Below are 57,504 nucleotides of genomic sequence, written 5' to 3'. Positions count from 1 at the left end.
GCGGCGGAGCCACGGGCGGATTCGGTCCTTGCGGGGACGGTCGCACGACGGGGCCGGCGCTGTCATGACGCTGCTGTACCGGTGCAGGCTGCGAGGTCGGCGCAGGCTGCGGTGTCGGTGCAGTGTGCGGTGCCCGTGAAGTCGGCGAAACCACAGGTCCCGACAGCGGAGGCCCGAGCCTCGGGCGCCGAGGGGGCGCGGGGGCCGCCGGTCCGGCCGCCGGGCCGGGAGCGCTCGCCTCACGTCGCTGTACGGGGAATGAGGTGGTGTGAGCCGGAGGGGTCCGGTCCGCAGGGGGCGTTGCCTTGGGCTCGCCCGTCGGACCCGACCGCCGGGGGCCCGGCGGCTCGATCCGCGCCGAGCCGCCGCGGGGGCCGTCCTGATCCCCCTCCGAGCGCTGGACGCGAACAGCGGCCGCCGGGGTCACGGAGGGAGGCGGGAGAGGAGGAAGAGGAGAGCTGGGGGAGGGCGCCGGTGAGGAGTTGGCGGACGACGAGGACGCGGGCTCCGACACCCGGACAGGCGTCGGAGCAGACGTGGGTGCGGAGGTGGGCGCGGACGTCCGTGCGGCTGCCCCGGCAGCTGCCGGGGCAGCCGTCGTCCTGCTCGGCGCCGTCGCCACCACTGCCACCGCGGGTAGCGCCCTGCGTTGCCCCGCGCTCGGGGCGGAAGCCCGGGTCAGCGCCGTGGGCGCGGGCCGCGGCCGGGGCCGTGCGGGGGCGCCCCGCGGACCCAGGGCGCGCTGGACCGAGGGACTCTGCGCGCGGGCCGGACCGCGCGCATCGCCGTCCCCTCCGTCACGGTGCTCGACGACAGCGGCCGGCGGAGAGAGCCAGGTCTCGCCGGGGCTGCCCGGCCCGGACCCCCCGGCGAACGACAGCGTGTCCTTGATGAGACCGGTCGGGGCACCGTCCAGGACGGCGTGCGAGAGCGTCCCGGAGAAGGAGGGGTTCTGCCAGGTGCTCAGGGAGCCGGCGAAATCCGCGGACGCGACCGTCTGCCGCGACGGCTCCAGCATCGCGCGCTGGATCGGTGGCAGGCCGGCCCAGCCACGTCCCCGTCCGGAACTACCGGAACCACCGGTTTCCCCGGCGCCGGTGCTCGCAGCGGCACCGTCGCCGGCGGACACCTCGTGGACGGGGCTCGGCACGGTACCGCCCCCGCCCCGCTCCCGGCCCTTGACCCGGTCGAATATGCCCATCACCGCTCCGTTGCAGCACGCGTCACCAACGTGGCGATCTGCTCGGCATATCGCCGCCGCTCACGGTGTTCGAGGTCCAGGATGTCGTCCAAGTTCCAGTGGAAGTGGTAAGCGATGTACGCGATCTCCTCATGGATCCGGTCGGTCGCGTACGTCACGATTCCCCCAGGCGGCTCCCGCCGAGCTCGACCTCGAACGGCTGCTCGCAGTGCGGGCAGGAGACGCCGGCCCTGGTGTGGCCCTCGGCGTTGACCTGCCGGTAGAAGTCCTGCAGAAAGGCGAGGTCGGAGGCGAACATGTTCTCCACCACACCGTCGTGCATGTGTGCCACGGTGCCCAACTGGGTGATGACCCGGCCGAGCAGTACCACCGAGAGATACGCGGGGTTCTCCTGCACCCGCATGTCCCGCAGCGGGATCAGCTCGTCCCGGGCGGTCGCCAGTCGCATCACGCCCTCGCGATGCACGGTTCCCATGTCGTCCACGTACCCGCGGGGCAACTCGAACGCGAACTCGGTTCGCAACTGCTGCCGTGCGGGCGGTGCTTCCGCCGGTGCGACGGCCGGGGCCGCCACGTCCGCGTAAGCGGAGGTGGCGGCAGCGGCGTCGATGGCGGGCCTGGCAGGTCCGCGGCGCATTACTCAGTGACCAGCTCTTCGTAGACGATCGTGACGGTCTCGGTCATCACGGAGGCTTCGCCCGCCGTCGCCGCCGCGCCCATCACCTTGGTGCACCAGGCGTTGCGCAGGTGCTGACGGCGGACCGGGTTGTACTGGTAGTCCATGTAGATGATGCTCGCGTTCTTGCGGGCCGAGCCCATGTCGCCGCGCAGTGAAGCGTTGATCCACTCGGTGAAGGCGGTGGACTGCTCCATACCGCGCGTGACCGTGGTCTCCCCGGCCTTCTTCACGCCGGGCATCTTCCTGGTGATCGGCTGGCCGTTCGCCGAGACCTGCTGGTACTCGATGACGTCCTGTTCCATCCCCACCTCGCCCACGGCGTGGAGGTACTCGACCATGACTCCGTCGATCTGGAGGCCGAAGTTGTGGGTTGTGAGGGCGTCACCCTGAGAGAGACTCATGAAAGCCGTTCCTTCTACTGGTGCTGGGGCCTGTGGCTGAACGAGCTGAACGAGCTGAACGAGCTGTCAAGGGAAGCTCGCGGGTGTGGGACGTTCTACTCCTCCAACTCGCCGCTGCCGCCGGAGAACTGGGCCAGCCGGAAGATCACGAACTCCGCCGGCTTGACCGGTGAGACACCGATCTGGCAGATGACCCGTCCCAGATCCACCGATTCCACCGGGTTGGTCTCGGCGTCGCACTTCACGTAGTAGGCGTCCTCCGGCGTGGCGCCGAACAGGGCCCCGCTGCGCCACTCCGTCACCAGGAACGCGGAGATGTTCCGCCTGATCCGGGCCCACAACGCCTGGTCGTTGGGCTCGAACACGACCCACTGCGTGCCGTTGAGGATCGACTCCTCCAGGTAGTTGAAGTACCTGCGGACGTTGAGGTAGCGCCAGGCCGGGTCGGAGGAGAGGGTGCGCGCACCCCAGACGCGGATGCCGCGGCCGGGGAAGGTACGGATGCAGTTGACGCCGATCGGGTTGAGCAGGTCCTGCTCGCCCCGGGTGATCTGCATCTCCAGGTCGACAGCGCCGCGGATGACCTCGTTGGCGGGGGCCTTGTGCACGCCGCGCTCGAAGTCGTTGCGGGCCCAGATACCGGCGATGTGACCGCTCGGCGGGATCAGCCGGGACTGGCCGCTGGCCGGGTCGAAGACCTTGATCCACGGGTAGTAGAGCGCGGCGTACTTGGAGTCGTAGTTGGACGTCTCCAGACGCCAGACCCTGATCTGCCGGGCATTGAGGCCGGGCGGCGGGTCGATGATCGCGAGCCGGTCGCCCATCAGTTCGCAGTGGGCGATCAGACCGAGCTGGACGGCCTTCACGGCGTCCAGGTCGATCGCGCCGCGCTGGTAGGCGGCCATCAGGTCGGGGACGGCGACCATCGAGATCTCGTCCACGGCTTCGAGGCCGCCGAAGCCGGTACGGTCCGAGGAGTCGCCCAGGTACTCGGCGATGCCGACGGACTCGTCCTCCACCGCGTCCGGGACCGCGGGGGTCTGCGGGGCGGCGACCGGCGCCTCGAGCGCGACCGTCTGGTTGTCGGGGCGGGCGAGTTGCGAGGCCGCGACGCCCTCCTGCACGGAGATCAGCTTGGAGTGTTCCTTGACCTGGGTGACCACATAGTTGCGGGCGCCCTTCTTCGCCGAGACGTCGAAGGTCTCGACGGCCTTCGCGCCGTCCTTGACCAGCAGCCGGAACCGCTCGGCGGGGCCCTCGCCCTCGGCGTCCGTGACCTCGACGCTGAGCGTGCCGCTCTCGCCGGGTGCGACGGCCGACACCTTGAACGTCCCCAGTGCCTGCGCCTGCCCGGCAGTGAGCGCGGCGGGGGCCGCCGCACCGCTTGCGACCGACGACCGGCCACGCCGTCCGCCGACCGGGTCGGCGCCTTCGCCCGGCGCGCCCGCCACTCCGCCGGGCGTCCCGCCCACCCGGACCACATAGGCGGCGGACCCGCCGTTGTTGAAGAAGCCGTACACCGAGTGCGCCAGGAAGTAGCCGTCGGTGAACTCGCCGAAGGAGGCGACGTACTGCGTCCAGTTGGTGACCAGCGTCGGTTCGTTCAGTGGGCCCTCGGGCGCCAGCCCGACGAATGCGGCCACCGAGGTGCCGACCCCCTCGATGGGACGAGAGCCGCTGGCCACCTCTTCCACGTATACGCCCGGCGACAGGTAAGACGGCATGCTCTGCTCTCCTCGGGGTACCAAGACAAGACCAGACCCACCCTCGCGGCCGGTGCGTGACCGGGTATACGTCCTCCAGTGCCTTACCCAGGGCACCGACTATGTCCCCAGGGGCAAGGTGAAGAGGGCCGCGGGGCCGCCGCCGTCACCGGAGCTCCCCGCGGGCCGTACCCGTGCCGCGCCAGGTGCCGCACCGTGCGGCTCGGCCTCGGGCGCGGTCCCGCCCCCCTCGACAACAGGTGGACGCGGGGGTGTTCGAGGGCAGCGAGCGCTACCTTTCGGGCAGCGGCGCTACCCGGCTGCCTCTGATGCCGCCTCTCCCGTGGGCAGTAGCGTCCATCGGGTGACAACCTGGACATCCCTGGAGCCCGCCTCGACCACGGTCGACCCGGGCAGCAGCACCACCGTACGGCTGCGTCTGCGCAACACCAGCGACATCGTCGACGAGTACCGTTTCGAGGCGGTCGGCGACATCGCACCGTACGTCTCGGTGGAACCCCCGTCCATCAGGCTCTTTCCGGGAACCACGGGAATCGTCGAGCTGACGGTCGCACCGCCCCGTACCCCGGACGCGACCGCGGGACCGCACCCCTACGGTGTGCGCATCCTGCCCACCGAGCACCCCGGGGCCGCCACGGTCACCGAGGGCAACATCACGTTCACCACGTTCATGGAGGTGCGGGCCGAGCTGGTCCCGCAGACCGTCAAGGGACGCTTCAGGGGCCGGCCCAAGCTCGCCGTCGACAACCTCGGCAACACCGTGCTCACGGCGTCGATCGGCGGCGGTGACAAGAACAGCGACGACCTCTCGTACGAGATCGTCCCGGCCAGCGTCCAGATCGCGCCCGGTCGCGCCGCCTTCGTCAAGGCGACTCTCAAGCCCCGGCAGATCACCTGGGTGGGGCAGAAGCAGCAGCGGCCGTACGAGCTGTCGGTGCGGCGCTCGGGGTTCGAGCCCCTGGTGGTGAACGGCACCTACGTGCAGCGCACCCTGCTGCCCATGTGGCTGATGACCACGCTGAGTCTGCTGCTCGCCCTCACCGTCACCGGCCTCATCCTCTGGCTCGCCTACAAGGCACCGGTCCGCACCCTCGCGCAGGAGAAGCTCCAGCAGACGGCCGCCACCGCGCTGCCGGGGGAACCGTCGGAGCAGCCGGCCAAGAAGCCCACGCCGGAAGCCGCGCCCACCGTGCAGCCGAAGATGCCGGCCGCCGGCGGTGGAGGAGGCGGAGCGAAGAAGCCCCCGGCCGCGGTCGAACCCGCGCGGGATCCGCTGCCCATCACGTCGAAGGACAAGCCGAACCTCTTCGTGCAGTTCGCACAGGAACGACTGGCCGAGGGGGCGGGCGGCTGCAAGCTGACGGCTGCGCACACGGTGGGCAAGCTGGACATGGCGACCGGGCAGGCGCTGAAGTGCTTCCAGCAGGCCAGCGACTCGAGGTACGGCCAGTTCAGCCAGTTGGTGAAGACCGACGGGCTCGGAAACCTGGGCCGGACCACGATGACCGCGCTCCTGGCGGCGCACTTCACCGCGACGAAGTCACTGCCGCTGAATCCGAACGAGCTCAGTCCGGAGGTGCCCTGGGTGCGGAACATCCTGCTCTGGGGCACTCAGGGCGACTTCGACGACGGCGACCTGGTCACGACGGTGAAGTACACGAAGGCCAACATCGAATATCTGCGCAGGACCAAACAGCTCCGGGAGAAGTCGACTCAGGCCGACACGGACCGGATCAAGGAATACCAGGGCCAGTTCGGCGCCGAGCAGACCGGGGTGCTCGACGAGACGACTCTCGCGAAGACGAAGTTGGGCTGGGTCCATACGCAGGACACACCGGGCACCGTGACGGCCAAGGACTGGCTCCCGGCACCGATGAAGTAGACACCCCGGCTCGTCGCTCGCTGCCACGGGGCCCGCGGCGCGAACGCGGACTACCAGGACACGTCGTCCAGGACCAGCCGGCCCGCCTTGCGGTATTCGCGCCGGGCGCCCGCCAGCAGGTCCGCCGTCGATACGCCGTCGCCGCGGTCCGCCGCCGCGTACGCGGCTGTGACGACCGCGCTGCGGATCGAGCCGCCCGCCAGCTCGAAGTCCCGTGCGCAGCCAGCCGGATCGATGTCGTCGGCGCACGGGACATGGGCGAGGCTGTGCCGCCAGAGGGCGAGGCGCTGCTCCTGGTCGGGGAACGGGAAGTCGACCACCAGGTCCAGTCGGCGGGTGAAGGCGTCGTCGATGTTGGAGCGCAGGTTGGTGGTCAGCAGGGCGATACCGTCGAACGACTCCAGGCGCTGGAGGAGATAGGCGCTCTCCATGTTCGCGTGGCGGTCGTTGGAGCTGCTGACCTCGGAGCGCTTGCCGAAGACGGCATCGGCCTCGTCGAAGAGCAGCACCGCGTCCGTACGGTCGGCCTCGGTGAAGATCCGCTCCAGGTTCTTCTCCGTCTCACCGACGTACTTGTCCACGATGGACGGCAGCTGCACGACGTAGAGGTCGAGGCCGAGTTCCGCCGCGACCACTTCGGCGGAGAGCGTCTTCCCGGTCCCGGAATCGCCCGCGAACAGCCCCACCACGCCCCGCCCGCGCCCGCCGCCCGCGCTCAGCCGCCAGTCGCCGAGCACCCGGTCGCGGTGTCGGGCGCGCAGGACGAGTTCCTGCAGTTGCGCCAGCGGGCCCCTGGGCAGGACGAGATCGTTCCAGCCGACGTCGGGCCGGATACGGCGGGCGTGCCGCTCAAGGCCCGACGCGGACTGCTGCCGGGCGGCGAGCCGCACATGCGCGGCGGACAGCTCAGTGCCGTCGAACGCGGCGAGGTCCAGCGCCGCGCGGGACGCGCGGTTGATCCCGCCGGGCCCGAGCCGGTACGCGGCGACGACCGGCGCCAGGTCGAACCGCGGCTCCTCGGGGCCGAGCGCCGCCCGCCAGGCGTCGAGATCGCCGGCACGCTGCCGGGGCGCGTCCAGCACGAGCGGATCACGCCCGCTGTCGCACCACTGCGGGTCGTACGGGCGCGGGTCCGCGAACAGGACCGGGACATCGTTCACCGCGAGCGCCCGCATCAGCTCCTCGGGCTTCTCGGGCAGCGAGGTCACCACGATCGCGCGACCCGTCAGCCGCGCCTCGCGGAGCAGTTCCCGGTACGGGAGGCGCTCTCCCCTCGTGCGTTCCGCCGGCGCGTGCTCCTCGGGGCGGTGGTCGCCCGAGCGGCCCCCCGGCACGAGATGCATGGCCGGGATACCGGCCGCGCCCAGGGCGGAGGTGGCGCAGGCGAGCCCGTCGCCGTCGCGGTGCTCCCGCAGGTAGACCGTGAGCGGGCGGGCCGCGAGGTGCCCGGCCAGTGTCCGTGTCAGCGGGTCGACGCTGTCCGACGTGCCCGCGGTCACCGTGCCCTGCGGGCTCGCCGGGCTCTTGACGGCCCCTGCCGCGGGCCGGTGCGGAAGCGGGCGTACGGTCCCCTCCAGCGCCGGGTCCGGCGTGTCGTCACCGAGCAGGTGCGCCACGACCCGGTCGGGAACGCGCAAGGAGCGGCTGAGGAAGGGGCGTTCGGGGTCGTCCACCTCGATCAGCCCCCACGCGAGCAGCCGCGCGCCCGGATGGAACCGGGACCGTCCGACGGCGGAGTGCGCGGGCAGCCCGCACAGGTCGAGCGCGAGCGTGACGGTCGCCCGGCGTTGGGTGACGTCGTCGTTGAGGTAGCCGTACAGCGACTCGAAGGTGCGGTCCAGGTCGGGGGCCAACGCGATCAGCAGGATCTGGGTGTCGAGGGGGCTCAGGCGCAGCCAGTGGGCGAGCCGGTGGAGGCGGTCGTCGTCGGAAGGCGGGGACTCGTCCGCCCCTTCTGTCTCCTGCGCCAGGTCAGGCTCTTCCGGGCCGGAGGGGGACGCGTCCTCCTCACGCCTGCGCAGCAGGTGCCGCACCGTGTCCTGCGTCAGGTACAGCCCGCGCATCGGGTCGGCGGCCGTCGGGTCCGTGGCGCTGCGCCGATCGACGAGGAAGGCCACCCTCTCGCGCAGTCCCGCGAGCCGTTCGAGCAGCGGAGATGAGGAGGGGTCGTTCACTTCCGCCGCTCCGGGAGCGTTCCGGTCGTGCCGTGCTTCTGCACGAAGGCTTCCTTGGCGGCGTTGACGATCTCCGCGCTCTGGTAGCGCGTGGGACTGTCGGCGGGCTCGCCATCCGTCCCCCGGACGCGGACGCCGAGCCCCTCCGTGACGGGCGGACCGACCTTGTAGTCGGGGGACGCCAGGAAGGGTGCGGTGATCACCACGTCGAGCGAGGGTTTGAGTTCGCCGCCGAGCGCGGACCAGATCTCCGCGAGCGAGCGCGCCTCGGTGTGCAGGCCCGCGACGGTCAGCGGGACGGAGAGGCCGAGTCCGGCGAGGGTGCCGGTCAGGTCCTCCTGCGGAAGGATCTCCTTGGGCAGCAGCGTGTGCAGCACCGCGGAGAGCATCCGGTGCTCGTCCTGCGGGCGCTTGGTCCAGGCCGTGACGAGATACGAGAGCCGGAACCAGCGCGGCGGCTGCTGCTGCTTGAGGGCGATCCCCTGCTCGTCGCGGAGCGCCACCTGGCCGCGCTGGCGCCGTCTGGTGTCCTCACGGATGTCGTAGAGGTACGCGTCGATGGTCGGCGCGTTGCGCCGGGCCGCCCAGTCGCGCGTCGGGGCGTCGAAGGCGACCTCGACGTCGGACCCCGCGAAGGAGCCGCGGGTGAGCAGCCCTCTCAGGATGTCGTCCACCTCGTGGATCACGGTCGCGCTGCCCTTCACTGTCGGCGCCCGTCAGGGAACCGGTCGTCCTGAAACGAACCGTCACCGAACGAACCGTCACGGAACGAACCATCAGGTACGGCCTGTCACTTCACCCGGCCGCACCGATCGCGGTCCGGCCGGTCACGGGCGCCTGGGCATGGCGGAGCCCAGTCCATCGTGGCTGCCGGGACGCCCACCCCGCGAGGCACCCGGGGGACGACCACAGGGCAACCCCGTTGCCCTCGCGTCGCCCAACTCCGGTCCGCGGGACCCTTGAATCGGTGCAGGGGGCATCAGATGTAACCTTCTCGCAAGGCATAGGCCACGGCATGTGCGCGGTTGCGGAGATGTAGACGGGTCGTCAGGCCGTGCATGACGTTCTTGACCGTGCGTTCGGAGTAGGAGAGCTTGCCGGCGATCTCTCCCGTATCCATCCCCTCGGCCACCAGCCGGAGCACATCGACCTCGCGTGGCGCCAAGCCGGACGCCGTGGCCCCCGACACGCTGGTCGTGCCGCGCTGCAACGTGCCGACCTGGGCTATCAGCCGGCCCAGCAGGTCCGACGGAAGGTCACCGTCGCCCCGGGAAGCCGCGAGGACCGCCTGGAGAAGGCGGTGGCCGGTGGCCTCGCGCCGCCAGACGATCGCGCCGACCCCGTACTCGATCACCTGGAGCAGCTCTGCCTCGCGGATGAGGCTCGTGACGAGGACGGCGTTGGTGCCGTCAGCGCGGGTCAGTCGTCTCAGCCGCGACAGCGTGGGTTCGTCCAGCACCTCGGCGAGCAGGACAGCGACCGTGCCCGGCCGGCTCTCGCCCTCCTCGACCAGCTCCACCTCGGAGTGCCGGCGAAGCTGGCTGACCGCTCCGTCGAGGGAGAGCGGGTCGGACGCGTGGACCTCCACCGGGATTCTGCTCGGGTTTCGAAGAACCATGCCTATACGACCTCGCGTCTTGCTCAACGGAACAGACCATGCCCGCACCATCCTTCCTTTGTCGATGGGACGACCAACACCGTGGGTTACCACGAGACCGACCACGAGATCGGCGGCAGGTTCTGATGACAGTGGGATCGAATCAGCCATGGCCCAGTCCGACGGTTCCGGCCACGCCGCCGGCCCCGGGACCCGTCTCCGCCGGGCTGCTGGAACGTGAGTCCGCGCTGGATCTGCTGGCAGCGGAGGCCGAGAGGGCCCTGAGCGGGTCCGGACGGCTCGTCCTGTTCCGCGCGCCCACCGGGACGGGCCGCAGCGCACTGCTGGAGGCCGCCGCCGAAAAGGGCGCGAAGCTCGGCATGCGGGTGCTGCGGGTCCACGCCTCCGCCGAGTGCCCCCGCGCGCCCCTCGCCCTCGTACGGCAGCTTCTGAACGCACCGTCCGATCCCGATGACCTCCACAACGCCCCCGAGGAGGCGGACCACCGGACCTCCTCGTCCCGCCTGTGGCGGTTGCTGTGCGAGCTTGCGGCCGAGTCGCCCCTGTTGGTCGCCGTGGACGACGCGCACCTCGCCGACCAGCCCTCCCGGAGCTGGCTGACCGAGGCAGCCCGACGGCTGGCCGGGATGCCGGTCCTGATGGTGGTCACCGAACGGGGCCAGTACGACATCGCCCCGCCCACGCCGGGCCTCGCGTACTCGCTGCCCCCCGGCGTGGTCCGGATGCACGCGGTGGCGCCACTGAGCCGTGCCGCCGCCGAGGAGTTGGTACGCGGCGTCCTGGGCGCGGACACCAGCGACACCTGGGTGGACGGCTGCGTACGAGCGGGCGCGGGCAATCCGCTGCTGCTGCGCTCGCTCCTCGACGACCTGCGGGTGGTCTTCCCGCAGGTCGGGGCGGACAACGGCGGCCCGGAGCCACGACTGCCGCAGAGTTGCGCCGAGCTGTACCCCGGGGCGTTCGTGGCGGCGGTCTCCTGGTGGCTGACGAACACCGGCCCCGGGAGCACCACGGTGGCCCGCGCGCTCGCGGAGCTGGAGGACTCGGCACCGGAGCGGCACGACGAGGGGAGGACGGAGAAGGGGGAGTACGGGTTTCCCGACGGCCCTGAAGCACCCGGCCTCCCCCCGGGACCCGACGCGCACAACGCACCGGTCCCGGGGCACGACTTCGGCGACTTCCTCGCCGAACTCACCGGAGCCGACCCCGACCGCGTCGGCGGCTGGATCACCGCGATGATCCGGCTCGGGCTGCTGAGCCGCTCCCCAGGCACCGGCGTCCCGCGCTTCGCCCATCCCCTGCTGCGCGGTGCGGTCCTCGACGGCTGGCCCCGCTCGCACCGGCAGGCCCTGCACCACCGCGCGGCCGAACTGCGCCAACGCCGGGGCGACGGCGCCGAAGCGGTGGCCGGGCATCTGCTGCGGACCACCCCCGCCGGCGCGGCCGGAGGCAGGGCGGCCGTCGACAAGGCCCTCCTGGACGCGGCAGCCGACGCGTCCAGGGCCGGCAGGACCGGCGCCGCCGCGCTCTATCTGCGCCGCGCGCTCGACGAACCGATGCCGCGCGAGCGCCGGGCCGCGGTACTCACCGAACTCGGCGCGCTGGAGTTCGCCACCCTGCGGACCGGCGGGATACCCCGGCTGGCGGAGGCGCTGCGCCTCCAGGAACAGCCCAGGAAGCGGGTGCTGGCCGCGGTCAACCTGGGCAACGCCCTGGCCAACCGGGGCAGGACGCACGCCGCGCTCGACGTCATGCGTGATCTGGGCCCGCTGGACGCGGAACCCGTTCTCGCCCGCACGGTCGAGACGGCGTCGGCGTTCTTCTCCGACCACGACCCGGAGATCCGGCGGGCCGTCTACACGCGGCTCCGCGAGCGCGCCGAGCACGCCCCGGAAGGCATCAACCCGGCCCTGCGCGCCCTGCTGATCCGGTACCGGGCGGCGGCCGGGCTGCTGTCCGCGGAGTCGGCCGTGCGGCAGATCCGGCGGCTGCTGACGACCCCGGAGGAGCCGCTGCTGGTGCCGTACCTGCTGGCCACGGCCGCCGCCGTGACGCAGTGGGCCGACGCGCCGGACGACGCCGAACGTCTCATCAGGGCCGGGCTGACCGAGCACTGGCTGACGCCACTGCACCCCGTCCACCGGTCGCTGCTCAACTCGCGGGTGGACACCGCCGCCGCCCGCGGCCACTTCCAGCGGGTGCTGGAGGAGACCGCCGACAGCTTACGGACGCCGGGCGACACGGCCCGTACCGGTGTGAGCAACTTCCTGGCCCATCGCGTCATCGCCCTCGTCGAGTGCGGCCGTTCCGCCGAGGCCGGACGGCTCATCGCCGGTATCAGGGTCGAGGAGACGCACGAAGGTTGGGAGCTGAACCGGTTCCTCTACGCGCGCGGCGTCCTGCGTGCGTCCGTCGGGGATCCGGCGGGGGCCCTGGCCGACTTCCGGGAGTGCGGCAGGCGCCAGATCGGGCGCGACGTGGAGAGTCCCCTCGTCACACCGTGGCGCTCGGCCGCCGCCGAATGCCATCTCCTGCTGGGGGACGCGCCGCCGGCCCTCGCGCTCGCCGAGGAGGAGAGCCGGTACGCCGCCGTATGGGGCACCCCCCGGGTCCAGGGCCGCGCGCTGCGCGTCCTGGGCGCGGCCACCGGCGGCCGACGCGGTCTCGAACTCACGGCTGAGGCCGTCGGCATCCTGCGCGGCACCTCGCTCGACGTCGAGCTGATCCCCGCGCTCATCACCCACGGCCTCCAGCTCACGGCCGCCGGCCAGCCCCGCCGGGCCCGTCCGCTGCTCCGGGAGGCCGCGACACTGGCCGAACGGCTCGGCGCGGTCCGGCTGTCGGGCACCGCGGAACTGGCCCTGCGCGCCAGCGGGACCCGCCGCAGGAACGCCTCCCTCACGGGCCCGGGCTCACTGACCGCCGGCGAACGCCGGATCGCCGCACTGGCCGCCGACGGCCGGACGAACGCCGAGATCTCCGGCCTGCTGCACCTGGCACTGCGGACCGTGGAGACCCACCTGACCAGCACCTACCGCAAACTCGGCATACGGCGGCGGGCAGACCTTCCGGCCGTGCTGAACAGCGGTACGGAAGAGCCCGTGTGACCGGCCCGGCCGTCCCCTTCACGCCTTCTATGTCCCGGAGAGGTCGACCTGCCACGTGGCGTCTCCGGCGGCCTGATGGATGACATGGGACGAGTCGGTCGCATTCGCGGGGTCGAACTGCGACGTCGCCGTGTGCGTCATCACGGGGCTGGTCCATCCGGCAGCCGTGTTCCGGTGGGTCCCGCCGGTGTTCTTGGCGACCTTCCAGCGGAACTGGACCTGGTAGGACTTCAGGAAGTACCCGTCGGACATCCTCACGTTCCCGGTGAAACCGGGCGAGTCGTGGAAGGAGATCGCCTGCTGCCCGTTGGTGATGCTCCAGTCGTCATAGTCCGGATGGAACGGGCCGTCCACCTCCCAGCGCCGGCTTCGACGGCGGCCCCGGTTGAGTCCCTCGCTCTCCACGACCTGCTCGAACGAGTCGGTGACCTCCTGCCAGAAAATGTAGTTGGCGGCGACGCTCGATGTCGCGTTCGCGGGATTGTGCAAGGTGGCGGTCTGCTGGAATCCGATGTTCGTGTCGAAATTGAGATTCTGGATCTCATCGCCGACATAGGAGGAGGAGAAGGTCAGGGTCGGCTTGTCCAGATCCGCCTCAGGACGTTCGCTGGCGCGGGTCTTCCGCCGCTCACGCGGCGGACTCTCTCCCTTGTCCCGGTCCGCCTTCCGCTTCCCCGATTTCTTCGAGCTCTCTTCTTTGGTCTTGGCCCGCTGCACGACATCCAGGGGCCCGGACTCAGCGCTCCCCGGCTGTGACGCCGACCGCTGCACCGCGTCCAGGGGCGCGTACGCCGCGCTGTCCGTCCCCGGCGCCGACTGCACGGGCACGGGGCCGGCCATGACCTCGTTCGAGGAGGCCTCGGCCTCCCGCTCGTGGTGGTCGCTCTTGTCGCTCATGGTCAGCCCGCCCCCGGTCGGCGTCCCCGCGACCGGGCCCTCGCGTTGCTGAAGAACGTGCTTCAGTTCGTGCGCCAGGGTCTTCTTGTCGAAGCCGCCCTTCCCCCGCACGATGTTCTCGCCCGAGGTGTACGCACGGGCCCCGATCTCGGCCGCCGAACGCTGCGCCTTCGCGTCGTCATGCATCCGCACACTGGAGAAGTCCGCACCACCGTGCCGTGCCTGCATCTCGCCCAGCGTCGGCCCGTCCAGCGGTCGCCCCGGAGAGTTCAGCACCTCACGCACGTTCTGGGCCTGACGCTGCTCCTCGGCCTCGTCACCGTGCTCAGCCGCGCGCGCACGACGCTGCACGGCGCGAGAGGCCGCGGCTCCGGGTACCGTGCCCGGCGCCCTCGCATTCACCGGGTGACCACACGACGCACCATGACTGTGCCGCTCGTCGGCCAGCATCTGGACGACGGCGGCATTGCCCATGGACCGCTGCAACCCCAGCATCGACGCCGGGGTCCGGGCGGTCGCCCCTGCGCCGATCGCCGCGACGGGCGAGGCGGCGGACCGGGCCCGCGAGACGAACTGCCGCCCTCTGACACCGCCTGGTCGAGTGTCCTTGTTCAACTTCTCTTCGTGGCTGTGCAAAGGAAGTGTTCTCCCTCACGGAACGCTGGACCGGACATGACGTACCAGCAGAACTCGGCAGGACCGGCGGGCGGAAGGACCGCGAGGGCACCGATGGATGCACGGCTGTTGCCCTGCGGGGAACGCGGGAACGGTGCCGTACGGCCGAAGACGACCTAATAACCCCAGCGACCCCGGCTGCCGTCCTGGCGGCAGTGGATCATGCGCCCGTTTCCGGCGTGTGTGGAGCTGCCGATGTCGGCGTTGCGGCAGAACTGGCCGGCGTTGTAGCAATTCCCCGCGTTGGAGACGATCTCGCATTCGGCGGGCGCAGGCTCTGTCGTCTGCGGGGCCTTGGTGGTGGGCCTCGGTGTGGGTTTGGTCGTGTGCCGGGTCGTCGGGGCGGCGGCCGGCGCCGTCTGGCCGGTGGTCGCGACGGGGGTGATCGAAGGGGAGGGCGCCGCGGTGGTTGAGGGAGACGGTGTCGGGAGCGGGGAGGCCGTCGTCGGGACCGCCGCAGCAGTGGTCGAGGGTGGGGCAGTGACGGGTGCTTCGTTGGCCACCGGACCGCAGGCCACGGCGATTCCCGCCACCGCCACGGCAACCAGCGCCCGTCGGACAGCCGCCCTGCGCCGTCCGCGCTTGCTACCGCCCTCGGTTATGCCGTCACGGGTGTTGTTTTCGCTGTATGGATCGGCGCTGTGCATCGGTACCCCCACCTGAAGCAGCCAGAGAAGGCACATCATATGAACGGCCGTCCGGTTCCGTAGCGTCTCAGCTGAATCGTGACCAACGCTCCGTGTCAGGAGTCACAGCTATTCGTTGAGGCGGACTCCAAAACGGTCAATGATGATGCCACCGAAACTCCGAAAGCACACGGGAACGACCGTTCGACGTTACCGTGCGCACAACCGGTCCAATGCCGACCGGCTCTCATCGTCCGCGGCACGGACGATCATCAACAGCTGGTCCGGATCCTGGAGTGGCATCAGCACTTCGAAGTGCACGGCGATCACGCCGGCGCCCGGATGCCGCAGCACCTTCTGTCCGCGGCCGTTGACGCTCACATCCCGCTCGGCCCACCATCGCGCGAATTCCTCGTTATGGGTGGCGCATTCGGTGATGAGGTCGGTCAACGCCCGGTCCTCCGGGTGTGCGGCCCACGCTGTGCGGAGGTGGGCGATTCCCTCCCGTACGACGCGCTCGGGGTCGACATACAACTCCCTTATTTCCGGGTGTACCAGGCACAGCCACATCGCATTGCGCTGCGACGGCGGCAGGGTGTCGAAATCCAGCAGCAGCCTCGCCATCTCGCCGTTCCAGGCCAGGATGTCGTAGCGGTGGTTCATCAGCATGGCCGGCAGCGGCGACAGGTCGGCGACCAACCGGGCCAGCGGCGGCGCCGCGGTGGTGGCGGGGGTGTCGGCGGTGCGGGGTCGCTGTTGCGCCAGGTTGAAGAGGTAGGCGCGTTCGTCGGGGCCCAGGCGCAGCGCCTGGGCCAGTGCCTCCACCACGCTCGCTGAGGGCCGCAGTCCCCGGGCCTGTTCCAGCCGCACGATGTAGTCGATGCTGACCCCGGCCAGTTCGGCGACCTCTTCGCGGCGCAAACCCGGTGTCCGCCGCGCCTGTTGCCGCGACGGCAGATCGAAGTCGTGCGGGTCCAGGCGTTCGCGCCGGTTCCGCAGGAAGGCGGCCAGTTCCTTCGTCGTGTCCACGGTGCGAGTCGTCATGCTCGATCCAACAGTCAGGGTAGGACTGGTGTTCCCAGGAATCTCCCTCCCTTATCCGCGGCTCGCGGCGGTCACAGACTTGTGCTCGACAACGGATTACCAGTACTGGAGGACGCAATGTCACTCACCCTCGACACCTACCGACTGCTGGGCCGCTCCGGGCTGCGGGTCTCACCACTGGCGCTGGGAACGGCGACCTTCGGCACCGAGTGGGGCTGGGGCGCCGAGCAGGAAGAGGCGCGTAAACTGTTCGACCTCTACGTCGAGCGCGGCGGCAACTTCGTCGACACCGCCAACACCTATACCAACGGGAGCTCCGAGCGCTGGCTGGGTGAATTCACTCGCGACCACCGTGAAAGCCTGGTGCTGGCAACGAAATACACCACGCTGCGCCGGCCCGGCGACCCGAATTCCGGGGGGCCGCACCGCAAGAGCCTCTTCGCGTCGGTGGAAGCAAGTCTGCGACACCTGAATACGGAATACATCGATGTGCTCTATCTGCACGTGTGGGATTTCACGACATCGGTTGAGGAGATCCTGCGTGGCATGGACGATCTGGTCCGGCAGGGCAAGGTCCTGTACGTGGCGATCTCCAACGTCCCGGCCTGGCAGGTGTCACGCATGCAGGCGATCGCCGACCTGCGTGGCTGGTCGCCGCTGGTCGCGCTGCAGATCGAGTACAACCTGATCGAGCCTACTGGGGAACGCGACCTGATTCCGATGGCACGCGAGATGGGATTGGGCGTGGTCCCTTATTCACCGCTGGCCGGCGGGGTGCTCGCCGGCAGGTACGTCCGCGACGACCTGACCGCGAGGACCGCCGCGGTCGACGACGGCACCCGTAAGAATTTCAACATCGCCAACGGCGGGCTCACCGAACGCAACCTGGACATCGCTGACGTCGTGAAGGAAGTCGCCGCGGAGCTGGGCCGCACAGCCGCCCAGGTCGGGCTGGCCTGGACCCTGCAGAATCCGGATGTGACAGCATCACTCATCGGCGCCCGCACCCCCGCGCAACTGGAGGACAATCTGGGCGCCCTGGAAGTCGACTTCACCGCTTCCCAACTGGCCCGCCTCGACGAGGCCGGCGCGATCGAACTCGGCTTCCCGCACGACCTGCTCGCCGGCGACAGGATGCGCGCGGTGACCCACGGCGACCTGACGGTCGAATCCCGCCGCTGATGCCTCCCTGCTGATGAGTCGCCCGCTGTCCGCCGCGCGAGTTCGACCACCGGCCCGACGACGCCGCCGTTCCGCTTCGGGGGAACGCTGCGATCACGCCACGACGCCGTCCCGGCTGTGGGCTCCCGTGAGTACGTGAGTCCACAGCCGGTGTTACGGCCGTCAGGCCCTGCGAAGCCGGCCGACGATGCCGTCGATGTCGCGTTGCAGCAGGTCGTGGCGGATGAAGTGGCCACCGGGCACTTCGTACCACTCGTGCGGGATGCCCGCGTTGCCGAGGAGACCGCGGAACTCCCGCTGTCCGGCGAGCACCTGCGTCTCGTTCACCGTGTCGAACCAGCTGACCGGGTCGGGGCTGGTGCCGGCGACCAGGAAGAGGCGCTTGTTGCGGAAGCTCTCGATGCGCTCCACCGGGTTGTCGGCGCTCACCCGGGCCTGGTCCCACAGGGGTGCGCCGTACACGGTGCCACCGTTCAGATCCAGGACCGCGGAGGTGGCGTTGGCCCAGTGGACCACCAGCCCGTTGTCCCGGCGCAGGCTGGCCGGGCCGGAGTGGGCACTGACCGAGGCGAAGTGTCCGTAGTACTTGGCGGCGTACTTCAGCGCCCCGAAGCCGCCCATCGAGAAGCCGGCGACAGCGCGGCCGTCGTATTCGGCGTAGGTACGGAAGTTCGCCTCGACCCAGGGCAGCAGCTGCCCGATGTGGAAGGACTCCCAGTTCCGCGGGCCGACGTTGGAGCTGACGGCGTTGGAGTACCAGCCCCCGTGTCCGCCGTCGGGCATGACGACGATGAGCGGCCTGCCGGCGGTCATCTCGCGGATGTTCTCGCGGTCGAAGGTGATGAAATCCTGGTCGGTGCCGCCCCCGTGGAAGAGGTACAGGACAGGATAGGTGCGTCCGCTGTAGTGGTAGTCGTCGGGGAGCAGGACGTTCACCCCCGGGTTCCAACCGATCTCGGCGGTCGCGAACCGGTAGTACCACATGCGCGGGTCGCCCTCGTTGCGGTCCACGATGCGCAGACCGAAGCCGTCATCGGCGGCGGCGGCCGGCGACGCCGCGGCGAGGATGCCTCCGGCGCCCAGGGCCATCGCGGCGGAGAGTCCCCCCGCAGATTTGAGGATGCTTCGGCGAGTGGGCTGTCGTGCGGTCAACGCGACCTCCTGGTCGATTGGGCATTGAGGGATCGGATTCCCGGTGCGGGCTGCGTCTGCCCCGTCGATGATGTGCCGGAGCTCGGGGGCTCAGCACCTACGTCAAGCTCGCCGATTCGGCGGCGCTGTGGACGGCCTGCTCCTCCGCGCCGAAGTGGGTGGAGCTCATGTTGGGGCCCTGCACCCAGCCGAGGAGGCCGATGATCTGTCCCGGGTCGTCGTAGCGGGAGAAGACTCCTACCTGGAGGCCCTCGCCGGTGACGGGGTCGAAGTTCTGCAGGAGAGCGCCACCGCTGCAGCCGGGCGACTGCGCGCCGGGCATGACGTCGTTGTAGTAGACCGGGTCGTTGCGGGTGACGCCCTGGGTGACCATGAGGCTGCGGCCGTCGAAGGTCCGCTGCAGCCCGGCGGACACGTTGCCGGGGCGGTAGTAGTTGCGCTCATTGATCGTCGGGTAGCCGAAAACGTGGTTCGTCTGGTTCTGCGGCTGGCCGAAGGCGATCCGCTGGGCTCCGGTGACCTGGGCGATCGGCCGCGGGTCGTCGGGGTTGGCCACCAGGACCGCGGCCATGTCGCGGCCCAGCAGCCAGTCGGCGCTCTGGCTCCAGGTGTTGGTGACCCACTCGCGGGTCACGCCCCACACGCCGTACGGCGCGATGTCCTTACCGGGCAGGGCCGTGCTGGTGGTGTTGCGCGGCAGGCTCGCTCCGTTGAATCCCGGGACGAAGACCATGTTGGTGGCGAGGACGTTCCCGAATCCGATGTCGAGGGGGGTGTGGACGCGCAGGCAGTGGGCGGCGGTCACCACGACGCTCTGGTTGGCGCTGGTCACCACGTCGCCGGAGCACGAGGACGTCGAGACGGCGCCGGTGCTCACGTCCGTGTAGACCATGAAGAGCTTTCCGGCGGTGCGGGAGATCAGCCCCTGCTTCTGCGGCCACGGCTTGCTGAGGTCGTCCCAGCCTCCGGGGGGCGCGGTCGCGTCCTGGGTCTCGTGGTTGAGGCCGGTGGAGGCCATCTTTGCGAGAGTCCAGTACTCCACCTCCGCCCTGAGCTTCTGCTGGTGGTCGGCGCCGGCCGCCACCATCGGGGGAAGCTCGAATGCGGGGACGTCAGCTCGTGCCGGTGGTGCGGCGGTGAGCAGGGCTGCCACCAGCGCGAGCAGGCCGAGCACGGTGGTTGTCGCGCGTCGCGACACCATTCCGATGGACATGGCTTTCCCTCCTTGAGGGCATGCGGGGGGACGGATCGGTCGGCAATCGCGACACGACCGGGGGCCGGAACCGGGGGCCGGGTCCGGGGCCTGGCTACGGGCTGGGGGTCACGTGGAAGCCCGCGCCGTACACACCGGCCGGTGCTGCGGCGTCCCGGGCCCGCAGGTCGGCGAGGATGTTCGCGGAGCTGGTGTAGGCGAAGGGCGGCCAGGACAGAATGATCGCCTTGGTGATGCCGGCCCAGGGGCCCGACGACTGGAAGCCGTTCTCCTGGGAGGGAAGCGCGCTTCCCGGTACGTGCTGGATCGCCGGACCGCCCGAGTCGCCCGCCTGGTGCGGTGCCACCGCCTGGTAGATGCCGTCCTGGTTGCCCCAGAGGGTCCCGTACCACACACCCGTCTGACCGGACACGATGAGCTCGTTGCCGCCGGGGGCGAGCAGCCGCTCGGTGTCGAGCGCGGGGCTCGGCGCGTTCGGGCTGACGGTGCCGCCGGGAACCGCCAGCTCGCCCGTCTGCCGGAGGTACGGCCCCTGCGCGGAGAGCGTCACCTGGGGAACCAGCTCGATGACCATGTAGTCCTTGGTCAGGTGCCCCGTCTGCGACCCCTCGGGATCCTTGAAGTAGCGCACGTGTCCGATCGGGCCGAACCCCGTGTCCGCCCGGTCGTAGACGGGTGCGATGTCGTCGTGGATCTCACGGTCCGCGTAGCTGGGGGAGGAGATGCAGTGGCCGGCCGAAATGGCGATCTGGTGACCGTACTTGTCCGTGCCCACTGCGCCGATCGTGCAGAAGGCGTCGGGTTGCGACAGGTTGAAGAGGATCTGCATCGCGTTGAAGACACGTTTGCCCTGCTCGGCCTGGGCGGCGACGGCCCCCAGGGACCAGATGAGCGCGAGGCTCAGCAGGAGAGTTCCCAACCGCTTGATCATGTTTCGGAATCCTGTTCTGCCGTGCGGAGCGGGGTCAGGCGGATACGAGAGTTGCTTCGAGGCGTGGGACGAAGTCCACGAGATCCTGCGCCCAGCAGCCGTAGTTGTGGCCGCCGTCGCAACTTCCGCCCCAGCCTGCGCCGTTGCCGTAGTCCACGTAGTGGTAGGGCCGGCCGAGCTCGTCCAGGCGCTCCTTGGCGTGCTCGGACGCGGACTGGGCCCAGAGCTCCGGGTTCGCGGCATCGCCGTCGCCGTTACCGGTGTAGAGCGAGATGCCCATGCCTGCCAGCCGGTCCATGTGGGTGGACGGATCTGCCTCGTTCCAGCGCCAGTCGACGTTGAACACCGGGTACGGCGAGCCGAAGATGGCGTCGCTGGACACCGCGGGCCCGAAGTCCAAGGAGCAGGTGGGACCGCTGGCACCGCACAGCGCGGCACCGACGTTGGTCAGCGTGGCGACCACGGCCGCTCTCATGACGAGGTGGCCGACCGAAAGGTCGAGCGCGCCGGAGAAGGCGCCGACCTGGCTGAAGAGTTCAGGGTGGTTCTGCGCGTAGTGCACGGAGCCGAAGCCGCCCATCGAGAGGCCGGCGACGGCTCGCCCGCCCTTGGTCGCGTTGGTGCGGAAGTTGGCGTCGATGAACGGGATCACCTGGTTGATGTGGAAGTTCTCCCAGTTCTGCGCGCCGGCGGCGGTGTTCTGGTCGAGCCAGTTGGCGTACCAGCCCCGCTTGCCCCCGTCCGGGACAACCGTGATCATCTTCTTGGTCGCGGTGAGGGCCGGATAGGCCAGGTTCGGGTTGCCGGGGTCGTCGGACGCACCGTGCAGGAAGTAGAGCACCGGATAGCGCTTGGTGGCGTTGGCCGCGTAGTCGCTCGGCAGCAGGATCCGGATGTGGTGCTCACCGGCGACCTCCGGAGTCGTCACGGTGATAACGAAGTTGGTGTCGGTACCGACGGTGGCGCCGACCTGGGTCAGACCGAAACCGTCGGCCGCCCTCGGCGGGCCCGGGTCCGCGGCCTGCGCGGATGTCGTGGTGGACACGGTGGACAGGCCCGTCAGGATCACGGCGGCGGCTAACGCGGCGACTGCTGCTCTGGCGCGCAGAAGCCGTGCGGGCAGAAGCCGTGCGGGCAGAACTGATCGCATCGGATGTCCTCAAGGATGGGCTGGATGCCATGGGGCTGGTGGTTCATCAGCCGGACTCCGGAATTGTCATCGCAGAACTCCACGCCGCGCCAGGGATGACCTGTGTCTCACATGAGCCACTGGCGCAGCTGCGCCTACCCAGCAGTAGAATTCGATGGCCGTACCATCGACTCCGGTACGGATGAGGGGGAGCCGTGCGCGACGTCTTGGACCCGCATTCCGACCGCGGGCGGGTCTACAGATCCCTGGTCGGTCACCCGCGTGAGCCCGTCGGCTGGTTGGCGGCCCGCACCGGGCTGAGCGCGGCCGTGGTCAGCGCGGTGGTGGAGGAACTCGCCGCCGAGGACATCATTGTGAGGACGAATCACAGGAACGGGGAAGCCCCTGGAGTCGGGGAAACCTCCTGGGAGGCAATACCGCCCACGGAAGTCGTCGAGACCCTGCTGCAGCGCGAGGCCGCCGTACAGAGCACCCTGCGCAAGACCGGAACGGAACTGGAACGCCTCTACCGTTTCGCCCGGAGGGACGCCGGTCACTACGGCGCGCTGGAAGTCGTCGAGGACTCCGCACGCGTGCTGGCCGTCAGCCGGCAACTGCAGCAGACCGCGTCCCATCAGATCCGAGTCATCGACGTACCCCCGTACTCCGGTTCCGCCGAGCACTACAGGGAGCAGGAGGTGCTCCAGCGGGAGCGCATGGACGCAGGCGTCGCCTACCGCACCATTTACCACGGCTCCGTGTTCGACGACCTCGTCGCGTGGCCCAATATGGCGCGCATGATAGAGGCCGGTGAACAGGCACGGACTTTGGACGATCCACCGCTTAAACTCGCCATCAGCGACAGCGAACTGGCGGTCGTCACTCTCACCGCCGACGACCATCCCGGTGTCGTCTCCCTCTTGATCCGTCCGTCCAGCCTGCTCCAGGCGCTGTCCAACGTGTTCGAGTCCCTGTGGCGGCTCGCCGTTCCGATATCGGCCGCGGGCATCGGGACGCAGATCGACGCCCGGGACCGCCAGATCCTCACCCTCATGGCCAGCGGCGCCACCGACGACGCGATCGCCCGCCACCTCGGCCTGAGCCGCCGCACCGTCGTACGCCGCGTCTCCACGCTCCTGGCGGCATTGGGCGCCACGACCCGCTTCCAGGCCGGAGTCCAGGCGGCACGACGAGACTGGCTGTGAACTCCCGCGCTCTCGCTGAGTGCGCACTGCCGCGCACGGGCGGCTACGCCGTCAGAACAGGCCCACCTCGGCCACGGGGGATTCGTGATGACTGAGCCCGTACCCGTACACCTGCACGGCGCCGTGCTCCACATCCGTCCACCGCAGGCCCTCGGCCTGGGCGGGCATCTTGCCGGCTGCCCGCATCCGCAAGAGGCGGGCTTTGGTCTCTTCGGCGAGCCCCATCGGATCATCCGAGTCGTGTTCGCCGTCGGTCCAGCCGCGCGCCAGCTGACCCTCGGTCCAGTACAGCAGGATCCGCGTCTCGTAGTGCTTCATGGCGTGCCTCCACCTCAACGATGCGTCACCGAGCGACGCTGCGCACATCATGATGGCCTCACGTATGGGGTCTCTACCATTCTCGGCGCGACGGGAACCGCGCTCAGCCGATCCTGTTGCTGCGGCGCTCCAATAGCACGACATCTCGCCAGACGTCGTGCTGCCGGCCAATGCGTTCACGGGTGCCGATCACCCGGAAACCGGCGTTCAGGTGCAGGCGCATGCTCGCGGTGTTCTCCGGAAAGATCCCGGACTGAATGGTCCAGATACCCGCCGCTTCGGTCGACGCGATCAATGCGCCCAGCAGCCGCCGCGCCACTCCACGCCCCCGGGCCCCGGGATGCACATAGACCGAGTGCTCCACCACTCCGGCGTACACGCACCGCGTGGACACCGCCGACGCGGCCACCCAACCCAGGACCTGCTCCTCCGACGGGGCGGTGGCGATCATACGGTGCTCGGCCAGCCTCGCCGCGTCGAAGTCCTGCCACTTCGGCGCCACCGTTTCGAAGGTGGCGTTGCCTTCGTCGATACCGGCCTGGTAGATCGCCAGAACCTGGTCGGCATGCTGGGGCCGCATGGCGATCACTTCCAGTTCGGCCCGGGAAGCCGCTGCCGCTGACGGATCAGGGTGCACAGCGGAATCCTCCAACCTTTCGCTCATGCGGCGGGTGCGGCGGAGATCTCGGCGATCAGGTTCTCGATGAGGACCCTGATCTCGTCGCGGATCGGGCGGACGGCCTCGACGCCCTGGCCTGCCGGGTCCTCCAGTTTCCAATCCAGGTACCGCTTGCCCGGGAACACGGGGCAGACGTCCCCGCAGCCCATCGTGATGCAGACGTCGGACGCCTGGACGGACTCGACGGTCAGCACCTTCGGGATCTCGGCGGAGATGTCGATGCCGACCTCGCGCATCGCCTCCACGGCGGCCGGGTTGACCTGGGCGCCGGGGGCGGAGCCGGCGGAGCGGACCTCGACGCGGTCTCCGGCCAGGTGGGTCAGCCAGGCCGCGGCCATCTGGGAGCGGCCGGCGTTGTGGATGCAGACGAACAGGACGGACGGCTTCTCGGACATCGGGGTCCCTTGTGTCTCACGAAGAATCGAGCTGCTGTCGATATCAGCCACTCGGTGGTGTCAGGCAGCACTGATGTGACAGTATCAGCGCATGATGACGTCAGTCGACACTGATTTGATGCGAGTTCTCGCGGACCCGCTCAGGATGCAGATCGTGACCCTGCTCGCCCGCGAGACCCTCTGCACCACGCATCTGGTCGAGGAGACCGGCGCGAGGCAGACGAACCTGTCCAACCACCTGAAGGTGCTGCGGGAGGCCGGGGTCGTGGAGACGGAGCCCTGCGGGCGGTTCACGTACTACAAGCTGCGCGCGGACGTCATCGCCGCGCTCGGCGCCCAGTTCGCCGAACTGGCCGAGTCCGCGCGGACCGGCGCCGAGAACAAGAGGGCCTGCCCGTGACCCGCACCGAACCTCCCGCGACCATCACTGAACCCGGGGTGGTCGCGAAGCTCTCCACCCTTGACCGCTTCCTCGCCGTGTGGATCCTGCTCGCCATGGCGCTCGGCCTCGGACTCGGACGGATCATCCCCGGGTTGAACGACGCGCTGGCGAAGGTCGAGATCGGCGGGATCTCCCTGCCGATCGCCGTCGGGCTGCTGATCATGATGTACCCGGTCCTGGCCAAGGTCCGCTACGACAAGCTCGACTCCGTCACCGGCGATCGCAAGCTCATGGTCTCGTCCCTGGTGATCAACTGGCTGGTCGGCCCGGCCGTCATGTTCGCGCTGGCGTGGATCTTCCTGGCCGACCTTCCCGCGTACCGCACCGGCCTGATCATCGTCGGACTCGCCCGCTGCATCGCCATGGTCATCATCTGGAACGACCTCGCCTGCGGCGACCGCGAAGCCGCCGCCGTCCTGGTCGCCCTCAACTCCGTCTTCCAGGTGATCGCCTTCGGCCTGCTCGGCTGGCTCTACCTCGACCTGCTGCCCGGCTGGCTGGGCCTGGGCGACGGTGAACACCTCGACATCAGCATGTGGAAGATCGCGCTGAACGTCGTGATTTTCCTCGGCGTGCCGCTCGTGGCCGGCTTTCTGACGCGACGCTACGGCGAGAAGTCGATGGGCCGGGAGAAGTACGAGGCCACTTTCCTGCCGAAGATCGGCCCGTTCGCCCTCTACGGCCTGCTCTTCACGATCGTCATCCTCTTCGCCCTGCAGGGAAAGACGATCACGAACCAGCCCGGTGACGTCGTCCGCATCGCACTGCCGCTGGTGGTCTACTTCGCGATCATGTGGTTCGGGACCTTCGCCCTCGGCAAGGCCATCGGCCTGAACTACGACCGCACCGCCACGCTCGCCTTCACGGCGGCGGGCAACAACTTCGAACTCGCCATCGCCGTCGCCATCGCCACCTTCGGCGTCACCTCCGGGCAGGCCCTGTCCGGTGTCGTCGGCCCGCTCATCGAAGTTCCGGTGCTGGTGGCGCTGGTCTACGTGTCGCTCGCCTGGCGCGAGAGGTTCGCCCCGGCCTCGCTGAGCGCCTGAGGCAGGGCGCGCTGGTGGCGACCTGGGCCTGAAGCCGCGCACTTCACCCTCGAACCCCAGGCGCCAGCGCCCCGGACAAGGCGGCCAGCACGGACGGCGCCACGCGGTAGTAGACCCACGTCCCGCGTCGCTCGGAAGTGAGCAGGCCGGCCTCGCGCAGCTTCTTCAAGTGGTGGCTGACGGTGGGCTGCGAGACGCCGACGTCGGAGATGTCGCAGACGCAGGCTTCCCCGCCCTCGTGTGAGGCGATCAGGGAGAACAGCCGCAGTCGGACCGGATCGCCGAGAGCCTTGAACATGGCCGCCGTCCGTACCGCCTCTTCGGCGGTCAGCGCCTGCTGGGTCAGCGGTGGGCAGCACGGCACGGCCGGCTGCAGAACCGGCAACTCAACCATCTCTAGATTCGACATGTGTCTATGTTGACACTCGTCGAAGCCAGTGGCAAACTTCGACGTATCGACGGATGTCGAATCAGAGGGCGCAAGGCCCACGCCGTGTCCGTGTCCGACCTCGCGGCTTTCCATCGCGACCGCTTCGCAGCTCGGCGCTGCCTTCCGGTATCACCCATCACCTCCTGACCGCGCATTGCCGTTCCGCCCAGAGAGGCCCCACCATCATGCGTACGACAACCGCCCTCCCCGTCGTCGTCATCGGAGCCGGCCCCATCGGTCTGGCCGCCGCGTCCCAACTCCTGCAACGCGGGCTGGAACCGCTGGTTCTGGAATCGGGCGACTCCGCGGGCAGTGCGGTACGGGAGTGGGGCCACGTGCGGCTTTTCTCCACCTGGAGCGAAGTGGTCGACCCCACGGCCGAGAAGCTGCTCGCGCCCACCGGTTGGGTCCGCCCCGATGGGGCCGGCTATCCCTCGGGCGCCGAATGGGCCGAGCGGTATCTGCAGCCGCTGGCAGGCGCTCTCGGTGACCGGGTCCGGTACGGCGTGCGGGTGTCCGGAGTGTCCAGAGCCGGCCGGGATCGCGTCGTGGACGCCGACCGCGAGGCCCAGCCGTTCACCGTCCACGTCACCGGTTCCGGCGGGGCGGAGGAGCGGATCACCGCCCGCGCCGTCATCGACGCCTCCGGCACGTGGTCCACCCCCAGCCCGCTGGGCGGCGACGGTCTGCCGGCACTCGGGGAGCGTGCGGCCGCCGACCGCATCGCCTACCGCGTCCCCGACCTGGCCGACCCGACCGTCCGCGCCCGGTACGCCGGCAAGCGCACCGCCGTGATCGGCTCCGGCGCTTCCGCCTTCACCGCCCTGGCCTACCTCGCCGAGCTGGCCGCGGACGCCCCTGGCACCCACGCGGTATGGATCCTGCGGCGCGGGATCAGCGGCAGCACCTTCGGCGGCGGCGATGCCGACCAGCTTCCGGCACGCGGGGCCCTCGGTCTGCGCGCCAAGGCAGCCGTCGAGGCGGGCCACGCCAGCGCGGTGACCGGCTTCCGCACGAGCGCGGTGGAGCGGGACGGTGAGCGGCTCGTCCTGATCGGCGAGGACGGCACCCGCCTTGAGCCGGTCGACGGGATCATCGGCCTGACCGGTCTGCGCCCGGACCTGTCGTTCGTCGACGAACTGCGCCTCGGCCTGGACGAGCGCCTCCAGGCGCCAGCCGCACTCGCGTCGCTCATCGACCCCAACGTCCACTCGTGCGGCACGGTCTATCCGCACGGCGTCAAGGAGCTCTCCCACCCCGAGGCGGGCTTCTATCTGGTCGGCATGAAGTCCTACGGCCGCGCACCCACGTTCCTGGCCATGACGGGCTACGAGCAGGTCCGTTCCATCGCGGCCGCTCTCGCCGGTGACCACGAGGCCGCCGAACGCGTCGAGTTGACGCTGCCCGAGACGGGAGTGTGCGGGGGAGCGGGGCTCTTCGACGAAGCGCCGGCCGCCACCGACGGCGGAGGCTGCTGCTCGGCCCCGTCCACCCTCCGGATCGGCTCCGCAGCCCCGGTCGCCGTAGCGGCCGGCGGCTGCTGAGACCACCTCGAACGACCCGTGACACCCATCTCTCAGGAGGCTCGTCATGTCCCGCGTACAGCTCGCCCTCCGGGTACCCGACCTGCAGGCGTCCATCGCCTTCTACACCAAGCTCTTCGGCACCGAACCCGCCAAACTCCGCGACGGCTACGCCAACTTCGCCATCGCCGAGCCCCCGCTCAAGCTCGTCCTGATCCAGGGCAAGGACGGCGAGGAGACCCGCACCCGCATGGACCACCTCGGCGTTGAAGTCGACACCACCGAAGCCGTCCACGCCGCCACCACCCGACTGGCCGACGCGGGCCTGACCACCGACGTCGAGGACGACACCACCTGTTGCTACGCACTGCAGGACAAGGTCTGGGTCCACGGCCCCGGGCAGGAGCCCTGGGAGGTCTACGTCGTCAAGGCCGATGCCGACAGCCTGACCAGGTCCCAGGGCAGCAGCTGCTGCGCAACGCCCGCCGCCGCGGAGACCGACGCGCCGGAACCCGTCGCGGCCTCCTCCAGCGCCTGCTGCTGGCGGTTCCCCAGCAGCGGTGGCGGCGACGGGTCGGCCACGGCGGCGGCATCCACTGCGTCACCCAGCAGCAGCCGGTGACGTAACGCGCTGGGAGACCCCCATCCGTCCGCACGCGAGAACGTCGTGCCTCGTGCCACCTCGCACCCGCCCGTATGTTCGCCGGACAACTCGCCCGTCCAGTGTCGGAGCCTCGCGCACCGGGCAGACTGGACGGGCACATGCGGAACGATGTCATGGGGGTGGGCGCGTGGCCCGTATCGGTGTTACCGGCCACCGGTGCATCCCCGCCGACGCACTGGACAACGTGCACGCGGGGATCCGGGCCCAACTGCGGGGCGGCGGGGCGGGCGGGTTCGACGCGGCGTTCAGCAGCCTCGCGGCGGGCGCCGACCAGATCTTCGCGGAGGTGGCGCTCGGCTGTGGTGTGCCGGTCACCGCGGTGATCCCGGGTGCTGCGGACTACGGGAATCGGCTTGGCGGGATGACGGCCCAGGTGGCGTACCGCCGGCTGCTGGCGTCCTGCGCCGACCGGGTGGAGCTACCGGCCGCTGATACCGAGGAGGAGGCCTACCTGTTGGCGGGCCGGTGGATTGTCGACCACGTGGACCGGTTGGTGGCGGTGTGGGACGGCTGTCCGGCCCGCGGGCTCGGCGGCACCGGCGATGTCGTGGAGTACGCCCGGCTCTCGGGCGTGCCGGTGGTCGTCGTGTGGAGCCCCGGCGTGCGGCGCGCGTAGGGGGCGTACGGAGTCAGGAGCCGAAGCGGGCCAGCCAGTCTGTGTGCTGGGGTGAGACCAGGCGCTCCGCGGTCGCCACCGTGCGAGCCCAGCAGTCTTCAGTGACCGTGGTGTTCACCGTGACACGCAGCGCCTCCAGGTCCTGCTCCACCAGGGCGTGCGCGTAGTGCAGCGGGCGATGCCTGCGTACTTCCTGCCAGCCGACGCACGCCGCGGCGGCCGAGGCGAGCAGGCCCGTCAGGTCCCAGCCGCCGTGGCTGAGGCCGAGGGCCTGAACAGCGGCCGTGAGCAGTGCCAGCAGAGTCAGCGCGGTGCTCACAGCAGACCAGCGGAGCGCGGCGCGGTGCTCCTGCAGCGATCTGTTGCGGTACCAGGTCATCTGCTCCAGCATTCGGTCCCGCAGGTAGATGTCCCGGCGGGCGGTGAACGGTTTGGCCCGAACGGCCCGCATGACCGGGGTGATCTGTCCGGTCGCCATGATCTGGGGGGCCGTGCGCGATTCTGTCCAGCCCACTCTGCGCAATTCGAGCAGCCGCTCCTCCAGCCGTTCGGCGAACACCCCGTCGGGGTCGGGGACGTGGGAGGGGAACGGCCCACCACGGACCATGTACTGCCAGGCCAGGGACTTCATGAACTCGGCAGCGTCACGGTGCACCTGCCAATGGGCATGGGCGTGCCGGCGCGAGGTGCGCACACCCATCAGGATGGCAAGTCCGTACATGACGGCCGCGGGACCAGCGGCGATCTGGCTGTCGAACCGTTGAGCGATCACGGCCGTGGCCGTGGCGATCAGGAGAAGGATCAACTGGGTACGCGTGGCGCGGAGGGACTCGCTCTGACGGCTTAACGCCTTCTGATCGTTGGCGAGATAGAGCTGGGGCAGGTCGCGGTCGCCGACGGTTGTGCTCGGCCCCGGGGTCGTGGTCCGCACGGTTGCACCGCCTCACGAGGAAGGGTGAATATATCGTGACTCGAGACGTCCAAGAGCGCCAGGCACTGCGATGCGCTAGACACGACTGATATAACGCAACCTCTGACGGAGCAAAGAAATACGAGGCAGGTATGACGTCTTCACACAGTGCGGCTCGCCCCGCACCCGGCCGGCGCCCGGTGGACCGGTTGTCGTCCATCAACCCGTTCGATCCTGCCACCATGAGGAGGCTTGAGCGGGCGGGTGTGTCCACGAGGCGTGTGGGCGCTCCCGCGTCCGCCAGTTTCGATTCCTGCCTGTGAGTCGCCGGGCGCCCCGGGCGGCATCGCCCGGGGCGCCCGGGGCATGGCCCGGGGTGCGGGCTGCCGCCTGTCGACAACAACACCAGGCGCGGCGCACTCATTCTGTAGGTGACCCTGTCGGTCTAACGTACGAAGTTTAGTCTGCGCACCGCGGCGGTCGGTGCGTGGTTCAATATGCCGAGTGACGGTCTTCCCACTCCGGCAGCTGGTTCTGAAGGTTCACGGCCGGTGCAACCTTGCCTGTGATCACTGTTACGTTTACGAACACGCCGATCAGAGCTGGCGTACTCGGCCGAATGTGATCTCCGACCAAACCGTCGCGCAGACGGCTCGGCGATTCGCCGATTATGCCCGGGAAGAGAAACTCGACAGCGTATCGGTTATTCTCCACGGCGGCGAGCCGCTTCTTGTGGGGCCTGCGGGACTGAGAAGCATTTGCGAGGAACTGACCCGCACCATCGCACCGGTCACCGCACTCGACCTACGCATCCATACCAATGGCGTGACACTCAACAGGCGTCATCTTGAGGTATTCGCGGAGTTCGACGTAAAAGTCGGTATTTCCCTCGATGGAGATCGTGCCGCGAACGACCGCCACCGACTGGACCGCAAGGGCCGCAGTAGTTACGACCGAGTGGTGCAAGCGGTCGATCTGCTCAGGAGTCCGGAGTTCCGGCACCTGTACCTGGGGCTGCTGTGCACCGTCGACGTGGCCAATGACCCCGTTCTGGTGCACGACGCCCTCGCCGCCCTCGATCCGCCGCGGATCGACTACCTGCTTCCGCATTCCACGTGGGACCATCCCCCGTCGCGGCCCACCGGATCGCCGACCGCGTACGCCGACTGGTTGCTGAGGGTATTCGACCGTTGGGACGAACGCGGCAGGACGGTGCCGGTCAGGACCTTCGACTCGGTGCTGAGCACCCTGGGCGGCGGCCCCAGCGAGACCGAGGCGCTGGGCCTGGCCCCGTCCGACCTGGCGGTGGTGGAGACCGACGGCAGCTTCGAGCAGGCCGACTCGCTGAAGACCGCCTACGACGGTGCCGCCGCCACCGGATACGACGTGTACCAGCACAGTTTCGGTGAACTGGTCCGGCACCCCGGGGTCCGGGCCAGGCAACTGGGCATCAGCGGAGTCAGCGAGACCTGCCGCAAGTGCCCGGTCGTGGAGTCCTGCGGCGGCGGCCTGTACGCGCACCGCTACCGTGACGGCAGCGGTTTCGACAATCCATCCGTTTTCTGTGGTGATCTCCTGGCGCTGATCGACGGTATCGCCGACCGCAACATCCAGCGCGACCTGTCCCCTGCTGTTCGGTCCGCAGAGCGACTGCGCGCCGACCAACTGCAGTTGAACCGCGAATTGCTGGCCTTGCTGCACAACCGCCAATCCGGACGGCCCGGTTGGGACGAAGTCTGGCGGACGCTGTTGCAGCAGGACGCCGACGACAGCGTCCTGCCTCATCTCGACGCGGTGCTGGGCCACCCCTACGCGCGGACCTTCCTACGGCGCTCCCTGGACGGTCCGGCAGACACGGGCCGTCTGGCCGTCACCGTCGCCGCGGTCGCGTTGCGGGCAGCGGCCCTGGGGGTGGTGCCCGGAGAGACTGCGATGCGCTGGGATGCCGACAGCGCGGTACTGCACCTGCCGACCCTCGGCACCCTCCAGCTGACCGGACCCGGTCCGGTCGAGATCACCGCCACTTCCGGGCGCCTGTTGCTCCGGGAGGCCACCGGAGCCGAGCACCGGTTACCGATTGCCGGCGCCGCGGGGGACCTCGGGAGCTGGCGGCCGTTGTACGCGCTGGGTTGGCCGGAGGGCGCCGGTACCGGTGACGCGCCGCTGCTCGACGACGCCAACCCCTATCGTGACTGCTTCGCTGCGCCGGTGACCCCCGGCTTGGATCCCGGCGCGGTGGCCGACTTCCGGGTGCGGTGGGGTGAGGCAGCGGCCCTGCTGGCCGACCGAGTGCCGGGCTGGTCCAAGGAGCCCGCCGCGCTCTTCCCCACCGTCGTGACCCCGCTGGCCGTGGGCGCCGGGGTGCGCACCGGGGCGCACGGCCCCGGCGCCATCGGAGTGGCGGTGGACGCGCCACCCGAAGCGATCGCCCGGGGAGTGTTGCGGGAGGGGCGGCTGGCCTGGCTGGCCGCGCTTCGCGAGTCGACGGACCTGCACCTGCCCGGCACCGGTGCGGGCCCGCTGCTGGACGCTGCGAGTACGGCGCTGGGCGAGGCCGACTACTGGTCCACGGAGCCGGCGGAGGATCCTCGGCGGCGTGCCGCCCTGGCCCGGGCGGACGAGGCGCTGGTCCGTTTCGACGCGCGGCCCGAGCGCGAACTCACCGCGAGCGGCGCGGCGGTGGCCGCGCAGCTGCGCTCGGAGTGGCGCGAGCTCCGTGGCTGAGGCCGCCGGCCTCGCGAAGCGTTTCGCCGCGCTGGGAGTGCGGCGCGGTGGGGTGCTGTTGGTCCATGCCTCGCTGGGTGGCAGCGGACTGCGGGACACCGAGGTGCGTGACGCCCTGCTGGACGTGCTCGGTCCGAGCGGCACCCTGGTGGTCCCCGCGTTCACACCGGAGAACTCCGACAGCTCCCGTGCGCACCGCCGGGCCGTCGCCGGGCTGAACGACCGGGACAGGGCTGTCTTCCGGACGGCGATGCCGCCCTTCGAACCGGACGCCACCGGCTGCCTGTCCATGGGGGTGCTCGCCGAGCGGGTGCGCACCACCCCCGGCGCGGTGCGCAGCGGGCATCCGCAGACCTCGTTCGCCGCGCTGGGACCGCGCGCCGCCGACCTGCTCGCCGGTCACCATCCGCACTGCCACCTCGGGGAGCGCTCCCCACTGTCCCGCCTGTACGCCGCGGGCGCCCAGGTCCTGCTGCTGCGAGTCGGGTTCGAGGTCTGCAGCGCTTTCCACCTCGCCGAGTACCGCAGATCGCCCCCGCCCGCTTTGCGTACCTACCGTTGTGTCATGGAAAGCAAGGGCAACTGGATCGCGTATCGGGATGCGGTGCTGGACGACAGCGATTTCGGTGCGATCGGGGCGGAGTTGTCACTTGATCTTCTCGCCGAACAGGAAGTGGCCGGCCGGCCGGCGTTGCTGATCGGCATGAAGGAGGCGGTGGATCATGCCCTGGCCATCATGTCCGGATTTCGACGATGAAATTCTGGAAATAGCCGACCTGCGGAGCGGAACTTCGGGCACATTGTTCATCCTGGGTCTTCGTCGCCGGATGTGACGCGCCGAAGGGACGACGGCTCGTCGGCAGGCAGGGGGGCGCACGAAGATGCTGGGCCGAAATTGGGCTTCCGACAACAGGCCGTACTTCTTTCTCAGTTATGCCCACACGCCCGCGTGGGGGCCGGGCGGCGGTGATCCCGACCACTGGGTGCACATGCTCTACACGGACTTGTGCGGCCACCTCATGCACCTGACCGACCTGCCCGCCGGGGCGCAGGCGGGCTTCATGGACCGGGAGATGCGGTGCGGCGACGGCTGGCCGGAGAAACTCAGCGAGAACCTTGCCGCGTGCCGGGTGTTCGTGCCGCTGTACTCCCCACGATATTTCGGCAGTGAGATGTGCGGCCGGGAGTGGTATGCCTTCAACGAACGTATCGTCCACGCCCGGGCCACCAGCTCGGACAGCGCCGCCGCGATCGTCCCCGTCCTGTGGACCGGCGTCGACTTCGATGACTTCCCCGACTCGGTGCGGCATATCCACATCGAGCGCTTCGGCGCGCGCTACGCGGAGCAGGGGATCTACGGCCTGATCAAACTCAATCGGCTCCGCGACGAATATCAGGAGGCGGTCCTCCGGCTCGCCCAGCTCATCGTGCGGGTCGCCAAGGACTCGGCGCTTCCGTCGGCCCGTCCGCGCCCGTACGAGACGACACCCAGTGCTTTCAGGCCACGGGGCACCCGGACCCGGCACATCCATCTGACCGTCGCCGCCCCCACCCGCGACACCATTCCCGAAGGCCGTGACACGCAGTCATACGGCGAGGACGCCCTGGGATGGAACCCGTACCACTCCGAGGCGACCCGGCCGGTGACCGCGCTCGCCGAGGAGCTGATCCGATCCCTCGACTACCGCATAACCGTCGCCTCCTTCGACGACGAGGACTCCGGGGACCCAGCGGACGCCGCGGACGCTCTCGCGACGGCCCGAACAGCGGACGCCCACAACGGTCCGGACTCCGAAAGCGGTCCGGACACGGCCGCTGTCGGGCCCGCCGCCTCCGCCGACGCGGACGAGTACCCGCCGATCAAGCCTCCGGGCATCCTGCTGATCGACCGGTGGGCGCTCAGCGACTCAGACCGGCAACGCAGGCTCAAGGACTTCGACGCCGCCTCGCGGCCCTGGGTGGGTGCCATCGTCCCCTGGAACCGTGCCGATGTGCAGTGTCACAGCGAGGAGGGGCGCCGGCTCATCGCGGAGTTCGAGCGCACCCTGCCGAACCTCCTGGAGCGGTGGCGCCGTACCGACTGCCGGATCGCGGTCACCGGTGTCCCCACGCTCAAGGCGTTCACCGACATCCTCCCCATCGTGGTGGCCCACACCACCCAACGCTATTTGAAGCACGCGGCGGCCCATCCGCCTGACGGCCCGCACCCGCCCAGGCCCCGCCTGGTGGGCCCCTTACCTTCGCAAGAGCTCGACGCGGGGCATGAGATCGGAGGAGGAAAGCATGACGACGGCAAGCACTGACGGACGCATCATCACCTTCTACTCCTACAAGGGTGGCACCGGTCGCACCATGGCCCTGGCCAACACGGCTTGGATCCTCGCGTCCGCCGGGAAACGGGTGCTGGCCGTCGACTGGGACCTCGAAGCACCGGGCCTGCACCGGTTCTTCCATCCCTTCCTGGACCCCAACGTGCTCGGAGCCACCACCGGAGTCATCGACATCATCACCGACTACTCCTGGGCGGCGACGACTGGCGAGCCGCGCGGAAGTACGTGGCACCTGCCCCTCGCCCGGGTCCAACCGCACGCCGTGTCCCTCGCCTCGCCCCGCCTGGGTTGGCAGTTCCCGGAGGGCGGCTCGCTCGACTTCCTGTCGGCCGGCCAGCAGAACCGGGAGTACTCCGCGACCGTCTCCTCCTTCGAATGGGACAACTTCTACGAACGCCTCGGCGGCGGTGTCTTCCTCGACGCCCTGCGTGACGACATGAAGGCGACCTACGACTACGTCCTCATCGACAGCCGCACCGGGCTGTCGGACAACGCCGATATCTGCACCATCCACATGCCGGACATCCTCGTCGACTGCTTCACCCTCAGCGACCAGGCACTGGAGGGTGCGGTTGCCGTGGCCCGCACCGTCGGCGAGGGCTACGGCAACCGCACCATCCGGGTGCTGCCGGTGCCGATGCGCATCGACGAGGGTGAGAAGGAGAAGGTCGACGCCGGACGGGCGCTCGCCCGCCAGAGGTTCGAAGGCCTGCCGAAGGGGCTGACCGCCGAGGAACTGACCGCCTACTGGGGCGCCGTGGAAATTCCGTACCGCCCCTACTACGCCTACGAGGAGACGCTGGCCACCTTCGGCGACGAGGGCGGGCTCGCCAACTCCCTGCTGTCCGCTTTCGAACGGCTCACCACCGTGCTGACCAATGGCGAAGTCACGTCCATGCCACTGGTGCCCGAACCCATACGGCTGCGGTGCCGTGACGCCTATCTGCGCCGCCGGCCCGCCCCCAAAGCGGCGGACATCACGCTTGCCTACGTCGCGGAGAACCGCATGTGGGCCGACTGGGTCGAGGCCCAGCTCACCCGGGTCGGCTGCCGGGTCACCCCACGCGATTTCTCCTCGCCGACCGCCGCCGAACCCCTGGAGGGCCATGAGCGGACGTTGGTGCTGCTCTCCACGTCGTTCCTGAAGTCCCGGGCCGCGGAGACCGCCTGGCGTGGGTTGGTCGACCAGCGCATGTCGTTGCCACTGGGTCGACTCGTCCCGTTACGCATAGACGACGTTCGACTGCCCGCCTCGTACCTCGATCACGACCTCGTCGATCTGCACCGGCTCGACGAGGCGCAGTGCGTGAACAGCATCCTGCGGATCCTCATGCTGCCCGCAGTCCCCTTCGAGTCCGCCGGGTCCACGCCCGGTGCGGTCATGCCCCGCTTCCCCGGCGGCACCCCCCGCATCTGGAACGCCCCCCAACGCAACCCCGCCTTCACCGGTCGTACGCAGGTGCTCGAAACGCTGCGTGACCAGCTGGGCGGCGGTGTCTCCGTGGTGCTGCCCCAGTCGCAGGCGTTGTTCGGGCTCGGCGGTGTGGGGAAGACACAGATCGCCATCGAGTACGCCCACCGCTTCATGGCCGATTACGACCTGGTGTGGTGGGTCTCCGCCGAGGACACCGAAGGTGTCGTCGCCTCGCTCGCCGAACTCGCGGTCCAGCTCGGCGCGGCGGTCGGAGTGGACATGGCCGCGGCCGCGCAGGAGGCGGTGCGCCGGCTGAGCCGCGGCGCCCCGATCGCCAACTGGCTGCTGGTCTTCGACAATGCCGACGACCCCAAGCAGCTGGCCCCTTACCTGCCCAAAGGCAACGGCCACATTCTGATCACCTCGCGCAACCAGTCCTGGGCGCAACAGGGCGCTCCGCTGCCCGTCGATGTGTTCCTGCGCTCGGAGAGCGTCGACCATCTGACGGGTCGGGCCCCCGCCCTCTCCGCGCAGGAGGCCGACCGGCTGGCCGAGGCCCTGGGGGACCTGCCACTGGCTGTCGAGCAGGCCGGGGCGTGGATCGCGGAGACCGCGACCCCCGTCGACGACTACTTGGAGCAGTTGGAGGACCAGACCACCACAGTACTGGCGCTCAATCAGCCGGCCGACTATCCGGACACCGTCGCCGCGACCTGGAACATCTCCATCAAGCGGCTGCGGGAACACTCGCCGGCATCGGCCCGCCTGTTGGAGCTGAGCGCCTTCTTCGCCCCGGAGCCCATCTCCAATCAGCTGCTGTACGGCAGGGAGATGCTCGAAGCGCTCAGGCCGTACGATCCGGCGCTCCGCGAGAAACTCGTGCTCGGCAAGGTCATCCGGGAGATCGGGCGGTTCGCGCTCGCCAAGATCGATCAGGTGGGCGGCACCCTGCAGGTGCACCGGCTGGTGCAGGCCGTGATCCAGGCGCAACTCAGCGAGGAGGAGCAGCGCACGGCCCGGCACGTCGTGCACACTGTGCTGGCCGGAGCCCGCCCCGACGGCGAGGAACCCATCGACGACCCCGAGACGTATCCGCGCTTCGCCATCATCTGGCCGCACCTGTCGGCCTCCGAGGCGCGCTACTGCTCCGAACCGGACACCCGGCGGCTGCTGATCGACAGGGTCCGCTACCGCTGGAAGCGCGGTGACTTCCCCGGCGCCCACGAACTGGCGCAGGAGCTACTGACCGTGTGGCACGACCGGCTGGGTGAGGACGACATCCAGTACCTCTACCTGCGCGGTCAGTTGGCCAATGTGCTGCGCTCGCAGGGACGGTTCGTGGAGTCGAAGGAGATCAACGTCCGCCTCTTGGAGCGTCAGCGCGCCGTGCTGGGCCCCACCCACCCGCACACCTACATCACGACCTCCAGCCTGGCCAGCGACCTGGCCGCACTGGGTTCCTACGAGTCCTCGGTCGTGCTGGCCCGCGAGGCCCACGACGGTTTCAGCCAGATCTTCCACGAATCCCACCGGCGTACCCTGAGCGCTGCCAACAACCTGGGGCTGGCCCTGCGCATGGTCGGCCGCTACTCCGATGCGCGCCGTCTCGACCAGGACATCCTCGACCGGCGCACCGAGGTGCTGGGCCCGGACCACCCCTACACGTTGGCGTCCGCCGAGCGGCTGGGCCGCGACCTGCGCGAGGTCGGCCGGTACGTCGACTCGGTGAGCCTGCTGTCCCGCACGTACGATGCGCACAAGCGCGTGCTGGGCAAGTCGTTCCCCGGCACGCTGCGCTGCGCCAAGTCGTTGGCCGTCTCGCTGCGCAGGTCAGGGCAGTTCCAGGACGCACTGCGGCTCACCACCGCCACCCGGGCCCAGTACCGCGCGCAGTATGAGACACCCACTCCCGACACCCTGGCCTGCGATCTGAACATGGCCGCTGACCTGTTCGCCGCCGACGACCGCCAAGAGGCCCGCAAGGTCGCGCAGGAGGCACTGAAGCGGTACATGAAGGTGCCGGGCGAGGCCCACCCGTACACCCAGGCGGCGCTGAACAACCTCGGCATCTACCACTGGGGATGCGGCGACGCCAAGGAAGCGGAGGAGGTGTTCGGCTCCGTGCTCCCGCGGATGACGAACCTGCTCGGAGACAGACACCCTCACACGCTGTTCTGCTCGGTCAACTTCGCGAATGTGCTGGCCGATCAGGGACGCCTGGCGGAGGCGCGGGCCTACGAGGAGGCCGCGGCGGCCACGCTGGGCGACGTACTGGGCGCGCACCACCCGGAGACCCTGGCCATCAAGGCCAACCTCTCCCTCACCCTGGCCGCTCTCCGCGAGACCGACCGGGCCGCTGCCTTGCGGGAGGAGACGTTGGACGAACTGCGCAACCTTCTCGGCGACGACAACGGCATGGTCCGGCTCGCCACCGACGGGCGGCGCATCTACCGGGACCTGGAGCCGCTGACGGTGTGACGGGAGTCGGCCACAGGCTCGCCGACCCACCCCGCTACGCCGCCGACCGGTCGTGCTCCTCAGGCTCCTCGGGCCCTTCCGGCCGGACCGACCGGTCGGCGAGCAGCCAGGTGAGTACCTCCGGCAGGGCCAGCAACGCGGCGAAATGCGCCGCGGCCGGCTCCACGACCGTCCTGGCGCGCGGAATTCGGGCACCCAGCCAGGAGGAGTGCGCTGCTGGAGAGAACACGTCCTGCTGACCGTGCCAGAGCAGCACCGGCACCCGGATCGCGGCCAGGTCGAACCCCCAGGGACGGCACAGCGCCAGTGCGTCGTCGATCCATCCGTACGGCGACGAACGCAACGCCTCACGGTAGTTGCGCAGCAACAGGGAGCGGATTCCGATGTCCGACACGATCCTGCGGTCGTCGTCGGTCAACTCCTGGCGCAGCTCCTCCAGCAGCCGGGCGGGATCGCGGCGGATGGCGGCCGAACGCGGGATCAGCTGCGCCGCGAACCGCTCCGGATCGGCGAAGGCCGTCGTGAACTCCGCGACATTCGACTGGGTCATCCCGGCGAACCAGTCGAGCCCTTCGGCCTCTTTCGGCGCCAGGCTCACCAGCGCCGCAGCCCGGGTCACCCGGTCCGGCAGCAGCGCCGCGCAGGCCAATGCGTGCGGCGCCCCACCGGACCGGCCGACCACCGCGAAGCGCTCCAGTGCGAGGGCGTCCGCGATGGCCGCCACATCCTGCGCCACATCGACCACCCGGCGACCCGGATGCCGATCCGAGCCCCCGTACCCGGGCCGGTCGTAGCTGATCAGTTGGGTGCCACGCTGGTACAGCACCATCGCCCGCGGCCGCGGTCCGACCCGGCTGCCGGGTGTGCCGTGCAGCAGGAACACCGGCCTCCCCTTGAGATCCCCGGAACGCTCCAGCAGCAGCGTCCGTCCATCCCCTGTGCGTATGCGGTCCCGCACGTGATCCCTCCCTCTGCCCCGCGCCCGCGCCGGCAGCGCGTCCTGCGGGGCCGTGCTATGTATGCCCGTTTCGCGGAGCGGTCACCCGGAAGCCCGGACGGGACGGCGCCGGAAGCCGGGCTTGCTGCGGGCTCAGGGTGGTGACCAGGCATTACCAGCGGCCAGGCGGTCGATTCACCGGAACGGGATTCCCGGCGTTCATCTCACGGTTGCGGGCCGGGCGGTGCTGTCGGGTCCGGGGGCTCCAGGAGTTGTTCGGTCCAGATGGTTTTGCCGGACGCGGTGTAGCGGCTGCCCCAGCGGTGGGTGAGGGCGGCGACGAGGAACAGGCCGCGTCCGCCCTCGTCGGTGAGGCGGGCCCTGCGCAGGTGGGGCTGTGTCTGGCTGGTGTCGGACACCTCGCAGATCAGCCGTTGGTCCTTGATGAGGCGGAGCAGGACCGGCCCACCGGCGTAGCGCATGGCGTTGGTGACGAGTTCGCTGACGATCAGCTCAGTGGTGAAGGTCAGTTCGTCGAGTCCCCAGCGGGCCAGCTGGTCGGCTGTCCGGGACCGGGCTTCCGCGACCCGCTCCATGTCCGCGGGATACTCCCAGGCGGCCACCGTCCCCTCGGCTGATGCCCGTACCCGCGCCACCAGCAGGGCCGCGTCGTCGTCCGGCGGCTCGCTGAGGAAGGGGGCGAGGACCGCCTGCCCCAGTTCCTGCACCGGGAGGGCGTGCCGTCCGCCGGGCGTCGACCCGGTCCCGAACCGGCGAGCGACAGCGTCGCAGGCGTCGCCCTGGGCGAGCGAGCCGGCCGGGAAGGCGAGGACGTCGCCCGGTGCGAGGTCCAGTTCGATGGGTTCGAACAGGGCGCCCCCGAGCCCCAGGGCAGCCCCCGTGGGGAGCTTCACCGCGTGGGCTGCGCCGCCGTCCGCGGGGGCCAGCAGCGGGGCAGGGTGCCCGGCGCTCGCCAGCGAGCAGCGGCCGCTGACGGGGTCGTAGACCGCGTACAAGCAGGTGGCGCCGCGTACGGAGCCGTCCTTCGCCTCCGGCGGCAGCTGTTCGGCGAGCCGTACGACCAGGTCGTCGAGGTGGGTCAGCAGTTCGTCGGGGGCGGGGTCGAGGTCGGCGAGGGTGCGCACGGCGGTCTGCAGGCGCCCCATCGCGGCGGCGGCGTCCAGTCCGTGGCCGACGACGGTGCCGACCACGAGCGCCACCTGGGTGGAGGACAGGGTGATGACGTCGTACCAGCTCCCGCCGGTACCGGCGGCCGTGCGACCCGGAACGTAGAAACCGGCCGTGTCCGCCGCGGTCACCGCCAGCACCGGCTGAGGGAGGAGACTGCGCTGCAGCGCCTCGGCCGTACGGTGCTCCCGGGTGTAACGGCGGGCGTTGTCGATGGCCAGGGCCGCCCGGGAACCGATGTCCTCGGCGAGCGCGGCGGCCTCCTCGTCGAACGGCGCCCGTTCCGCCGTGCGCCACAGCGCGGCCACGCCGAGGACCCTGCCTCTGGCGTGCAGCGGCAGGACCATGAAGGACGTGGCACCCGGAGCCATCACCAGCCGTCTGCGGTTGTCGTCATCACCGACCCGCGCCTTGAGATCGGCGAGGTTGCGGGTGAATCGCGGGGAGCCCGCCCGGAGCAGATCGCTCTCCGCGTCCTGGACCCGGATGACCGCGTCGAGGGGATACAGCTCGGTGGGCCAGGGGCCGTCCCGTGCGACCGCCGCGACACGGAGCAGCGGCGCGCCGGTGAGCAGATCACCCGGCTCCTTGCCGACCAGGACCGTCTCCGTCAGGTCCACCGCGGCGAGATCCGCGAACTCCGGGACGAGCAGATCGGTGAGTACCTCCGCGTTGCGCCGTACGTCCAGGGACTGGCCGAGGCGGGAGGCCGCTGCCGCCACCAGGGCCGAGCGCCACCGCGAGTGCTCCTGCTCCGTCACGTCCATGAACGTGACGGCGACACCGTGCGGCGTTCCGTCCCTGCCCCGCAGCGGCAGTGCCGAGACCGACACGCTCCGCTCACGGCCGGGGCTCTCGGCAAGCCGGGCGCTGGTGACGAAGTCGATGAGCGCCTCGCCGGTCCCGGCGACCTGGCGCAGGCGGTCCTCGATCCGTGCACCGTCCTCGGGTACGAGCAGGCCCCGCAGGCTCTGCCCCGGCGGACCTCCGGCGGTCTGCGGGAGTGCCGGATCGGGCTCGCCGGGCTGGGGATTCGCCCGCGTCACACGGAGTTCGGTGTCATGAATGGCGATGCCCATCCCACTCTGGGCGAACATGGCCCGCACCAGCGCGTCGTCCTCGTCACGCTGGTCGGCCACGGCCACCGGCATGATCCGCATCAGGTAGGCCGGCCCGGGCGAGGCTTCGACGGGCAGCAGGTCCAGGCGGACGGCCAATGGCTCCTGGGACGCGCGCCGCAGCAAGGCCCGTGCGGAGGTGAAGGATGGTTCGGGCCTGCGCTCGCGCAGCTCCTGCCAGACCCCCGGCCCGACGAAGAGGTCGTCGGTACGCGTGCCGCGCAGCCCCTCGGCGGGAACCCCGAGCAGCGCCACGGCGTCGGCGGTGCACCCCCGGATCGTCCCGCCGTGGTCGACCACGAGCACGGCGGTGTCCTCGGGGGGCCCCGGCCCCGTGCCGGGGCCGGGAGTCTGCTCGCTTTCGCTCACTCGTCGCTCACTCCCGGGCTGCGGTCACACCGGCTACGGCCCTGCCCATCGGCACCATCGGCCCTGCCTGCACCGTCGGCCCTGTCGGCGTCCCTCGCGGGGCGGTGCGCGCACAGTCCCTGCCGACCCCTACCCGTCATTGTTCCCCAGCACTTCCCCGTCCGCCTTTCGGCGGGGCCCGCACGGGGAGCATCCCGCGCAGCCGGCGGGCCGGGGTGCGGCCTCGCGTTACTTCACCAGGAGCGGGAAGCCGCCGACCGGCGGCGGGTGACGGCAGGGCATCGCCGATGTCGGCTGCCTCGCAGGCTGCCGAGGTGCACACGGGGTCCTGGGAGTCGATGATTGTTTTCCCGGACGGGGGCCGGACCTAGGAGGCGACGGTGCGTTCCGAGGGATCGAGCACCGGCCCGGGCGAAAGGAAGACGGTGCCGGAACCGTCTCACGACGACGCCGATGCCCTGCGCACCCTGCTGGCGGACCGGGCGCGGCTGGCGCTGCTGGACGAGGCCGCGGAGCAGATCGGGACCGGCCTGGACCTGGACGCCACCTGCGCGGAACTGGCCCGGTTCGCGGTCTCACGCTTCGCCGACCTGGCGAGCGTGGAGATCCTGCCGCCCGAGGCCCTCCCGGCCGGGAGGGCCGTCGGGACGGGCACGCTCCGGGCGCGGCGCATCGTCCTGGAGGCGCTTCCGGCACCGCGCCACGGCACGGAGATCCCCGCGCCGGTTGCGGAGTGGGTACGTCACCTGCCCGGGTGCCCGAGCATGCAGTGCCTGGGGAGTGGCCAGGCGTACGTAAGCCACCAACGGCCGGGCGGGCAGGGAAGGACGGCTGACGAAGGCTGGTCCTGCGAGGAAGGCAGCGGCGCCGGTGCCGCAGCGGTGCTCGTCGTCCCGCTCCGGGCCGGCGGCCGGCCCATCGGAGTCCTGTCGCTGCTCCGCACCGCACCCGGCGCCGCCTTCGATGACGACACCGCCGTGGTCCAGGCGGTCGCGGACCGGGCGGCCCGGAGCATCGACAAGGCTCGGCGCTATGCCCTGGCCCAGGACCTGACGATGGAACTGCAGCGGGCGCTGCAGGCCGACCCGGGCAGTCCGCACGCGAACCTGGAGCTGACGTCCCGGTACCTGCCCTGCGGCACCTCCGCGATGGTGGGCGGCGACTGGTTCGAGACCATCCGCCTGCCCTTCGGCCGTACCCTGGCCACCCTTGGGAACGGGCCTCGGCGACTACCAGGCAGTGACCCACTCCCTCGACCCCGGGCAGGTGCTACTGCTCTACACCGACGGCCTGGTCGAGCGGCGCACCGAGGACATCGATGCCTCCCTGGCCAGACTCACCCGCCTGCGCCGCCCGCGCCCGGACGAGTCCCTGGAAGACCTGCTGGACCACGTCCTGGCCACGGTCGCACCCGCTGCGCCCGACGACGACATCGCCGTCCTGGCCGCACGCGTCCACAGCTGACACGAACCCCTGTCCAGCAACAGCGCCCCCTTTTGCGGCGGACCGGCGACGAGTGGCGGAGCGGGTGGGGGGTCGGGGAGGATCGCGTGCATGGCTTCGATGGTGACGAACGTAGCGATCGACTGTGCGAACGCGTACGAACTGGCGCGGTTCTGGAGCGGGGTGACCGGGCAGCCGCTGGATCCGGAGGACGAGCCGGGGGATGACGAGACCGAGGTCATGCTGCCCGGCGGCCCGACATTGCACTTCAACGAGGTGCCGGAACCGAAGTTGGTCAAGAACAGGCTTCATCTGTGCCTGCGCCCGGACACCACGCGGGACGCGGAAGTCGAGCGGCTGCTGAAACTGGGCGCCTCCCTGGTCGACGATCGGCGCAAGGCCGACGGCTGGGGCTGGGTCGTTCTTGCCGACCCGGAGGGCAACGAGTTCTGCATCCTGCTGGCCGAATCCGAGCGGGAGGCACTGCCCTCACCGCAGTGACCACGTAGCGCGCGACAACGAGAAGGCCGCACGGCGGGAGCCGTTGCGGCCTTCATGCTGTGCCGCTGTCGTCGAGGCGGCTGTTTCCACCGGTTCCCGTGGGAAAGTCCTGGTCTCCGTCGGCCGAACCGCGCTGTACCTGGTGGCGTCCACCGATGTGAGCGCCGCACCGGGCAGCATGGTGCGCTGTGCGGTCCGAGTTGCCGGTCCGCACCTGTTCGGATGCTTCGAGCAGCCGGTTGCCCGACTCCGCGGCGCACGCCGCACCGACTGAGGAGACCACCGCGACATGGGCCAGCTGACCCGACCCACCGCCCTCCTGCTCGACTTCGGCGGGGTGGTCGTGGCGACCACCCGCCGGCCCACCTGGGCGCGCGACATGGCCACCGAGCTGCACACCGCGCTCTGCACGGCCGGCAGCCGGGAGTTGACGATCGAGCACATCGAGGCGGACCTGAAGGCCGGCGTCACCGCCGACGCGCACTGGAAGAACGCGATGAGCCGGCCGGCCGCCCCACGGGAGATGACGTACCTGGAATTCTGGACCGACTTCGTCGCCGCCGACTGGCCCGACGCGGCCCTGGCCTTCGTCGCCGCCAACGCCCAGCCACTGTGCCACCGGCTGGGCGAGCTCAAGCAGGAACGGGTCACCCGGGACGGCCTGGCCGAGCTGTTCGACGCCTGCGAGCTGTTCGGCATCCGCGTCGGCATCGTCTCCAACGCACTGTCCGGCTCGGTACACCGCGACTACATGGCCGCGAACGGCCTCGACAAACGGGTCGCCGTGCAGATCTACAGCGACGAGGTCGCGGTCCGGAAACCCAACCCCGAGATGATCCGGATCGCCGCGCGGGCCCTGGCCACAGAACCGGAGGCCTGCTGGTACGTCGGCGACAACTACGACCGCGACGTGCTGTGCGGCCGGCGGGCCGGCGTCGGCGCGACCGTGTTGATGGAGGCCCGCGGTACCTACGACCGGCCGTACGTGATCCAGGCCGAGCCCGACGCGATCGTGCCGGATCCGCACGGCCTGCTGGAACTGCTGCTCGGCACCCGGGCTACCGCGGCCTGACGACCCGTTCGAGGCGGTACGTCAGGAGCGGGATCCGGGGTTCGGGTCGAGCAGGAGCCTGGCCATCTGCTGGGCCCTCTCCTCGGTGCGGTTCCGTGCTGTCGCGCGGACCCGGCCGCGGCGACATCACTCCTGCTGCCCCGTCCCGGCGGGCGTGGGTCCGGCCCCGGTGGCTGGGCCGGCGGCAGGAGCAGCGGGATCGGGAGCCGGGTCGGGAGCGGCGGCGAGTGCGGCGCGTTCCCTGCGCGCCGCGAGGTCCCAGGAGAGCGTGACGGTCAGCCCGGCCTCGCTGCCCGCCTCGGCGATGATCCCCAGCAACTGCCCTGACTTCACGGCGAGCTTGAGACCGAACTCCACTTCGAAGTGGTCGGGGGACCCGGCCGCGCCCTGGGCGATGCTCTCGGCCGCCCACCGGCCGACGCCCTGCACGGTGCTGCGCACCTGGTCCAGCGTCAGGGCCACGGCGGAGCCCAACTGCGCCGCCCGGCGGCCGTCGCCGAAGCCGACATCCCCGTACCCGCCGGTCGCCCCCGGTTCCCCGGGCTGTTGGAAGGGCAGCTCCCCGATGACCTCCGCTGTGACGGTGGAACCGTCCCCCAGGTCGATCGTCACTGTCTCGGTCACTGGAATTCCCCTCCCCGCAGCCCCCACCGACTGATCAGCAGCGTAGTTGCGGGAGGGCCCCTCAGGGGCGGGTTTCCCACAGGTGCGGCCTGCCGCGGCGGCTTGGGAATGGAGGGATGGCAGCCGCCGGTCGCGCTCTCAGCTGACGAGTTCGTAGAGGCTCTGCGCCACGAGCCAGAGGCCGAGGAGGAGCGACAGGACCACGATCGCCTGGTCCTGGTGCCCCTCGATCCACGTGCGCAGCCCGTCGAGTTCGGTCGCGGCGGCGGCCGGCCTGAAGGTGGCGTAGAGCTCCATGACCAGCAGGCTGGACGTGGCGAGCAGGACATAGCCGAACAATGCCAGCCAGGTGGCGGCGGACGACATGTTCGCCTGCACCACGGTCGCTCCGCCGGCGGCGACGATGCCCCAGGGCTGGAGCAGGATTCCCAGCCCCGCCGCGGACCACAGGGAGACGTTGTCGAGTCGCGCGAACCACTTGGGGGACTGGCGTGGCCGGTTCCCGCGACGCCGCTTGCGCACCCCGTAGTACACCATGCCGAAACCCAGCAGCAGTTTCAGGGCCAGGGCCGCGGTGGAGGGTGCGCTCTTGTGCACGAGGGGTTGCCCGCCGGTCATCAGGACCACCCCGGCGATGACGCCCACCAGACACGCCAGCCAGGCCACGATGAAGGCCATCCCTTTGCGTACCCCGCGGGGCCCCGAGAGCAGCAGGATGAACGCGGTGTTGTGCAGGGGCCCCAAGGTGATGGCCCCTCCGATGACGACGAGGTCAAGCATCATGGCCGTCTCCACCCGTCAGGTCGGACCCGGACGGCCGCTCACATCCGATGGTCAGGAGTTCGCTGATGCCGCGCGGCGTGCCGGGGTGCACAGGGCGTAGATGACGAAGATGTCGATGGCGATCAGGATGATCGCCCAGAAGGGGCTGTACGGCACCCACATGAAGTTGGCGATCAGGCTCAGACCGGCGAGGACGATGCCCACGCCACGCGCCCACAGCGCTCCGGAGAACAGGGCGCAGCCCGCGAGCAGCACGACGATGCCCACGATGAGGTGGATCCAGCCCCAGCTGGTCAGGTTGAACGCGAACGCGTAGTTCGTGGTTCTGACGAACAGGTCGTCCTTGGCGATGGCGGAGATCCCCTCGAGGATGGCCATGGCTCCGCTGAAGATCATCATGATCGCCGCGAAGACGATCCAGCCGGACTGCTCGCTGAACGACCCGCCGGTATGAGCGCTTGCGGCCCTCGACCGGTTGAGATTGTCGGCCATCAGTGCCTCCCGTGGTCAGGGGAGCCACCCGGCCCGCTGAGCAGGCCGGTCGGCAGCTCCTCATCCAGCGTTCCACGACAACGTCGATCCCGCCCCTTGTGCCGATCACTGTGCCTGCCGCGCGCCTCCCACCTCGGATGACTCGGAGGATGCGGGCTGCCGACGCGGGAGGGGACATCTCACGCGGCGTCGTCAGGACTCCTGGCGTCGGTGGTCCGGCCGCTCGCGGCCAGCAGGGCGAGGACGGCCAGCGCGGCGAGCAGGATGAGCACCAGCAGCAGGACGGTCAGCACCGTCGGGTGGTTCCAGAGGGCGAAGACCAGCGCGAGCACCAGCAGCACGCCGATGGTCAGCCACCGCCGGTAGCGCGCCGTGAAGATGCCGACGGGACCGGTGTGCACCCCGTGGGCGCTACCCCAGCGTGCGGCGGAGCCGGCCGTGCGCTCGGCGGTGCCCTGCACCGCGCGCGGCAGCCGGCCGGCGCCCGACAGGTACGCACCGAGCGCGACGACCACCCCGAGGACCAGCGCGGTGCGCAGGCTGACCTTCAGGAAGTGGAGGAGGGTGTCGAAGATCGCCGCGGCCGCCGCGGGGGACTGGACCGCCGTGGGCAGGTGGTCGAGGTAGTAGTGGCGGGCGATGACGAGGCCGATGGAGAAGATCAGGCAGATTCCGGCGGCGCCGAGCATGACGGTCACCAGCGCGCGGCGACGCCGGCGGGCCAGCAGCACGCCGGCCGTGCCGAGCAGCACGGTGAGAATGGGCAGCCAGTTGCCGACGACGTCGAGGAGGTGGGCCACGCCCTGGATCTTGCCCAACTGATCGGACTGGAGGAGCACCATCTGCTTGTCGACGTCGGGGATCTTTGCTGCCGGGGCGATGCCGGCGTCGACGAGTTGCTGTTTGACGGTGTCCACCGCGGTGCCGACATCGAGGGTGACGGTGCCGTCGTCGACGCCGACCGCCCCCCGCCCCTTGCCGGTGAGGGCGTGCACGACCGAGTAGTGCGCGAGCCGGTTGGTGTCGGTCCAGATGTCGGCGAACCTGTCGCTGCGCACGAACTTGCCCGCGACCTTCTCGACGGCCTCCCGGGTGACGTCGTCGATCTTGGGACCCAGCGACTTGAACGCGGTACCGACGCGCGGCGGCAGGCCCTGCGCCTCCAGCCAGGCAGCCAGGTCCGAGGCGACCTGGTCACCGTCGACCCGGACGCCCGCGGCCTCGCCGATCCGCTTCACCGCGGCGTCCTGCACCGCCGGGTCCTCCGCGAGCGGGCGGACCGTCGCGACGTACCGTTCGGTGTCCAGCACGATGTCGTGCACCCAGACGGTGATCAGGGAGACCGGCACGAGGATGCAGGTGAGCGTGATCAGCACGGCCGAGAGAACGCGCATCACGATCCGCCCGGCACGCGATCCCCCCACCCGGCCGGCGGCAGGTGGGACCGGTGCGCCCGCCCTGTCGGAAGGCTCGGGCGGCGAGGGCGTCGCGGACGGGCTGCTCATAGCGCTCCAAGGGACAGGCGCGGCGGCTTGCCGCTCCCCTCCATTGGCGTGCCACCCGACCGCTTCCGCACCTGGGACTAGGCCTCCCGGGCGAGCGGCCCCGCAGAACCGTCCGGGCGCCGACGGTTCAGGACGTCCACAGGCCCGGACCGATCCTGCCGGGGATCTACGGCAACCTTTGCGTCACCCGCGGCCACTGAGGAGCGGGATACCGACACTCTCGGCCGAAGGGACGCACATGGAAGGGCCACGCCAGGCCGCGCGGCAGCGCAGGCGCAGACGGGGACTGATCGTAGGTACCACCACGGGGGTGGTCGTCAGCGGTCTGCTCGTCTCGCTGCTCATGGCGATGCAATCCGACCGCGAGGAGGATGCCGGCAGGGCCCCCGCCGCGGCCGTCGCCGGCGTCCGGGGGACTCCGGCGACGACAGCGCCGGGGCAGCAGCCAGCCACCACCTCCCCGCCGGCCACCTCCGCGACCCCGCCGGCGAGCGCCACGACCCCGGCACCTCCCGCGACGACGTCGGCGGCGCCTTCACCGGCCTCTCCGCGGACGGCTCCCGCCACGTCGTCCCCGGCCGGGCGGATCCGGCCCAGGGCCACCTACCAGGGAGTCGCCACCGTCTACGAGGCCGGGACCGGGGACGGCGCCTGCTCGTACGGCCCGAGCGACGACATGATGATCGCGGCGATGAACACCGCCGACTACGAGACGTCCCAGGCCTGCGGAGCACACGTGCTCGTCCGCGCGGCGAACGGTGCCTCCGTCACGGTTCTGATCACCAACGAATGCCCGGCGCCCTGCGCCCCGCGCCAACTCGACCTCAGCGAACAGGCCTTCGCCAAACTGGCTCCCACCTCGACCGGCCGGATCGCGATCACCTGGAGCCTGGTGAGCCCCGCCACGCCGGGCACGATCTCGATCCGCTACAAGACCGGATCCAGCCCCTACTGGTGCGGAATCCAGGCAATCGGCCACCGCAACCCGCTGGCTCGGCTGGAGGTCCGCACCGGCTCCGGCTGGCGTCGACTGGCCCGCACCGAGTACAACTACTTCCTCGCCGCCGACGGCAACGGGTGCGGCGGCGCGATCAGGATCACCGACATCCACGGAGAACAGCTGACCATCAACGGAATCGCCCTGCGGCCGGAAGCCGTGCAGGCGACCCGGGTCCAGTTCGCGCGGCACTGACCCCGCGGAAGAACGTCGTCCGGGGCTTCGCCGGGCAGGCCCTCCAAGGCCTGTACACCTCCGGTCCCGTCTCCCTGTCGCCGGACTTCGCGCCGGTCCCCGAAGGCGCACCGGCCGGGGGGAACCCCGCCCCCCGTTCCGGCCTCTACCAGGTCGGTCGGCGCCGTAGCCTTCCGGTTCCGGGAACAGGGCCCGCCTCGTCCCCGACCATCACCGCCTCCGGGAGAGAACTGCGTTGACTCCGACCGACATCACCCGAGCTATCAACGACCTGCTGTTCACCCCCGGGCTCGACCTCGCCGAAGCGATCGACCGGCACTTCACCCCCGACTACCGCCAGCGCACCAACGGCGTGTGGAGCGACCGGGCCGATTTCGTCCAGCACATGACGCGCCTCCGCTCCGTGGTGCGCAGCGGGCACATCGAGGTCCACGAGGAACTCCGCGACGGTCCGCGCTACGCCGACCGGCACTCCGTCACCGTGACGCGGGACAACGGCCGCACCTCGCTGACCGAGGTGTACCTCTTCGCCCAACTCGCCCCCGACGGGCGCTTCCAGCGTGTCGAGGAGAGCACCCTGCTGGTCAGCGGCCACGACGACGACCGGAACCTGGGATCCATCAAGTGACGTGGGCGGCGTTCTCCGGAACCGGGACGAGCGGGGGTGAGCCGGCATGGTCTCCATCGGGGAGAGACTGAGCAGCGCGCGAGGACAGGCCTTCATCGGCCGGGACGAGGAACTCGGGCGCTTCGCGGAGGCTTTGGCCGGTGATCCGCAGGCGCCGTTCGCGTTCTACGTGTCCGGACCCGGTGGCATCGGGAAGTCGACGCTGCTGCGGCGGCTGGCGGACCACGCGCGTACCGCGGGCCGGCCGCTCGTCGAACTCGACGGCCGTTTCGTCGGCCGGGATCCGTCCGACTTCGAGCGGGCGGCCGGCCCGTTCCTCGACGTTCCTGGCACGGTCCTGTTCGTGGACTCCTTCGAGCACTGCCAGTGGCTGGAGAGCTGGCTGTGGCACCATTTCCTGCCCCGCGCCGCGGACGGCGCCCTGGTCGTCCTGGGCGGTCGGCTCGCACCGCAGCCGCAGTGGAGCGCCGACCCCGCCTGGGACGGACTCCTGCACGTGACCGAACTGGAGCCGTTCTCCGCGGAGCAGGCCCGGAGCCTGCTGGTCGCGGCACGGATCCGGCCCGAACTGCGGGACCGGGTGCTCCGCTTCGCCGGGGGCAACCCGCTGGCCCTGTCCCTCGCGGCGGCAAGGGGCTCGACGGGGTGGAGCAGGGACGAGACCTGGGGGCCTTCGGCCGACATCCTGCGCACCCTGCTGGCGGGGCTGATCGGAGAGGTGCCGTCGCCGACCCACCGCCGCGCCCTGGAGGTGGCGGCGCAGGCGCACTCGACATCCGAGGAACTGCTGGCCGCCGTGCTGCCCGAGGAGGACGCCCATCTGCTGTTCGGCTGGCTGCGGGACCTGCCCTTCATGGAGTCCACGCACCGGGGGCTCCACCCGCACGACGCCGCACGCGAGACCCTCGCCGCCGACCTGCGCTGGCGGGCACCCAACGCCTTCGAGACGATGCGCCGGCGGCTGGCGGAGGAGTACATGCGCCTGCTCCGGGAAGCGCCCGAGGAGCGGGTGTGGACCGTCACCGACGAACTGTTCTACCTCTTCCGTGAGGTGGAGACCCTGGCGCGACTGCGCACGTGGTCCCGCGAGGACGAGGTGCACGACCGTCCCCTGCACCCGGACGACCTCGACGCCGTACTGCGCATGGCCGAGGAGACCGAGGGCCCGGAATCCGCGGATCTGGTCCGCTACTGGGCGCAGCGGCAGCCGCAGGCCTTCAGCGTCTACCGGCTGGTGAGCACGGGCCGCGTCGTTGCCTTCACGGCCCGACTCGCCCTGTCGGCCCCTCCCGATCCCCAGGACCTGGCCACCGATCCCGTGGTCGCGGCCGCCTGGGAGTACACCGATGCCACGGCGCCGGTGCGGCCCGGCGACCACATCGGCGTCAGCCGCTTCACGATCTACCCCGAGCGGTACCAGGTCCCCTCGCGGGTCATCGACCTGAGCAGTTCCCGCGCCCAGGCGGAGTCGGCCCGCGCCCGCGGCCGCGCGTACGGCTTCGCCGTCTGGCGCGACGCCGACGCCTGGGCCGAACGCGTCAAAGGCACCCTCGTCGACACCGGTGCGCGACCGCGGATCGGTGCGCACACCTACGGGCTGTTCGGCGTCGACTGGCGCCAGGTGCCCGTCGAGGCCTGGCTCGGCCGCTTCATATCGGCCCCCAAGGTGCCCGACGACTCCGGACCGGCGCACGGCTCGCGCACCGTGTTCGACCAGGCCGTGCGCGAAGCACTGCCGCACTGGCGCGACCCGGCCGCCTTCGCGGCCTGCGCCCTGCTGCGCGCCCGTTTGGTGGCGGACTCCGCCGAACCCGTCGAGGAGTTGCGCACCCTGCTGCGCCAGGAGGTCGACGACCTCGCCGGTGACCCGCGCGGAGTGCGGGCCCGCGAGGCACTGACGGCGAGCTACTTCTCCGGCGCTCCCACCCAGGAAGCCGCCGCCCGCCGCCTGAGCCTGCCGTACGGCACCTACCGGCGCCACCTGCGCCAGGGGCTGGACCTGCTCTGCGAGGCCCTGTGGCAGCGGGAGCTGCACGGGCCCCGCGAGGTCTCGTAGCCGGGGACCGTACGGGTGCGACCGGGGCCGGACCACGGGCAGGCCCCGGGACGGACTCCCGCCGCCGTCGGAGTCGCCGTCAGAGCCGCTGTCAGCGGCGTCGGCGGCGGGCGAGGCGGTGGAATGCCTTCGGGCCGCCGGTCGGGGCGGGCAGGGTGCCCGCGACCGCGTCGGCCAGCAGGGTGCCGACCGTCTCGGCCGCGCAGGCGCGGTTGGCGCCGATGCCTCCCGAAGGCCCGCGTTTGATCCAGCCCACCACGTACGTCCCGGACCCGCCCGTCACCCGGCCCTGCTCGTGCGGAACAGTCCCGGCCGTCTCGTCGAACGGCAGCCCCGCCTGGGGCACTCCGCGGTAGCCGATCGCCCGCAGCGCCATGCCGACGGGGATCTCCACCTCACCGTCCGCGCCCGTGACGCGTACGGCACGGATGTCCTCGTCCCCGCACATCTCCAGGGGCGCGGAGAGGAAGCGGAACACGATGCGCCGCCGTCCCGCCGCGCTCGGTGGCAACGACCAGTCGACGGCCTGCCGCGTCACCTCCCGCAGGAGCGCCGCCTTCTCCTGCGGCCCGGCGGCGTCGATCATCGTCCCGACGCGCGGATCGTGGTCGTCCACGACCAGGTCCACCCCGGGGACGTGCTGCAGGGCGCGGAGTTCGGACCGGGTGTACGCCGCGTGTTCCGGATCGCTGCGCCCGAGCAGCACCACCTCGCGCACCTTGCTGCGGCGCAGTTCCGCCAGCGCGTGGGGGGCGATCCCGGTGCCGGCCAGCGTCTCCGGGTCGGAGGCCAGGATGCGGGCGACGTCGAGGGCGACGTTGCCGTTGCCGACCACGACGACCCGTTCGGCCGAGAGCTCGACGGCGTCCGCCGCGACCTCCGGGTGCGCGTTGTACCAGGCGACGACGGTGGTCGCGGAGAGGCTGCCCGTCCGGTCCTCGCCGGGGATGCCGAGCCGCCGGTCCGTGGCGGCACCCACGGCGTAGATCACCGCGTCGTGGTGCGCGGCGAGTTCGTCGGCGGTGACGTCCCTGCCCACCTCCAGGCCGAGGTGCATCCGCACCCGCGGGTGCGTGTGGAAACGGGCGAAGGTGTCGCCGACCTTCTTGGTCGCCGGGTGGTCCGGGGCGACGCCGTGGCGGACGAGGCCACCCGTGACCGGAAGCCGGTCGATGAGCGTGACTTCGGCCCGGGTGTGCAGCAGCAGATCCTCGGCCGCGTACATGCCGGCGGGCCCGGTGCCGACGATCGCGACCCGTAGCGGCCCGAAGTCCGACGGCAGGACGCGCCCGAAGGCCGGCTCGCCCCAGGCGTGGAAGTTCGGCCCGAGGTCCTTGCCGGCCGGCGCCCGCGACTCCTCCCCGGCCTGCTCGAAGTAGGCCGCGTTGATGTCGGCGTACTCCCGCTGGGCGACCGGCAGGCTGTCGACCGGGAAGATGGCGTCCACCGGGCAGGCGTCGGTGCACGCGCCGCAGTCGATGCAGGTCTTCGGGTCGATGTACAGCATCTCCGTGCTGCCGAAGGCCCGCTCCTCGGGCGTGGGGTGGATGCAGTTGACCGGGCAGACCGACACGCAGGTGGCGTCGTTGCAGCAGGTCTGGGTGATCGCGAAGGCCATGTCGTCCGCTCGGCTGAGGTGGTGTCGGTTCAGATGTCGTCAGATCAGATGGGCGCGCTTGTAGAAGAACAGCGCGGGCTTGGTGAGCAGCCCCACCGACGTCAGGAACTCCATCAGGCCGGCACAGCTCGAGCGCATCATCGACTTGTGGTGTTCGTTGGCCTTCGCCTCGCGGATGGCGCGCTCCTCGTCCAGCCCGACGTTCGCGTAGACCTTCCGGTTCACCATGCTGGTGACGATGACGTAGGACGCGATGGCGACCAGGAGTGAGTGGACGTGACGCCGCACGCGTCCGGCGCGCGCGAGGTGCTTGCGCGTCTCCTCGCGCGCGAACTTCATGTGCCGCGACTCCTCGACGACATGGATGTTGTTGATCGTGCGGACGAACGGCACGACCCGCTCGTCGCGCATCCAGTCGCGCTGCATGACGTCGAGGACTTCCTCGGCGACCAGGATCGACGCGTACGCCGCCTCACCGAAGGCGACGGTCTTGAAGAACCTGCCGAGTTCGACCGCGGCCCGGTGCGGGCGATAGGCCGGGGCCCCGAGCTTCTGCGCGCCACGGGCGAACATGATCGAGTGGCGGCACTCGTCGGCGATCTCGGTGAGCGCCCACTGGAAGGAGTCGCTGAGCGGGTCCTTCGTGTAGATGTCCCGCAGCACCATCTGCTGCAGGATCATCTCGAACCAGATGCCGGTGCTCGCCACCGACGCGGCCTCCTGCCGCGTCAGCGCCTTGCGCTGCGCGTCGGTCATCTCGTTCCAGTACGCGGTCCCGTACAGGGTGCTCCACTCCGGGCTGGCGCCGTGGAAGTCCGTGTCCAGCGGCGTCTCCCAGTCGACCTCGGTGAGCGGGTCGTACGAGAGCTGCGCGGACGAGTCGAGCAGCCGCCGCGCCGCGCCGCCGTCGGAGGGCCAGGTCTTGATCTCCGGCCGCGAGTCGCTGATCGCCATGCTGGGGATCCTCCAGTCGTCCTGGGAGTTGTCTCTTCGACCCACTGCTATTACCAGCGGTAACATCACATGCTTGTTGACGGACTGTATAGCAAGGGTCGGCGCCTGCCTACCCCCCGGCAGCGGATCGCGGCGGGAAGATCGCGGCCCACCGGACGCGCTGCCCCTGGCGGTCGGGGGGCGTAATCTGGCGGAAGAGGAGAGATTTCGTCGCAATCTCATCGAGCCGCCTGGCGCGAGCGCGGCCGCTCACGTACCCCGCCTCCCGTCCTGGCCCGATGGCGAGGAGGAGTCATGTCCGTCGCAGAGCTGGACGCGGTGAGGCAGGAGGAGTTCGCGGGCCGCATGATCCAGATGGTGAACGACGCCTGTCTGGGCTTGATGGCGGGCCTGGGGCACGAGAGCGGTCTGTTCGACACGATGGCCGGGATGCCGGCGGCCACGAGTGAGGACATCGCCGACGCGGCCGGGCTGAGCGAGCGCTACGTGCGGGAGTGGCTGGGCGCGATGGTGGTCGGAGGGGTGGTCGACTACGTGCCGGAGCGGCACACGTACGCCCTGCCGCCCGAGCACGCCGCATCCCTGACGCGGGCGGCCGGACCCGACAACCTGGCGCGGATCGCGCAGGACCTCGGCATGCTGGGCGAGGTCGAGCAGCGAGTCCTGCGGGCGTTCCACACCGGAGAGGGCGTGCCGTACTCGGCGTACCCCAGATTCCAGGCACTGCAGGCCGAGGAGTCCAAGGAGGTCTACGACCTGGCGCTGGTGAACGGCATCGTCCCCCTCGTTCCGGGTCTGACCGAGCGGTTGAGCACGGGCATCGAGGCGTTGGACATCGGCTGCGGCCAGGGCCACGCGGTCAACGTCCTGGCCAAGGCGTTCCCCGCCAGCCGCTTCCGCGGGCTGGACATGTCCGACGACGGCATCGCGGCCGCACGCGCCGAAGCCGCCGAGCTGGGCCTGGCCAACGCGGAGTTCGCGGTCGGCGACTGTGCCGGACTGACCGGCTCCTACGACCTGGTGACGGCCTTCGACGTCATCCACGACCTCGCCCGCCCCGCGCAGGCGCTCGCAGCGGTCGCCGGCGCACTGAGCGACGACGGGGTGTTCCTGATGGGCGACATCGCCGCGTCCAGCCGGCTGGAGGAGAACACCGACCACCCGCTGGGGGCGGCGCTCTACACGTTCTCGACGTTCTACTGCATGAGCGTCTCGCTCAGCGAGGGCGGCGAAGGACTGGGGACCGTGTGGGGCGAGGAGACCGCGATGCGGATGCTCGCCGAGGCGGGGTTCAGCCAGGTCGACACGCAGCGGGTCGAGGGCGACATCCTGAACGTCTACTACGTGGCGCGCCTCGGGAGCCCGGTATAGGGCCGACTGGCAGCTGTCGGTGCCTGCCGGCGGCTTGAGGTGCTGCGACCGGCCCCGGCCGGGCTCGCCGTCGCATTCCCCGCCCGGGTGCTGTACGAAGTCCCTGTGAACGAACAGACCCAGCCCGCGACCGTTCGCGTGTTCATCGCCCTCGCCCCGCCCGATCACGCGAAAGAGGAACTGGCCCGGATGGTGCGCCCCGCGTACGACACGCATCCTCACATGCGGTGGAACCGCGTCGAGGACTGGCACATCACCCTGGCCTTCCTCGGGGAGCTCCCGGCCGGGACGGTTCCGCTCCTGCGGCCGCCCCTCGCCGGCCTCGCGGCGGCCCGGCGACCACTGCGGTTGGCGCTTCGCGGCAGCGGGAACTTCGACGAACGGGTGCTCTGGAGCGGAATCGACGGGGACCTCGACGGGCTGGGCCTGCTCGCCGCCGATGTGCGGAGCGTCGTGAGGAGTTGTGGTGTCCCCTTCGAGGATCGGCCCCTGCGCCCTCACCTGACGCTGGCCCGTGCCCGCCGAGGCGATGGATCCTCGGTCGGGGAGATCGCCGAGGGGTTCGCCGGATTCACCGGCGGCCGGTGGGCCGCCGAACGTCTGCACCTGGTGGGCAGCAACGCCGGCCGCAGCAGCGGACCGATCCACTACCGCGACATCGACTCCTGGGCCTTCGGCGTCGGTGGCTCCACCGGAGTCTGAACCCACCGGTCCGGCCGGTGTCCGACCGGACCGCCTCGAAGTCCCGCGCCGTGCTGGTCTGGTCGACGTGGGCGATGAGCCCGCCGTTGCGGCGCACGCAGTCCTCGGCGAAAGCCCGGTTGTGGGCCACGAGCGCGTCGAA

General features: G+C 70.4%; 46 protein-coding genes and 2 pseudogenes. 22 read left to right on the top strand and 26 right to left on the bottom strand.

Going from position 1 to position 57,504, the window contains the following annotated elements; genetic code table 11:
- Nucleotides 1-1,200 precede the first annotated feature (1,200 nt).
- From O3X23_RS23380 to O3X23_RS23365, 4 genes are all read right to left on the bottom strand, one after another.
- The gene (locus O3X23_RS23380; protein ID WP_014153881.1) at nt 1,201-1,359 is read right to left on the bottom strand and encodes a DUF6760 family protein; all 159 of its coding nucleotides are present in this window, start codon (nt 1,357-1,359) and stop codon (nt 1,201-1,203) included.
- Nucleotides 1,356-1,838, bottom strand: a complete 483-nt coding sequence (locus O3X23_RS23375) for a hypothetical protein (RefSeq protein WP_269273456.1) — start codon at nt 1,836-1,838, stop codon at nt 1,356-1,358. The genes O3X23_RS23380 and O3X23_RS23375 overlap by 4 nt, the downstream gene beginning before the upstream one ends.
- Nucleotides 1,838-2,281, bottom strand: coding sequence for a phage tail protein (locus O3X23_RS23370; RefSeq protein WP_269273455.1), 444 nt, complete (start codon nt 2,279-2,281; stop codon nt 1,838-1,840). The genes O3X23_RS23375 and O3X23_RS23370 overlap by 1 nt, the downstream gene beginning before the upstream one ends.
- Before the next feature lie 95 nt (nt 2,282-2,376).
- Nucleotides 2,377-4,005, bottom strand: coding sequence for a phage tail sheath family protein (locus tag O3X23_RS23365; protein WP_269273454.1), 1,629 nt, complete (start codon nt 4,003-4,005; stop codon nt 2,377-2,379).
- A 343-nt stretch (nt 4,006-4,348) separates the two neighbouring features.
- Between O3X23_RS23365 and O3X23_RS23360 the strand changes: the two genes are divergently transcribed.
- On the top strand, nt 4,349-5,887 hold the full coding sequence (locus tag O3X23_RS23360; RefSeq protein ID WP_269273453.1) for a COG1470 family protein: 1,539 nt from the start codon (nt 4,349-4,351) through the stop codon (nt 5,885-5,887).
- Between the two features lie 50 nt (nt 5,888-5,937).
- Here the strand turns inward: O3X23_RS23360 and O3X23_RS23355 are convergent, their stop codons facing one another.
- The 3 genes from O3X23_RS23355 to O3X23_RS23345 all read right to left on the bottom strand — a co-directional run bounded on the left by O3X23_RS23355 (nt 5,938) and on the right by O3X23_RS23345 (nt 9,679).
- Complete coding sequence (locus O3X23_RS23355; RefSeq protein ID WP_269273452.1) at nt 5,938-8,061, bottom strand: ATP-binding protein; 2,124 nt, start codon at nt 8,059-8,061, stop codon at nt 5,938-5,940.
- Nucleotides 8,058-8,747: a DUF4255 domain-containing protein gene (locus O3X23_RS23350; protein WP_269273451.1), complete on the bottom strand. Its 690-nt coding sequence runs from the start codon at nt 8,745-8,747 to the stop codon at nt 8,058-8,060. The genes O3X23_RS23355 and O3X23_RS23350 overlap by 4 nt, the downstream gene beginning before the upstream one ends.
- Nucleotides 8,748-9,040: 293 nt before the next feature.
- Nucleotides 9,041-9,679, bottom strand: coding sequence for a helix-turn-helix transcriptional regulator (locus O3X23_RS23345; protein ID WP_269273450.1), 639 nt, complete (start codon nt 9,677-9,679; stop codon nt 9,041-9,043).
- 125 nt (nt 9,680-9,804) lie between these two features.
- Here O3X23_RS23345 and O3X23_RS23340 point away from each other — a divergent pair, with 125 nt between their 5' ends.
- Nucleotides 9,805-12,786 (top strand): helix-turn-helix transcriptional regulator, encoded by a 2,982-nt coding sequence (locus tag O3X23_RS23340; RefSeq protein ID WP_269273449.1) that lies wholly within the window; start codon nt 9,805-9,807, stop codon nt 12,784-12,786.
- 27 nt (nt 12,787-12,813) lie between these two features.
- Here the strand turns inward: O3X23_RS23340 and O3X23_RS23335 are convergent, their stop codons facing one another.
- Both O3X23_RS23335 and O3X23_RS23330 read right to left on the bottom strand, forming a co-directional pair.
- Nucleotides 12,814-14,034: an eCIS core domain-containing protein gene (locus tag O3X23_RS23335; RefSeq protein WP_269273448.1), complete on the bottom strand. Its 1,221-nt coding sequence runs from the start codon at nt 14,032-14,034 to the stop codon at nt 12,814-12,816.
- A 1,160-nt stretch (nt 14,035-15,194) separates the two neighbouring features.
- The gene (locus O3X23_RS23330; RefSeq protein ID WP_269273447.1) at nt 15,195-16,028 is read right to left on the bottom strand and encodes a helix-turn-helix transcriptional regulator; all 834 of its coding nucleotides are present in this window, start codon (nt 16,026-16,028) and stop codon (nt 15,195-15,197) included.
- Nucleotides 16,029-16,145: 117 nt separating this feature from the next.
- Here O3X23_RS23330 and O3X23_RS23325 point away from each other — a divergent pair, with 117 nt between their 5' ends.
- Complete coding sequence (locus O3X23_RS23325) at nt 16,146-17,210, top strand: aldo/keto reductase (protein ID WP_269273446.1); 1,065 nt, start codon at nt 16,146-16,148, stop codon at nt 17,208-17,210.
- A 162-nt stretch (nt 17,211-17,372) separates the two neighbouring features.
- Here O3X23_RS23325 and O3X23_RS23320 read toward each other — a convergent pair whose 3' ends face one another.
- From O3X23_RS23320 to O3X23_RS23305, 4 genes are all read right to left on the bottom strand, one after another.
- Nucleotides 17,373-18,362, bottom strand: coding sequence for an alpha/beta hydrolase (locus O3X23_RS23320; RefSeq protein ID WP_269273445.1), 990 nt, complete (start codon nt 18,360-18,362; stop codon nt 17,373-17,375).
- Between the two features lie 97 nt (nt 18,363-18,459).
- On the bottom strand, nt 18,460-19,575 hold the full coding sequence (locus O3X23_RS23315) for a trypsin-like serine peptidase (protein ID WP_269273444.1): 1,116 nt from the start codon (nt 19,573-19,575) through the stop codon (nt 18,460-18,462).
- 94 nt (nt 19,576-19,669) lie between these two features.
- Nucleotides 19,670-20,506: a hypothetical protein gene (locus tag O3X23_RS23310; protein ID WP_269273443.1), complete on the bottom strand. Its 837-nt coding sequence runs from the start codon at nt 20,504-20,506 to the stop codon at nt 19,670-19,672.
- Nucleotides 20,507-20,540: 34 nt separating this feature from the next.
- Nucleotides 20,541-21,656 carry an alpha/beta hydrolase gene (locus O3X23_RS23305; RefSeq protein ID WP_269273442.1) on the bottom strand — a complete coding sequence of 372 codons (1,116 nt, stop codon included), beginning with the start codon at nt 21,654-21,656 and terminating at the stop codon, nt 20,541-20,543.
- Nucleotides 21,657-21,850: 194 nt separating this feature from the next.
- Between O3X23_RS23305 and O3X23_RS23300 the strand changes: the two genes are divergently transcribed.
- Nucleotides 21,851-22,840: a helix-turn-helix transcriptional regulator gene (locus O3X23_RS23300; protein WP_269273441.1), complete on the top strand. Its 990-nt coding sequence runs from the start codon at nt 21,851-21,853 to the stop codon at nt 22,838-22,840.
- Between the two features lie 51 nt (nt 22,841-22,891).
- Here O3X23_RS23300 and O3X23_RS23295 read toward each other — a convergent pair whose 3' ends face one another.
- The 3 genes from O3X23_RS23295 to O3X23_RS23285 all read right to left on the bottom strand — a co-directional run bounded on the left by O3X23_RS23295 (nt 22,892) and on the right by O3X23_RS23285 (nt 24,232).
- Nucleotides 22,892-23,158, bottom strand: coding sequence for a hypothetical protein (locus O3X23_RS23295; protein WP_269273440.1), 267 nt, complete (start codon nt 23,156-23,158; stop codon nt 22,892-22,894).
- A gap of 103 nt (nt 23,159-23,261) precedes the next feature.
- Nucleotides 23,262-23,738 (bottom strand): GNAT family N-acetyltransferase, encoded by a 477-nt coding sequence (locus O3X23_RS23290; RefSeq protein ID WP_269273515.1) that lies wholly within the window; start codon nt 23,736-23,738, stop codon nt 23,262-23,264.
- Between the two features lie 80 nt (nt 23,739-23,818).
- Nucleotides 23,819-24,232 carry an arsenate reductase ArsC gene (locus tag O3X23_RS23285; protein ID WP_269273439.1) on the bottom strand — a complete coding sequence of 138 codons (414 nt, stop codon included), beginning with the start codon at nt 24,230-24,232 and terminating at the stop codon, nt 23,819-23,821.
- A 91-nt stretch (nt 24,233-24,323) separates the two neighbouring features.
- Between O3X23_RS23285 and O3X23_RS23280 the strand changes: the two genes are divergently transcribed.
- Nucleotides 24,324-24,632, top strand: coding sequence for an ArsR/SmtB family transcription factor (locus tag O3X23_RS23280; protein WP_269273438.1), 309 nt, complete (start codon nt 24,324-24,326; stop codon nt 24,630-24,632).
- The gene (arsB, locus tag O3X23_RS23275) at nt 24,629-25,720 is read left to right on the top strand and encodes an ACR3 family arsenite efflux transporter (protein ID WP_269273437.1); all 1,092 of its coding nucleotides are present in this window, start codon (nt 24,629-24,631) and stop codon (nt 25,718-25,720) included. Before O3X23_RS23280 ends, arsB begins: the two co-directional genes overlap by 4 nt.
- A gap of 43 nt (nt 25,721-25,763) precedes the next feature.
- Here the strand turns inward: arsB and O3X23_RS23270 are convergent, their stop codons facing one another.
- Complete coding sequence (locus tag O3X23_RS23270) at nt 25,764-26,129, bottom strand: ArsR/SmtB family transcription factor (protein ID WP_269273436.1); 366 nt, start codon at nt 26,127-26,129, stop codon at nt 25,764-25,766.
- Nucleotides 26,130-26,335: 206 nt separating this feature from the next.
- On the opposite strand from O3X23_RS23270, the gene O3X23_RS23265 reads away from it, so the two are divergent.
- From O3X23_RS23265 to O3X23_RS23255, 3 genes are all read left to right on the top strand, one after another.
- Nucleotides 26,336-27,694: an FAD-dependent oxidoreductase gene (locus O3X23_RS23265; protein ID WP_269273435.1), complete on the top strand. Its 1,359-nt coding sequence runs from the start codon at nt 26,336-26,338 to the stop codon at nt 27,692-27,694.
- 46 nt (nt 27,695-27,740) lie between these two features.
- The gene (locus tag O3X23_RS23260; RefSeq protein ID WP_269273434.1) at nt 27,741-28,295 is read left to right on the top strand and encodes an ArsI/CadI family heavy metal resistance metalloenzyme; all 555 of its coding nucleotides are present in this window, start codon (nt 27,741-27,743) and stop codon (nt 28,293-28,295) included.
- Between the two features lie 169 nt (nt 28,296-28,464).
- The gene (locus O3X23_RS23255; protein ID WP_269273433.1) at nt 28,465-28,953 is read left to right on the top strand and encodes a hypothetical protein; all 489 of its coding nucleotides are present in this window, start codon (nt 28,465-28,467) and stop codon (nt 28,951-28,953) included.
- 13 nt (nt 28,954-28,966) lie between these two features.
- Here the strand turns inward: O3X23_RS23255 and O3X23_RS23250 are convergent, their stop codons facing one another.
- Nucleotides 28,967-29,884, bottom strand: coding sequence for a DUF4231 domain-containing protein (locus tag O3X23_RS23250; RefSeq protein WP_269273432.1), 918 nt, complete (start codon nt 29,882-29,884; stop codon nt 28,967-28,969).
- A gap of 483 nt (nt 29,885-30,367) precedes the next feature.
- On the opposite strand from O3X23_RS23250, the gene fxsBH reads away from it, so the two are divergent.
- The 4 genes from fxsBH to fxsT all read left to right on the top strand — a co-directional run bounded on the left by fxsBH (nt 30,368) and on the right by fxsT (nt 38,809).
- Nucleotides 30,368-32,587 (top strand): radical SAM/SPASM protein FxsBH, inactivated beta-hydroxylase extension form, encoded by a 2,220-nt coding sequence (gene fxsBH / locus O3X23_RS23245; RefSeq protein ID WP_269273431.1) that lies wholly within the window; start codon nt 30,368-30,370, stop codon nt 32,585-32,587.
- Entirely contained in the window at nt 32,580-33,344 is a 765-nt protein-coding gene (locus O3X23_RS23240) for an aminoglycoside N(3)-acetyltransferase (RefSeq protein ID WP_269273430.1), read from the top strand. Before fxsBH ends, O3X23_RS23240 begins: the two co-directional genes overlap by 8 nt.
- Nucleotides 33,345-33,468: 124 nt before the next feature.
- Nucleotides 33,469-34,890 (top strand): TIR-like protein FxsC, encoded by a 1,422-nt coding sequence (locus O3X23_RS23235; protein ID WP_269273429.1) that lies wholly within the window; start codon nt 33,469-33,471, stop codon nt 34,888-34,890.
- Nucleotides 34,871-38,809: an FxSxx-COOH system tetratricopeptide repeat protein gene (gene fxsT, locus O3X23_RS23230; protein ID WP_269273428.1), complete on the top strand. Its 3,939-nt coding sequence runs from the start codon at nt 34,871-34,873 to the stop codon at nt 38,807-38,809. Before O3X23_RS23235 ends, fxsT begins: the two co-directional genes overlap by 20 nt.
- A 34-nt stretch (nt 38,810-38,843) precedes the next feature.
- On the opposite strand, the gene O3X23_RS23225 is transcribed toward fxsT, so the two are convergent.
- Both O3X23_RS23225 and O3X23_RS23220 read right to left on the bottom strand, forming a co-directional pair.
- On the bottom strand, nt 38,844-39,767 hold the full coding sequence (locus tag O3X23_RS23225) for an alpha/beta fold hydrolase (protein ID WP_269273427.1): 924 nt from the start codon (nt 39,765-39,767) through the stop codon (nt 38,844-38,846).
- Nucleotides 39,768-39,970: 203 nt separating this feature from the next.
- On the bottom strand, nt 39,971-42,421 hold the full coding sequence (locus tag O3X23_RS23220; protein WP_269273426.1) for a SpoIIE family protein phosphatase: 2,451 nt from the start codon (nt 42,419-42,421) through the stop codon (nt 39,971-39,973).
- A gap of 380 nt (nt 42,422-42,801) precedes the next feature.
- Here O3X23_RS23220 and O3X23_RS44230 point away from each other — a divergent pair.
- The 4 genes and pseudogenes from O3X23_RS44230 to O3X23_RS23205 all read left to right on the top strand — a co-directional run.
- Nucleotides 42,802-43,425: pseudogene (locus O3X23_RS44230) on the top strand (GAF domain-containing protein); the annotation flags it as partial.
- Nucleotides 43,426-43,618: 193 nt separating this feature from the next.
- A pseudogene (locus tag O3X23_RS23215) lies at nt 43,619-43,885 on the top strand (SpoIIE family protein phosphatase); the annotation flags it as partial.
- Between the two features lie 90 nt (nt 43,886-43,975).
- Nucleotides 43,976-44,365: a VOC family protein gene (locus tag O3X23_RS23210; RefSeq protein ID WP_269273424.1), complete on the top strand. Its 390-nt coding sequence runs from the start codon at nt 43,976-43,978 to the stop codon at nt 44,363-44,365.
- Nucleotides 44,366-44,654: 289 nt separating this feature from the next.
- Nucleotides 44,655-45,437 carry an HAD family hydrolase gene (locus O3X23_RS23205; protein ID WP_269273423.1) on the top strand — a complete coding sequence of 261 codons (783 nt, stop codon included), beginning with the start codon at nt 44,655-44,657 and terminating at the stop codon, nt 45,435-45,437.
- A 126-nt stretch (nt 45,438-45,563) separates the two neighbouring features.
- On the opposite strand, the gene O3X23_RS23200 is transcribed toward O3X23_RS23205, so the two are convergent.
- The 4 genes from O3X23_RS23200 to O3X23_RS23185 all read right to left on the bottom strand — a co-directional run bounded on the left by O3X23_RS23200 (nt 45,564) and on the right by O3X23_RS23185 (nt 48,730).
- Nucleotides 45,564-46,061 carry a CU044_2847 family protein gene (locus O3X23_RS23200; RefSeq protein ID WP_269273422.1) on the bottom strand — a complete coding sequence of 166 codons (498 nt, stop codon included), beginning with the start codon at nt 46,059-46,061 and terminating at the stop codon, nt 45,564-45,566.
- Nucleotides 46,062-46,199: 138 nt separating this feature from the next.
- Nucleotides 46,200-46,844 (bottom strand): GAP family protein, encoded by a 645-nt coding sequence (locus O3X23_RS23195; RefSeq protein ID WP_269273421.1) that lies wholly within the window; start codon nt 46,842-46,844, stop codon nt 46,200-46,202.
- Nucleotides 46,845-46,895: 51 nt separating this feature from the next.
- Complete coding sequence (locus O3X23_RS23190) at nt 46,896-47,336, bottom strand: DUF7144 family membrane protein (protein ID WP_269273420.1); 441 nt, start codon at nt 47,334-47,336, stop codon at nt 46,896-46,898.
- A 179-nt stretch (nt 47,337-47,515) separates the two neighbouring features.
- Entirely contained in the window at nt 47,516-48,730 is a 1,215-nt protein-coding gene (locus tag O3X23_RS23185) for a hypothetical protein (protein ID WP_269273419.1), read from the bottom strand.
- A gap of 349 nt (nt 48,731-49,079) precedes the next feature.
- Here O3X23_RS23185 and O3X23_RS23180 point away from each other — a divergent pair, with 349 nt between their 5' ends.
- The 3 genes from O3X23_RS23180 (at nt 49,080) to O3X23_RS23170 (ending at nt 52,717) form a co-directional block, all read left to right on the top strand.
- The gene (locus O3X23_RS23180) at nt 49,080-50,033 is read left to right on the top strand and encodes an expansin EXLX1 family cellulose-binding protein (protein WP_269273418.1); all 954 of its coding nucleotides are present in this window, start codon (nt 49,080-49,082) and stop codon (nt 50,031-50,033) included.
- A 235-nt stretch (nt 50,034-50,268) separates the two neighbouring features.
- On the top strand, nt 50,269-50,661 hold the full coding sequence (locus O3X23_RS23175; RefSeq protein ID WP_269273417.1) for a nuclear transport factor 2 family protein: 393 nt from the start codon (nt 50,269-50,271) through the stop codon (nt 50,659-50,661).
- A gap of 46 nt (nt 50,662-50,707) precedes the next feature.
- Complete coding sequence (locus tag O3X23_RS23170) at nt 50,708-52,717, top strand: ATP-binding protein (RefSeq protein ID WP_269273416.1); 2,010 nt, start codon at nt 50,708-50,710, stop codon at nt 52,715-52,717.
- Between the two features lie 91 nt (nt 52,718-52,808).
- Here the strand turns inward: O3X23_RS23170 and O3X23_RS23165 are convergent, their stop codons facing one another.
- Nucleotides 52,809-54,335: an FAD-dependent oxidoreductase gene (locus tag O3X23_RS23165; protein WP_269273415.1), complete on the bottom strand. Its 1,527-nt coding sequence runs from the start codon at nt 54,333-54,335 to the stop codon at nt 52,809-52,811.
- A 39-nt stretch (nt 54,336-54,374) separates the two neighbouring features.
- Nucleotides 54,375-55,289: an AurF N-oxygenase family protein gene (locus O3X23_RS23160; RefSeq protein WP_269273414.1), complete on the bottom strand. Its 915-nt coding sequence runs from the start codon at nt 55,287-55,289 to the stop codon at nt 54,375-54,377.
- A gap of 294 nt (nt 55,290-55,583) precedes the next feature.
- Here O3X23_RS23160 and O3X23_RS23155 point away from each other — a divergent pair, with 294 nt between their 5' ends.
- Nucleotides 55,584-56,660, top strand: a complete 1,077-nt coding sequence (locus tag O3X23_RS23155; RefSeq protein ID WP_269273413.1) for a class I SAM-dependent methyltransferase — start codon at nt 55,584-55,586, stop codon at nt 56,658-56,660.
- A 105-nt stretch (nt 56,661-56,765) separates the two neighbouring features.
- Nucleotides 56,766-57,362 carry an RNA 2',3'-cyclic phosphodiesterase gene (gene thpR, locus O3X23_RS23150; protein ID WP_269273412.1) on the top strand — a complete coding sequence of 199 codons (597 nt, stop codon included), beginning with the start codon at nt 56,766-56,768 and terminating at the stop codon, nt 57,360-57,362.
- The last annotated feature ends 142 nt before the right edge of the window (nt 57,363-57,504 follow it).

It is taken from the genome of Streptomyces sp. H39-S7, assembly GCF_027158205.1.
Taxonomy (GTDB): domain Bacteria; phylum Actinomycetota; class Actinomycetes; order Streptomycetales; family Streptomycetaceae; genus Actinacidiphila.
Note: the sequence above shows the minus strand (reverse complement) of the source record. Positions and strands in the feature narration are given on the sequence as shown.

What these genes read in the sequence shown, in the direction of transcription:
- O3X23_RS23260 (WP_269273434.1), top strand. Translation starts at nt 27,741, where the DNA reads ATGTCCCGCGTACAGCTCGCCCTCCGGGTACCCGACCTGCAGGCGTCC.
- O3X23_RS23185 (WP_269273419.1), bottom strand. Translation starts at nt 48,730, where the DNA reads ATGCGCGTTCTCTCGGCCGTGCTGATCACGCTCACCTGCATCCTCGTG.
- O3X23_RS23370 (WP_269273455.1), bottom strand. Translation starts at nt 2,281, where the DNA reads ATGAGTCTCTCTCAGGGTGACGCCCTCACAACCCACAACTTCGGCCTC.
- O3X23_RS23295 (WP_269273440.1), bottom strand. Translation starts at nt 23,158, where the DNA reads ATGAAGCACTACGAGACGCGGATCCTGCTGTACTGGACCGAGGGTCAG.
- O3X23_RS23325 (WP_269273446.1), top strand. Translation starts at nt 16,146, where the DNA reads ATGTCACTCACCCTCGACACCTACCGACTGCTGGGCCGCTCCGGGCTG.
- O3X23_RS23155 (WP_269273413.1), top strand. Translation starts at nt 55,584, where the DNA reads ATGTCCGTCGCAGAGCTGGACGCGGTGAGGCAGGAGGAGTTCGCGGGC.
- O3X23_RS23205 (WP_269273423.1), top strand. Translation starts at nt 44,655, where the DNA reads ATGGGCCAGCTGACCCGACCCACCGCCCTCCTGCTCGACTTCGGCGGG.
- O3X23_RS23165 (WP_269273415.1), bottom strand. Translation starts at nt 54,335, where the DNA reads ATGGCCTTCGCGATCACCCAGACCTGCTGCAACGACGCCACCTGCGTG.
- O3X23_RS23345 (WP_269273450.1), bottom strand. Translation starts at nt 9,679, where the DNA reads ATGGTTCTTCGAAACCCGAGCAGAATCCCGGTGGAGGTCCACGCGTCC.
- O3X23_RS23280 (WP_269273438.1), top strand. Translation starts at nt 24,324, where the DNA reads ATGATGACGTCAGTCGACACTGATTTGATGCGAGTTCTCGCGGACCCG.
- O3X23_RS23330 (WP_269273447.1), bottom strand. Translation starts at nt 16,028, where the DNA reads ATGACGACTCGCACCGTGGACACGACGAAGGAACTGGCCGCCTTCCTG.
- O3X23_RS23270 (WP_269273436.1), bottom strand. Translation starts at nt 26,129, where the DNA reads ATGTCGAATCTAGAGATGGTTGAGTTGCCGGTTCTGCAGCCGGCCGTG.
- O3X23_RS23285 (WP_269273439.1), bottom strand. Translation starts at nt 24,232, where the DNA reads ATGTCCGAGAAGCCGTCCGTCCTGTTCGTCTGCATCCACAACGCCGGC.
- O3X23_RS23340 (WP_269273449.1), top strand. Translation starts at nt 9,805, where the DNA reads ATGACAGTGGGATCGAATCAGCCATGGCCCAGTCCGACGGTTCCGGCC.
- O3X23_RS23210 (WP_269273424.1), top strand. Translation starts at nt 43,976, where the DNA reads ATGGCTTCGATGGTGACGAACGTAGCGATCGACTGTGCGAACGCGTAC.
- O3X23_RS23290 (WP_269273515.1), bottom strand. Translation starts at nt 23,738, where the DNA reads ATGCGGCCCCAGCATGCCGACCAGGTTCTGGCGATCTACCAGGCCGGT.
- O3X23_RS23265 (WP_269273435.1), top strand. Translation starts at nt 26,336, where the DNA reads ATGCGTACGACAACCGCCCTCCCCGTCGTCGTCATCGGAGCCGGCCCC.
- O3X23_RS23180 (WP_269273418.1), top strand. Translation starts at nt 49,080, where the DNA reads ATGGAAGGGCCACGCCAGGCCGCGCGGCAGCGCAGGCGCAGACGGGGA.
- O3X23_RS23170 (WP_269273416.1), top strand. Translation starts at nt 50,708, where the DNA reads ATGGTCTCCATCGGGGAGAGACTGAGCAGCGCGCGAGGACAGGCCTTC.
- O3X23_RS23235 (WP_269273429.1), top strand. Translation starts at nt 33,469, where the DNA reads ATGCTGGGCCGAAATTGGGCTTCCGACAACAGGCCGTACTTCTTTCTC.
- O3X23_RS23310 (WP_269273443.1), bottom strand. Translation starts at nt 20,506, where the DNA reads ATGATCAAGCGGTTGGGAACTCTCCTGCTGAGCCTCGCGCTCATCTGG.
- O3X23_RS23305 (WP_269273442.1), bottom strand. Translation starts at nt 21,656, where the DNA reads ATGCGATCAGTTCTGCCCGCACGGCTTCTGCCCGCACGGCTTCTGCGC.
- O3X23_RS23160 (WP_269273414.1), bottom strand. Translation starts at nt 55,289, where the DNA reads ATGGCGATCAGCGACTCGCGGCCGGAGATCAAGACCTGGCCCTCCGAC.
- O3X23_RS23190 (WP_269273420.1), bottom strand. Translation starts at nt 47,336, where the DNA reads ATGGCCGACAATCTCAACCGGTCGAGGGCCGCAAGCGCTCATACCGGC.
- O3X23_RS23315 (WP_269273444.1), bottom strand. Translation starts at nt 19,575, where the DNA reads ATGTCCATCGGAATGGTGTCGCGACGCGCGACAACCACCGTGCTCGGC.
- O3X23_RS23365 (WP_269273454.1), bottom strand. Translation starts at nt 4,005, where the DNA reads ATGCCGTCTTACCTGTCGCCGGGCGTATACGTGGAAGAGGTGGCCAGC.
- O3X23_RS23195 (WP_269273421.1), bottom strand. Translation starts at nt 46,844, where the DNA reads ATGATGCTTGACCTCGTCGTCATCGGAGGGGCCATCACCTTGGGGCCC.
- fxsT (WP_269273428.1), top strand. Translation starts at nt 34,871, where the DNA reads ATGACGACGGCAAGCACTGACGGACGCATCATCACCTTCTACTCCTAC.
- O3X23_RS23375 (WP_269273456.1), bottom strand. Translation starts at nt 1,838, where the DNA reads ATGCGCCGCGGACCTGCCAGGCCCGCCATCGACGCCGCTGCCGCCACC.